The following is a 53,577-nucleotide window of genomic DNA, read 5'->3' as shown; positions in this document are numbered from 1 at the left end:
AGCTGTCCACGTACACTCTAGATAATGAAAAGGTAGACTGCAAAAGCAGTAACCTGATGGAGGGTTTTTATGCATACATATTATCGATGGGTCATCTTGCTTGTGGCTACACTTTCGCAAACAGCCGCAACCTTTGTGACCTACGGAATGGGGCCAGTTGCCTCTTTTTATCAAATGGAATGGCACTTAACGTCCTTCCAGACAGGGCTAATTGTTTCAGCCGTCAATATAGGGCCAATTTTCTCCATGCTGCTATTTGGTTATCTCATGGATAAAAAGGGAGAAAAGCAGATTATTGGATGGGGCTCGATACTACTGGGCCTGTCAGCCTTATTGCTAATACCCGTGAATCATTATACGACATTGCTTCTCGTATTAATAGTTGTGGGGATATGGTATGGCAGTGCGCAAACAGGTGGCAGTACTGCTATTGTGAAATGGTTTCCTAACAAGCATCGAGGACTTGCTATTGGGATACGCCAAACAGGTATTCCGATTGGAGGTGCATTGGCTTCCACTTTGCTGACCTATTTGTATCAACATCATCATCTTTCCTCTGTCCATTTAGCACAGGGCTTGATGGCGGTTGGTGGGGGACTATTATTTTTATTGCTGTACAAAGAACCAAAACAGCATGACACCGCTACGGCACCTCTCATTCCTTTTAAAGAGAAGATGCGTGCTATTCGGCACAATCGGGCGCTCTATCCTTTATTTTTTGTGGGCATGGTTATGATGTCCCTCCAAATGATTATCATAGCTCACTTTATGAGCTATTTACATCATGAAGGTGGGTATACATTAACCGAGGCAGGGCGCTATTTAAGTCTGATTTTATTTGGTGGGATGTTTGGGAGAATTGTACTTGCTTGGATGAGTGACCATTATTTCGCTCAAAAACGAGAGCCATTATTAGTGCTCGTCATGGTCGCTACATTCCTGATGGTTGGCTTTTTGCCCTTTGTCATACATAGCAAGGGCCTCATGATTTTATTTTGCAGTTTATTTGGGTTTTTAGCGCTTGGCTGGTATTCCATATATATCACTTGTGTCACGGAGCAATCCGATTCGCAAGCAGTAGGACTAACTGTTAGTGCAGCGTTAACGATTAATCAGTTCTTTATTGTCTTGGCACCAACGGTTTATGGTTTATTGGTTACTGTTTTTTCCAGCTATCAGCTCGCTTTGGATGTTATCGCTGTGATGGTTATACTGGGGGCATTTCACTTATACAGAACATCCCAAGGTAGTCTAACTTCTGAAAGTTCGGTAAAATAATGGAAAAGAGGAAATGGAGGTTGCGACGAATGACCAGTTCAATTTGGATTGAGGCAAAGATTGATAAAGTATGGCAGGCGATTACAGAGGAGCAATCCCTCTCCCGATGGTACGCACCAGGCTCCATATGGGACATCCCTATACTAACAGCTGGGGAAAAGATGACATTTACCTTAATGCCAAATGCGCATAACCAGCTTTCTGAAAAACTGCCGATGGAGCTAACGATTCAGCAAGTGAAGAAAAATGAGGAATTTTCCTTCTATCTAGAAGTTCCTGAAACATTGATTGCTATTACGCTAGCCCAACAGGGTAATGGCACTACGGTGAGCTTTAATTCGTCAGGCTATGATGCCTCTCTTGCGAATTTAAAGGCATTGCTGGAGGGGCATGACATTCCTTATCAGTAAGCCTCTCTACGTCTTAGGTCTTAGATGAATTTCGAGCGGAGGGTCGTATTTTAATTTCCTCCCTTCTATATAATGAAATTATTGGTAGATTATACGGTGGGAGGAAATAATAGTGAAAAAATTAGTGGGTTTAGGTGTCGTGATAGGCACGTCAGCATTGGTATTATCAGGGTGCTTTTCCTTTATTCCAAATAAAATGCGAGAGGAAGCCATTTTGGTGGAAAAGGATAAAGCGAAAGCATTAGAGGTAGACATTGATTTAGGTGTTGGCGAAATGAATGTATCGAGTGGTGCAAAGGAATGGGTTGAGGGCAACGCAGAATATAATGTAAAAAAGCTAGCCCCTCAGGTAGACTATGATCTACATGGCGATACAGGAGAAGTGGAAATCAAGCATAAGGGCTCAACAAGGCTGGGGCTCTCCAATATTAAAAACACATGGGCGATTCAACTGAACGACAGCATCCCCATAGATCTGAATGTGGAAACGGGTGCCTCTCTTGCCAATCTTGATTTACAGGGTCTTCAGCTGGAAAAGCTCGATATTGAAGCGGGTGTCGGTGATCTAACGGTTAATCTAGGTGGCGACTGGAAAAAGAGCTTTACAACGACTATTGAAACAGGTGTCGGTCAAACAACAGTTATTTTACCTTCAAAGGTTGGCGTGAAATTAACGACAGAAAAAGGCATTGGCTCGTCTAATGTGGAGGGCCTTATATCAAAAGGGAATGGTGTCTATGTCAACGAAGCTTACGACAAGGCGGATGTCTTGCTAGAGGTCAATTCGGAATTGGGCATCGGGGAAATTACCTTTAAGTTAGATCGATAGAAAATGGAGTAGGCTACTTGATTGAAAGAATACCTGCACCTCAATAACCATAATAGGAGCGTCAAATACATCCTTTGTATTTGACGCTTATTTTATGGTAGTTTTAAGAAAGCAATGTTTCAAAGGAGCGAATAGATGAAGACCTATACATACAAGCAACCAGCGGCCATCGAGTCAACAGACACCGTTACTATTTTAAATGAAGCGGGGGAGGTATCATCCACCGTTCAACGCGTGTATTCTAATGCACTAAAAAAAGCATTCGATAAAACGATGGACTATCGTTATTTCGTTCGTTTTGATGTTCACGATCGCAATGATCAGCCGCTTTTTACATGTAAAAAAGTATCCCGTCGCGGGCGCGTGCATTTCCGTGGCAAGGATTTGGTAACAGGTAAAGACTATATGATTGCCTATGATGGCTGGCAAATTATGATTCCTGATTTAGTTATTACCGATGGCGAACAGCAGATCAAGCTCAACAAAGAAATGGAGGACTGGTCTGTTTTTACTGTGAATGAACAGCCTATCGCACGCTGGCAAGCGACTTTCTGCGAGACGCATTTTGACATTACACTACAAATTGAAGACAGCAGTCCCATTCAGCAGGAAGCCTTTTTTATTGCCATCGGACAGGCAGTGCTGTTTGTTGGGGCTTAAATAAAGGAAGATGGAAGAAAGGGCTTGATGAAATGCTAAACATATTACCAGCAAAAGAGATTTATTTACAGGGAAATGAGCATGCCCTATTGCTTTTACATTCCTTTACAAGTCATACAAGAGATATGAAGACAGTAGCCACTGCATTACATAACCAAGGCTATACTTGCTATGCGCCGCTGTATCGTGGACATGGCACTCATCCAGAACAGTTATTACACTATCAGGTAGACGACTGGTGGCAGGATGTAGTGAATGATTGAAGGAAAAAATAGGTGTACCTAATCGTTAGGGAAAATCTAATGACGAGGTGCACTTTTTATATAGTAAGTTTTCATACTAAATTAAAGAATCTTTTGTTTTTGTTTCTCCAGTTGGATTCTTTCGTATTCCACCTCTAATTCTCTGTGTTTAATCAAATACTCTTTTTTTATTTGATACACTTTAATCACACTGAAAATCGTAATAACAAAAGCAAATACAAGCATTAATAATTGTATATTTGAGAAATACAAAAAAACACCTCACTTTCTTTATATATTATACATTTATCTGGATTATATGTATAATAAAGCTAATATTACATTATCCATTAATGTAATATTTTAACATAAATAAATAAAACAAGGAGGTTTACTGTGATGAAGAAGCTTCAATTTTTTATTTGCAGTTTGATTGTTACGTTGATTGTTGCTACAATTTTTCCGAATTTTGCGAATGCTGATGAATATGGACGTAAAGAAAGTGTTTTAGCCGAATCCATCTACTATAACTTGGCTACACAAACATTAGAGTTTGATGAAGAAGCAGCCCAGAAATTATATCATTTCACAGATGAAGAATTAAATTATTACGAATCTCTTGAATCACTATCTCCTAATGAGGTTCATCATAAACTTTTAACCTTTGGGCTAGACATGGACAATTATGATGGCACAATTATTTATAAAGAAAATGAAGATGGGGAAGTGACACCATATGCTGTTATAGCATGGCTTGCAGGAATTGGTTTGGTTTCTTTCATAGGCTATTTCTTCTGGGACCGATACTTGACACATAAAGAAAAAATGAATTATATGAACAAATGCTTTGCACAGGGAGGAAATCCAATCATTGACTCCCGAGATGATGCTGGGTTAAATGGACAAACCAATGCGACTGAGGCTAGAAAAATCGGTGGTTATAATTTTGCGTGTCAAAAACCATAACATTTTATGAAAGGACCCTTCAAAAACTTAATTTTGAACAGTAAAAACAACAGCCCTTCTATTAATAGAGTATTAATAGAGGGGCTGTTGTTATTTAAATTTCTAGCTTTGTCGGCTCATCCCATAGACTCTGGAGAGTGAATGAGTGTAGGTACATAAAGGCATGCTCTTGATGCCTGATGTGAAGAAGTAATAGGACATGAGTATATCATTATCAATAAAGCCTAGTATTCTCGTTAAAACTAATTAAAAATATAGTACAAACGATAGGGAAAGCCATTCATCGCCGAGTTGCAAGGTAATATACTCCGTGTTTCAGCATAGTGCATGCTTCCATACTTTTGATAATTGTGGTTGTGATTGGATCGTTTAATTCATTATTTATTTTTATAGCAGTTTTGAATTGTGATTCAATGTAGGAGAGGTATTATACTATATGGTTTTCATTAAGTTGATATAAAAGGTACAGATAAGTGGCAAAATAGTGAGGCTCCTTTAATTGCGGTAGCCCCTCATAGGCTCGAATAATGGTTTGCTGAAAAACTTCTACGGCGTCGTTTTCATTTTGTACGTAGACATAGGCCATTCGATAAAGCTTATGCTGCTCCTGCTCAATGAGCTGATAAAACGCCTGCTCATCACCTTGTTGGGCTAAGGCTACAAGAGTTTGTTGGGTGCTCGTAATGAAAATCGCCTCCTTTTCGACCATTAGACTCAGCAAGTCATCATTTCGATTCAAGTTTTTTATTTTTATTGAGAAACGTCATAAGCATACCCATTTAATAGAAGGTTATCAATTTACTGCTATAATGATAGTGGCTTCATCAAAAAAAGGAGTGAGTTTATGAGCAGAAAGCCTATTTATCTCGAGATAGACATTCAGGCTCCTATAGAGAAAGCGTGGGATTATACACAAAATCCTCATCTGCATGAACAATGGGATTTACGTTTTACATCGATTACATATATTCCGAAAAAAGCACCCGAGGAGCCACAGCGTTTTACCTATGAAACGAAGGTAATGCCAGGCTTACAGGTAAGCGGCTGGGGAGAAAGCAAGGGGGAGCATCATAAAGAAAATGGCACGCGAACATCCTCACTGCATTTTGGTACGCCTCAAAAGCGCTCACCTATAGCGGAGGGAAAAGGCTATTGGCAATATATCCCGCATCAACAGGGGCTGACATTTCTGACCCAATATGATTATGATACACGCTATGGCAAGCTTGGCGTATTCTTTGATTTATTTTTTCGTCCATTAATGGGGTGGGCGACGGCACTCAGCTTTGACGTTTTAAAAAGATGGCTAGAAAAAGGAGAAAATCCTACCTCACAGTATAGACGATTCTTTTTAACGATGCTTCTGTGTCTATTCTTTTGCTTTGTCTGGTTCTATCATGGTCTTGTACCGAAGATCATCCATATGCATCCGCAGGAGTTAAAGATGACCGCTTCATTACTAAACCATGCAGATCAGCTAGTTATGTGGATAGGGGTTGCGGAAATTCTCTTTGCTTTTTGTTGGCTTTACCCGCGAGGAAAACGCTGGCTCTTTGGCATGCAAATCATCGTTTTTCCGCTCTTGACGATAGCTGCTATTGTTGCGGACCCGACAAGTGTACAAGCACCCTTTAATCCACTTACCTTTAATAGTGCTTTATGGGTGTTGTCGATTGTCGGATTTAGCTTAAGTAAGGATGTACCGAGTGCTAAAAGTTGTAAAAGAAAGCGAGGATAACAAGGATGACGATCTATCAAACATTATTAGGGGATGATTTTGCAAGACTTCATCCGATGCTACAACAGCGTTATGCGTTACCAATTGATGAATCATTTTTTGCTAAGGGCGTGATGCATCAAATAAAATCTGGTGCTAAATGGATGTGTCCCTTCTATACACTGGCTGCGAAAACGCGATTTCTGTTCCCAGAGTCAGGGGAGGATATCCCCTTTACTATTTCGAATACATGCAGAGCCCTGCCAAGTGGGGAACTAGAGGTACTATGGGAGCGCACCTTTTATTTCCCGCAGAAAACAAGGCATTTTGATGCAAGGATGACCATTGATCCAATCCACAAAATTGTGAAAGATTATTTAGGCACACCCGCTCTTTTTTATTCCGATTTGCACTTTACGGTGACGCGAGCGGGGACATTGGTCATTCGTTCAGGTAAGCAGCGCTTTGTCCTCTCGCGTTTCGAATGCCCGATGCCTAGACTGTTAGAGGGTCGAGTCATTGTAGAGGAAGGCTTTGATGAATCGAAAAATGTCTTTACCATTCATGTCTCCATCCATAATCCATTCATAGGGAGGCTCATGATGTATGCTGGTGAATTTACGCAACAATCGAAGTAATTTCATTTTTTTACTAGGGATTTTGTTCACGGTGATGTGCTTTGTGCTTAGTGGGCAACCCAATTACTTATGGTTACTAACCGTTGCTCAACTAATTTTCGTTCCCACCATGGTATCAATGGTTGTGGATGTTCAGAAAGTCGGCACAGCCATTACTATGGGGATGATGCTAGCCGTTACACTGCTGCATTGGTCGACGGATGGCGTTTTGGCTAATGTTTTGGCAGGCATGTATGTACTGTATACCTTCTATATCGCCATGCAAGGCGTGAAAAGATTTTTACAACGAGGTTTTACAAATATTGCGGAGTTTGCTATCGACATGGGGCTTTTCTACCTAGCCCTCGGTGGTCTGTGGTTTTTCGCCTATGTCACCAACATGGATACTGGTTTTTCACCATTAATAACGTGGTTAACGGCCATTCACTTTCATTATTCGGCTTGTTTATTACCCATTTCAGTCGGGCTTTTAGGTCGATTACATGATAGTAGCGGCTACCGTGTGATGGTGCTGATGTTGCTGGCAGGACCAATCCTTGTTGCGGTAGGTATTGCCTTTTCCATTCTCATCGAAATCATCGCAGTCACTCTTTATATTTTCGCCATTTACGGCTTATTTTTCGTAGCGCTCAAAACAAAGCTTCCGTTTGGACAGGGGCTATTGCTGAGGACTTCCTATGGAGCGCTCTGTCTGACGATTCTTGGGTCTTGTCTGTATGTTTACAGTCGTGTCAGCGGAAACGTTTCCATCGGCATTCCAGAAATGCTTCAATTCCATGGTGTGATCAATGGTGTTTTCTTTGGGGGGATAGGGGTCATCGCCTGGCTAATGGCTGTCCCCCCAACAACACAGCGTCCGTTTGAGTTCCCTGTAAGCCAAATTCGTGGGAAGCTACATCATGAGAATATACCACACCCTGGCTTGGCCGATGCCTTACAGGATTTTGTCGATACAGCAAAGCTACCGCCTGTCATTCCACATTTTTATGAGTATACGACGACCTATCGGCTGCTTTCGACGGTGCAATGGAAGGCTTGGTTTCGACCTTTTGCCTTTCTGTATCAAGGAATGAGCCGTTTGCTCCAACAGCTCAATTTACCCTTTTCCAGTAAGCAAGTTGAGATGACGGGTAGCATTGTTCAGGTCGATTCTGCACGAGATAGCCGTCCGTCTCCACGTGCATGGATTCGGACAATTCATTTGCAAACCGTTTTTGTCGCGATTTATTCGAAGCACACAAGTGACGAAACGACCTATATGAATATCGCCTTACCACTCCCGTTCTCAACAATGGTTGGCATTTTGTATGCCTATGAAGAAAATGGTCAGCTACACCTAACAAGTCGTCATGATGGAGATGCAGGAATTTATTTGGCGATAGGAAAAAATGTGATGAGGCTACCCCTACAGGAGCATTTTCAAATTTCTGCGGTAGATGACAAGACATTGTCAGCACGCCATCAGATGACGTTATTTGGTATTCCATTCCTACAAATTGATTATCATATTAAAAGAAATGCATAGATTGGCAGGAATTTCCTCAACCGAACGAGAAGGTCCTATTATAGAGACAAATAACAAGGAGTGATGGAAGGCTTGCGTTTAACAAAAGGAATTTCTGGTTTCGATGCAGCGCATTTAATTGAGCAGGACATGCGCATGTTTCAGTCGATGGTGTACCATTTAGTGACAAGCGAACAACGAGCGAAAGTAAGGCAATTTATTGATCAAGCGCCCTTTGTCTATATGCAGGCAGTGATTGAAATCGATGGAGAAACACTGACGATTCTTCATCATCGTTTGATGCCGTACATCGCATTTGCCAAGCAGGAGGTGAATAGCTTTACCTTTTTATCCAAGCCTCACCTGCATAAATATTTTCCTATGCGAAAATGCTTGGAAGCGGAGACACTTACAACATTACTAACAAAGGATGAGGCGTTCCATAGCCTATCTGCTACAGAATGGAAATACGTCTCTTATTTTAATAGTCAAACCATTGGCGATGTAATGTTCAATGGCTGGGATTAAGGATAGTACTATAGGCGTGCGATAAAAGATGCTATAAAAAACATTATATTGACCAAGTTATTTCTGGAAATATAGCAAAAATTCCTAAAACCGCTAATCGTCCTAATTAAATGGTAGATTTTTAAGGATGGAATAGATTAGGAAAATAAGGGGTTTTTGCAAATGAAGTTCAAAACAATCAGTAGACGCATTGTTTTTTCCTTTAGCATTGTGATTGCAATCATGATAGGATACATTGTTTACAATTACTTTGCCATCAAGCAAAGCAATGATGCGACAGAGCAAATTGTACAGCAAGAATTACAACTATTAATCATCGATTACGAGCAGGCACAGTCCATTGATTTAAGAATAGCGGCAGCTAGAGGCTATGTGCTTTCTGGGAGAGAAAAGTATAAAGAGATATTTCAGGATAATGTTGCAAAGGAACTAAGCAATGAAGAAAAGCGGTCAGCATTATCTTCCTCAGGCGAATTCGGACAATTTGCGGAAATGTCTAAGGAATGGAACCGTTATATTGAGCAAGAGGTATTTGCGGTATATGATCAAGGGAACACCGAGCTAGCTACCCAAAACCTCACAAAAATGGATGACACAGCTACGACCATTCGTGAAGGCTACGAAGACTTAGTGGCGCAACGGAAGCTAGCCATTAATGAGGTAGGGACGGACAGTATTGCTGCTGGAGAGCAGAAACAGCGAATCGCCATTATCGTAGGTATTGTGATTGTTCTTCTAGCAGTGATAATTGAGCTATTAAGTGCTCGTGGTATTTCAAGACCAATCGTGACGTTAACCAAGCGTATGCAACAAATGACCAATGGCGATTTAAGTGAGCCGCCTTTGAAGGTTCAATCGAAGGATGAAGTAGGGCAACTGATGGAAGCGACCAATACGATGTCAGATATTTTAAATCGTCTATTAAAGCACATTCAAACGGTGTCCAATGATGTAGCGGCACATAGTGAGGAGCTTCTTCAGTCGACTTCTGAGGTCAAAATGGGGACAGAGCAAATTGTTCATACGGTTACAGAAATGGCAAGTGGGACAGAATTACAGGCAGATCATGCCTCTGATGTCGCTTCCGCCATGAATGATTTTACTAGCAAAGTTACTACGGTTCATCACTGCAGTAAAGATGTTCAACAGTATTCGCAGAGTGTGAAGGCTTTAACACAAGAAGGTAGAAGCTTAATGACCACTTCCACAAAACAAATGGAAGCCATCCAGCATACAGTGAAGGACGCGGTGAATCAGGTAAATGGCTTAAGTAAGCAAACACAGGAGATTTCTAAGCTTGTAGCGGTCATTCAAACGATTGCTGCCCAAACTAATTTACTCGCATTGAACGCAGCGATTGAAGCAGCTAGAGCTGGGGAACAGGGGAAAGGCTTTGCCGTGGTGGCCGACGAGGTTCGAACATTAGCCGAACAGGTCGCCTTCTCCGTCGATGATATTACAGCGATTGTCAGAAAAATTCAGGATAATTCCGATACAGTAACCTCCTCGCTAGAGCAAGGCTATGAGGAAGTCGAAAAGGGCACAACACAAATGGCCGCAACCAATACAACATTCAATCGAATTGCGGATGCTATTGAGGCCATTGCGACAGGCATTGAAGGTATGTCAGTGGAGCTAGCTGAAGTTGTTCACAATACTGTCACGATTAATAAAGCAGTCGATGAAATTGCTGCTGTCTCCGAACAATCAGCTGCAGGCATTCAGGAAACATCGGCTACCATTGAGCAAACTGCAAGCTCCATGGCTGAAATTAAACATAGTGCCGAGCATTTAGCAGAAATGGCTGAACAACTAAATGCCCTGATTCGTCAATTTAAGCTATAGAAAATACCTGTGGATTTCAAACTTCCCTCACATTTCATCTGTATACTAAGGCATTGGAAGGTGGAATCATTTTGAGAAAATATTTACTTTTATTATTGATGAGTACTTTATTCATGGCACCCGTTGCCTACGCCCATACGATGGATAAAAGTACACTATTCACAGATGTCCCTGAAACAGCCGCCAATATTCAGGACATTATGGTACTACACAGTATTGGGCTTCTTGGGTACAATGGCAAAGATATGGCCTTAAACCCAACAGACAATCTTTCACGCAAGGACTTTGCAGGCTGGGTAGGTGGCTTTTTCGGCCTTGAGGGAGCAACAGTGGATGAGCTAGCACAAGCAGCTCAAAAAGAGGATTACGTATCTTCGCTAGAGGGAGATATTACGTACAAGGAAATAAATACAGCACTTTTTCATCATAAACTTGAGCTAGCCAATCCTGACGCAACCATGACGAAAGAAGAGTACATTGCATTCTTAACAGAGCACCTTACATTTGATATGGGCGGACATACGCTTATTCAGATGGGCGGCTTTGCAGAAGGACCAACGGGTACGATTGAAGACGTTGTCACAGGTGACCAAACAGGAATCATCATCGACGGTAAAACATACATGCTGTCAGGACACCCTCGCATCTTTGCCGATTCAACAGATGCCAAAAGCTGGGTAGGGCAACAGCTAGAACGTTCTATTTTTACAACAGCAGCGGATCACCATCATGGTCATGACGGTGGGCAAGAGGAAAGCCACGGGGATCATGCAGAAGGCCATGGCGACAGCCACGAGCATGAAGCATCCGGCTCGAATGAAGCAACACTACAATATGTGCAAATTAGCACTGCACAAGTGGTGAAAGAGGATGCCAAAGAAATGGAGTCTTCGAACGCTACACCAAGAGAAGAGCAACAAGCAGCCGCAGCAGATGACACAGCATCCAACTCAAACACAGTTTGGATGATCGCTATCCTAGCAGCACTAGCCGCTATTTTTGTTATTGTATTTGTGAAACGCAAGAAATAATGTAAATGAAAAAAACCAGCAATAACCGAGGGAATTCGGTTGTTGGTGGTTTTTTCATTTTTCCCCACTTTCATTAAACCGTCAAACATTCCAAATAAACACCTGCATATTCCAGCAATTTTACACAAAATTGAATAAGCACAAGCATGTTCGGTATATAAATAGGGTACGAACATTTTTTGGTTAGGAGTGTGTAAATGGCTGTACTTGTGGTGAAGAGGAGCATAATGCATCGTTATCAAAGTATCGGGCAGGCGATTGAAGAGGCGGCGCCTGGGGATATGATTGAAATTCGGGATGGGATTTATGAGGAAAGCTTGGATATTGCCAAGCGGCTGACGTTGTATGGGGTTGGCAATGTGACCATCAAGGGTGGTGTATTTATTCGCTATCAAACTCCTGTCGCGATGCGTAATTTACGGTTCCGGCAAGGGCAGGGGCTATATGTGAAAGGTGATTTACAGCTAGAGAATTGTGTCATTGAGGAGCAATTGATTCGAACGCAGATGATGGTGAGCTATGGTAGTTTGCTGATGAAAAATTGTGCAGTGCTTGCTACGCCACTGAATCATTTTGGTTTGCGTGTGGCGAATGGATCCAGTGTTATTCTAGTCGACACGACATTTGAGCATCATAGGAAGGCACAGATTATCGCTCAAAACTGTGAGCTGACCTTGACGAATTGTATGCTGTTGGAAGGGAAGAAGCATGGTATTTTTGCGATTCGCCATGTCAAGATGACAATGGAGGACTGTGAAATTCATGGGCATGACAAGGCACAAGTAATAGCTGCGTCGAGTGAGATGACGATGACCAATTGTTTAGTGCACCAAGGGCAAGGGGTAGGCATTCAATTGTTTGATAGCACGACTTTCAGGATGGATGGCTGTGAAATAAAAGAGCATCTTGATACGAATATGGTGGTTCATCGCAGTGAACTAATGGTATCTGATTCTATTTTTTCAGATGGTCAAAGTCATGGGTTGTATCTTGGAGAAAAAACCGAAGCCAAGTTCTATGATTGTCAAGTTTCTCGGCATGTCAAGGCACAGGTGTTGATAGAAAATAGCAAGGTGGAATTTCATACATGTCATGTTCGTAATGGCATGGCTGTCGGGCTTACCATTGTGGATGAGGCAAATGTTTCGATGAACCAATGTAAAATTCAAAACCATCAGCAATTTCATATTATTGTTGATGCTAGTGGATTAAAGCTACAGCAATCGATTATTCAATTTGGGCAATCAGGTGGTGTTTATGGTAATGAACATGCCAAAATCATGATGCATCATACAACGATTCGAGAGCTGCAAAGCCACCATATCTATATCAACAATGCCCGATTATTTACACAATATTGCACGTTTGAACAAATGGAAGGAAACGGAATTACTTGCATTGATGCAATTTTTGAGATAGCTAATAGCTATTTTAAAGATGGTCAAGAAAGCTCTTATGCCATGATTTGGTCAGATCAATCAATGGGGCGTATTGAAAATTGTAGGGTGGATAAGGCGGCTAGACCATTCTTAGCGCTGTCCAATAAATCATTATTGGAAATGCGTCATACTGATATAGCCGCAGTAAAGGCTCCAGCGGTGGTACAGGAAAACAGCCAATTATTTGTACAAGGACATGTACAGTCAGCGACATGGCAGAAGGATACAGCATCAAAGGTTTCTCAAATTGAGGACATGAAATTAGAAATAGTGAAATATGATATTAAAAAAATAATATAAAAGCCGATTATACAAATAAGACAAGTAGTTTCAATTTTGAAATTACTTTTTTTATGGATTCGTGTATTGATATTTCATATATGTGAAAAATGGGTAAAGAAATACGTTTGGGCTGTTAATTAACTTTAATTTGTGCAAAAAAAATCTATAATTCGACAAAATGCAAGAATATTTTTATAATGGTATAGATGTCTTGTTGCAATTACTGCAATATTTTGAAATATTCCACAGGGAAACTTATACAATCTTTGTATAAGTTATAACCAACATAATAAAAGTTTTTACTTAATGTAAAATAAATATTAAATAAATGTGGATAATAGATTGATTATTTTCTATGTTTAAACCTATAATTAGTAAAAATGGTTCATCCAATAAGATAAATTTTCGTTAATTATGAAATGGGAGTAATGATTTTACAATAATAAATAGAGAGAGTATTGGGGTGATATGAGTATGTTTGGGCTGACAAAAGAAGAAATTATGTTAATGCTAGAGGAGATGGAATTAGCAGAGAAGCACAAGAATGTGATTGCTGATATCTTACATCTAAATAATATGCGAATCGAACAACAACTCGCATTAATGATCCAATTAATCATAGATGAGCGCGAACGAAATATTTCCAACAATACATATCTAAACTAAAAAAATGTCGAAAAATCACAGGTGCTATGTTTGCAACGCCTGTGATTTTTTTGTCAGCCATTTTTATAATTTTTTCGTGAAGCAAATGATGCGATTAGCTTCTGTAAAACCGAGCTGAAGATGAACCCTTAGGCTTTCGTCATTGTCCCATTCACAGTCACTGGCAAACTCTAGACAGCCCCTATGCTTTGCCCATTGCTCACATTTCTCCACAAGCAGTCTTGCATAGCCCTGCTGGCGATATTCCTCTCTCACAAAAAGGCCTTCTAAATAGCCGACTGGACTTGAGTCAGTCCCTTCTACATAGTCTGTTCTTAACTGGCATTGGGCAAATCCAACTGCTTCGTCATCGTCATAGACAAGAAAAATAGCTGCGTTTTCTTCCTTTAGCAGCTGTGTCATCTCTTCGGTAAATTCCTCTAGTGTATGATTAGGCCAGAGCAGTAAGGCTAATGAGGCCGCAGCATGAGCGTCCTTCTGGTTTGCTTGTTGAATCATAAAATTTTCCTCCTTTGTAAAAAATGAAACAAATTGTTTTGAAGTACGTACAAACTAGTAAGCGTTTTTATTTTAAAGCTCTAATTCTATTTTAACAATCTTACTTGAGGGGGGAATCCAATCATGTCACTCTTACAAACGTTAATTGAACAAGCGAAAAAGCCAAATGGATGGATTGGCTCAACGATGCTACAAATTATGAATTTTGCCCATCGTGGTATGAATGCATGGTTCATCAGGCAAGGTGCTATCAATGATGGTGATCGTGTGTTAGACATAGGATGTGGTGGTGGGAAAACGCTCCAAATTTTATCCAAATTGAATCCAAATGGTATAATATATGGGATAGATTTTTCCACACAGGCAGTGAAGGAATCAATCAAATTGAATAAAGCAAATGTTGCCAGGGGTAGCGTCATTGTGAAAGAGGCAAGCGTTTCAAGCATTCCATACGATGATCAGTTTTTTGATGCGATTACAGCCTTTCAAACGCACTATTTTTGGCCATCCTTGGAGCAGGATGTAGAGGAAGTATGGCGGGTTCTGAAAAACGGTGGGAAATTTATTATCATAGCAGAGCTCTACAAAATGAACTATCATATGAAAGCCTATCAAACTCCTGAGGCAACGAAGCAATTATTAGAACGTATCGGTTTTCAAACCGTGTATGTCACCGAAAAATCAAGTAAAGGATGGCTTTGCATTACAGCTATTAAGTAAAGGATACATAAAATGGAGGGTATAAAAATGAAAAGATGTGATTGGGTCAAGCTAGATGAGCCTTTGTATGTGGAATACCATGACAAGGAGTGGGGTGTACCGGTCTATGATGACCAGCATTTATTTGAGATGCTTTGCTTGGAGGGGGCACAGGCTGGCTTGAGCTGGTGGACGATTCTCCAAAAGCGTGAAGGCTATCGTGAGGCATTTGATCAATTCGATGTGGAAAAAATTATCCATTATACAGCAGACAAGCTAGAGGAATTGCAGCAAGACACACGGATTGTACGCAATAAATTAAAAATAGCTAGCGTGGTGACAAATGCTAAAGCATATCTCCAAATACAGGAAAAGCATGGCTCATTCTCAGATTATATTTGGGGCTTTGTAGATCACAAACCAGTTATGAATGAGTGGGCATCCATCAAAGAGGTGCCTGTGACGACAGAAATTAGTGATGGTATGAGCAAGCAATTGAAGAAAGATGGCTTTAAATTTATCGGTAGTACAATTTGTTATTCTTTTATGCAGGCAGTGGGCATGGTAAACGACCATACAACAGATTGCTGCTGTCGACAAAAGGAGCTAGCGGATGGCAATTGAACAAATTCGGGCTCAACTAGCCACGCAGGCCACGATTTTTCAAACGGGTGGTATTCGACCTACACATGATTTATTGGAAAGCTGGATTGGCTATGTGGGCTGGTCCTTACCAGAAGAGCAGCCACCATCTGGCTATCAGCCGCTCGCTACGTTTTTTCTAAAAGGTCTACCCTATGTACCGATGGCATTACAGCCTTTTCAATTAGTCACAGTTTTTGTCGATGAACGTCTATTTGATCATCTGATGGAGGATGATCTTGGTTCTTATTTTGATATTAGAACGTACACCACTTTGGAAGGCTTAGTAAAGCGCGAATGGCAGCATGAACAAATTCGCGCGTTTCCACTCATACCACAGCATATCACGAACGACTATCCAACATGGGATGGGGGCGGTATTCCTGCTCAATTGGAGGAAGAGATTTTGACGTTGGAGCATGAAGAGCAGCTCGACTATTTTGAGGATATTGTTGAAGACCTCTATCCACTCCATAAAATTGGTGGCTATCCAAGCTTTTGTCAAAGTGGCGTTGATTTCGGTGACGATGCGCCATTTGTCCTCCAAATTGCCTCCGATGCAAAAGCACGTTTGAATATTGTGGATCATGGTAATTTTTATTTTTTCTACAATCCAACAATCCAGACTTGGCACGTCTATTGTGATTTCTACTAAAGGGATGGCCGCCTGTCTCTTTCATGAATTGTCATCATGATGAACCGGTAAATCAGATATAAGCCAAGGTACGCCCCTGTAATTAGAAAGACAGGGTTTAAGAACACAGCATGGATCGTTGTCATAAAGACTACATCCTCAAGAATAATGTTCGTTATAGCTGTAGCGGCAATCGTGCTAAACAGAATAGCAGCAAGGACACCTAGTATGTTGAAAAGAAGGCGAAAGCTAGCCCATTTGTGCTGAAGATATGCCATAAGGCTGGGGATACCAATCGTGGCAGTCAGCATGACAATTGTCATAGCATCACATCCTTTCTTTCAGATTGCCCTTGTTCGTTCCTGCATAAACATAGAAAACGATAGGAGGGAAACCGATTGCGATGGCAAGAAGGAGAGTTAAAAAGCACTAGGAAGGTGAAAAAAGTGGAGCATAAAACGGTGGTCAAAAATGGCATTGGCTTTGGTTCGGTTTTAGCGATTACGATCTCCTGGAGTGTGCATCACTCCATCATTTGGGCAATCATCCATGGCTGTTTTAGCTGGCTGTATGTTATTTACTACGCCATCATGCGCTAAGCTTGTAGGTCAGCCTATCAACTAAGATGTTGTTTGAATAAAAATAACATTGGGTACATAAAAACAAAGCGTTCATAATTTTTAATGAGCAAGCATAAATAACAAAGTGCTCTTTTCCAAAGTACCAATTGTATGAACGTAGAAGAAAGGTTGATAGAATGACACATCAAGTAACGGCTTTAAGTAATGTTAATGGTAATGCTACAGGCGTGGAAGGTATATTACAAAATGTAGCATTTATTTTATCGACGTTTACGATTCCTTGTCCGCTCCGCGAATATGTGACAAGGTCTGATATTCGTAAACCCTTCCAGCGTATGAAGAAAATAAACACAAAACGCCTCATAGAATGTATCCAACGTTTTGAGCCACGAGCTGTCGTAGTAGATGTTGATTATCTTGGCGATGTGAATAGAGGAAAATTAGAGCCCATTGTCAAAGTCATTGTCAATGAATAGCTGAAAAAATATGAATTCTGCCAGGTATGGTTTCACGAACCTGGCAGAAGATTAAATGTGCTTATAGTGGTAGGATTATGGTATATGAATTGGTGTCAAGTAGGATAATGGAACAGTTACGCGTTTCTAATGGCAATAATTTGCTGGCAATCAATGATAAGTGGTGTGGCTGCTGCAGCATCTACCTCTAAGAATGTAGCACAGCAAGTTTTAGGATCTAAGCTGATGAATAAAATTCCTGCAAAGCTACCGCCACCTGCTAAAATAACATCTACCAAAGTGCCAGGAGATAAGCATCTTAATAGATGACAAATACAGCCTTTACACTTGTGATCTTTGGAATAATCCTTCTCGTAGTAGTACTCTTCCTCCTCTTTTTTGCAAGAGCAAGAATCCTCCTTATGTTCCCATTTACAATGGTCATCCTTTTCATGACACTTACATCGCTGATGCTTCTGTTCCCATTTGCAATGCTCATGCTTGTGTTTGCATTTGCATCCTTCTTGTTTGTGTTCACATTTTTTTTCTAAATGACAATAGCATTTTACATATTGTTCACAGCACTTTTCTTTTTTATGATTCCAATTCATATATTGACTATATCTACTATCCTGCATCTTTTAATCTCCCTTTTTGTTAGTTTTTTAGTAATGGTAGCGCTAACCTTTACATTTCTAATCTATGAAGCCACAAACAAAACTTCTTGGTAATTTGCCCTTTGTACAAAAAGAAAATTATTTTTTAATAATTAAAAAGAGAGAAATAGCCATACATAGCTGTGAGAATAATAACAATTTCAGGGCAAAAGATTGCTAGACTTCCGCCTGTAAATTTCATGGAGAAATGGAGCGAGTGTATGAAAAGTGTCCTGCAAATCTTCTTTTTATTCATGTGCTTACTGGTTGTGATGTCATTGTGGATGGCACAAAGGGAGCCTTTAGCTATAGCTCCGAGCACCGAAAGAGCAACTCCCTATGCTGAAGAGCTTGGCGAAAAATTACAAGCTACGAATTTTACAAAACAAGTGTTACAGGCGATACGGTCGGCAGGCTACTCGCCTGATAGTACAGTTGGTTATCTAATAGACTCTCCAGCGCATCAAGTCATCACTATTCAATTACACGATGGGGAAGAAATTGATGTAAGTACAGAAAGTGAAATTCAATCGATTATCGATGAGCTAGCTGAAAAGAATAATATGCATCTATTTATGGTTGATGTTCAATTACTAGAGCGTGAATAGTAGAGGGGAGGCACTGTGATCTGTGCCTTTTTACATATAAAGGGAATTGTAATATAATGATAAAGAGGTGAGAGAAATGAAAATTTTAATATTAGGCGCGAGTGGACGTGTCGGCAGCCATTTGGTAGAACTAGCAATAAAGGATCAGCATGAGGTCACCCTATTAGTCCGAAATCCCGATAAATTACCGCACCATCATCAACAGCTGTGTGTAATGAAAGGGGATGTTTTAAACAAGCAGGATATCGAGCAGGCAATGCATCATGTGGATGTGGTGGTGAGTGCATTAAATACAGATGGAGGCACTACATTATCGGCTAGCTTACCATTGATTCTTGAAGCGATGACAAAGCAACAGGTGACAAGAATCATTACGATTGGAACAGCAGGGATTCTACAAAGTCGTGTAACGCCGACTCTTCTTCGTTACCAATCAACGGAATCGAAACGAAAATCGACCTTTGCTGCACAGGAGCACCAACGTGTATTCGAACAGCTACAGCAATCTGCAATGGATTGGACAATTGTTTGTCCTACCTATTTACCTGATGGGGCCTGGACAGGAAACTACCGCGTTGAACGTAACTTCTTGCCAGAGGGAGGTAGCGAAATTTCAGTAGCGGATACAGCAGATTTTGCCTACCAACAAATCTTCAGTGAGGAATTTTTGAAAACACGCGTCGGACTTGCCTACTAGAAAAGGGGAAATATAGTGAAATATATTCATGCCATCTTCGGGATGGTAATCATTGTGGTTGGATGTGCCTTTCTCAGTACAACCATAGAGGAGGCGCCTGTTAGAAATGTGATGCTAAAAGTCTATGGAGCTATTATTGTGTCCATCGGCTCTTTCTACCTCAAAAAAATTGCGAAATTTGGTAAGCAATAAGCACTTTTACATAAGGATAGTCTAAATGGACTTATCCCTTTAACCTTTCTTTATCCTAAATCGTCTAAATGATAGCTATTTTAGTGAAAAAATATACTGTTATTTTCCTTTTTATAGAAGGTTTGCTATACTTTATGTCGAATATATCTATTGAAGAGGTGATTGTATGGACAAGGAGATATCAAATAACTATCAATATCCTAAACACCTAACAAGCCTTGATGGAATCGAAACGACAGAATTATATGTCATCAAGATAACAAAGGAACAAGTGGATAGGTTGATTGAGGATATCGATCAAACATTAAAGACGTCGACATGACGTCTTTTTTCATGCCAAAAAAGGCCACCTTCCAAGGAAAGTGACCTCAAAACAGGAGAGCTGTGGAAAGGCTAGATTTGCTTTACCCTACTATTTGTATGTAAAAGTAATCTTGTTAGCTAGCCATTTGCCTGAAAGATAGATGAAATTTACTCGATTTTCTAGCAACTCAGTTCACTATCCATATATGTACTACCTCAGTTCTTCTGACATGAAAAGGAGTAATTCAAAGCCAAATAATCGCGGATGATAGTAGGCTGTCCACCATTTTCAAGACATAGCTTACTGGCAATTTTAATTTCCTTCTGATTATAGTGAGATTGTGCTCCAATCAAAAATATGCCTGACAGTATCAATAATGTACCGATGCCCAACACATATTTTGTAACCCTTTTCACTCATCTAACCTCCATTTCGATACGTTTACCCTATTGTCTAACATATGTTGAAGCATGAAAGCATTATGTTTAATTGACAATTTGTATACATTTGTATACAATCAGTTTAAATTAATGTATACAAATGTATACAAAAGGAGTGTTTTAGAAATGAGAGGATCTGGATTTAGAGAGCATATGAGAGAGGGACATCACCGTGGAGGACGCCACAGAGGCATGGAAGGCGCGCCACAGCGAGGAGCAAAAACGTTCCGACGCGGCAAAGCGATTTCATTTTTAGAGATGCTGCATGTGAAGCGAGCTACCATTAAACAGCAATTAGAACAGCCAGAATTTCAATCGATTCAGCAAATTTTAGTCGGTGAATTAAAAGCCATCGATCTAGTTATCCAAGAATTTTGCCAGTTGTTTGATATTCAAGAAAATGAAACCAACGACAGTCTACAAGAGGAAGATAACGCACATGAAACAAATGAATAACTATATAGATGAGGTATTTTATCAGGACGATGCCCTATTAGAGGATGTCCTGTCCTCTATTGCCGAAAATGGTATGCCTGCTATTTCTGTCTCTCGATCATCAGGAAAGCTGTTGACGATGCTTGTATCGATTACTAGCTCAAAGGCTATTTTAGAAATTGGTGCTCTTGGCGGCTATAGTGGTATTTGTCTGGCGAGAGGAATGGAAGGGAAAGGCAAACTGACATCCCTAGAGTTAGAGGATAAATATGCACAGCTAGCCGCCAAAAACCTTGCCAAGGCAGGCTTTGCTGAGCAGGTAACGTATATGACAGGTCCTGCATTGGATAGCCTTGAAAAGCTTGTGGCAACGGGACAGTGTTTTGATTTTTTCTTCATTGATGCTGATAAGGATAACTATGAAAATTATTTAGACTATTGCATACAGCTAGCAAGCCCTGGTGCATTCATTGTGACAGATAATGTCCTAGCAGGAGGCAGTGTAGCAGACCCTATGGCGACACCCAAGCGCTATACAGCCATCATGAAAAAGTTCAATGTCACAGTGGCTAATCATCCGCAGCTGGATTCGATTCTTTTACCCATTGGGGATGGTATGACGGTTTCAAAAGTTATAAAATAATGCATATCAGAAATTAACTATTAATGGTAAAATGTTGTTAGCAAACGATAAGGGAGAGATGCTTTTGAAGCAAGCACTAGTGATCATTGATGCACAGCAAGAATTAATCGAGGGGAATCAGGATGAACAAGCCGTCTATCGCAAGGATGAATTGCTTAAAACAATCAATGCCGTTATTCAAAAAGCTATTGAGGCAGAGGCACATATTATCTTTGTGCGTGATCGGGATGTAGCTGGTGGAGAAGGGAAAGGCTTTCAGGTACATCAAGCGATCCAAGTACCTACTACCGCTGTTTATTTTGATAAACTGGCTACAAACGCTTTTTATAGGACGGGATTACTCGATTACTTACAGGCCAATGAGGTAGAGCATTTGGTGATGATGGGCTGCAAAACCGAGCATTGCGTGGATACAGCAGTTAGAGCAGCAACTATACAGGGCTTTGATGTCACTTTAGTGGGAGATGGCCATTCAACAAATGGTTCCGACTACTTATCACCAGAAGATACGGTTGCACACCATAACGACATCCTACATGGCCATTACAATGTGGATCATTTCTCACTTGTACGAAACGCCGACGAAGCATTATTTGAACCCACACATCATAGTTATCGTTAATTGTAAAATGACCAAGAATCAAGGTTCTTGGTCATTTTTACATGGTGCTTGATAATCCTTTTTAAGTACAATCCCCATACAGATAGCCATAAGCCCACAAAAAGCTTGGAATAGGAGAAGGGCAGCTACCACATTGACCCAACCGATGATTAAAAGTAATCGCTTACTATTCACCATTTATTGTTCTCCTTCATCATTTCTATGTAAATAAAGTGCCATACCTAACACGCATAGTAGTAGAATTGAAAAAATAATAGACATTATCGCTTGATAGACAATGGCAGTTATGAACAAAAACAATAAAATAATCAGTATGATGAGACGGAGTAGGAATTTTGTTTTTTTACGAATGGCGAAAAAATCCTGTAGAATAATGAGTAAAAAGCTCACACCAAATAGGAGAGCATATTCAAAAATGATTAGAGGATGCGCATTCGGTATATCCCCATTATGAAAGTATTTTAAAATAATTATAGGAATGAGTATGTATTTTAAATACTTGTACCACTGGAAAAGACGATCCATGTTGCTGCCTCCAGCTCAATAGACTAATTTTACAAATATTGTAACGAAAATTATGATCCGACACAATGATCTTTTATTTTCATAGGGCCACTGTGCGAGCAGTGACCCTAAGTATCAAGTCAGGAGGTGTAAGGCTAAAATTAGCTTTACACTATTATATGTATGTGAAAGTAGCTTCAAAAGCTAGTTATCTGCCTGCTCGATAGATTATTTTTTGGAAGGCGACTAAATGGGGCACCAATTGTCGGATGAAGGGCTACTATTCCTGCTAAAGTAAAGATAAGGAAGGTGAAAGAAGTGGATTCTTTAACAAGGTTGAATAAGGCGATTACGTATATCGAGGCCAATCTAACAGAGGAAATTGATGTGCAAGAAGCTGCGAGATTAGCTTATTGCTCGGAATACCATTTTAAACGTATGTTTTCCTTTCTAGCAGGCATCTCGCTATCAGAGTATATTCGTCGTAGGCGTCTGACGCTTGCCGCACTGGAACTATCAGATTCATCTATGAGAATTCTCGATATCGCGATTCGTTATGGCTATCGCTCTGCAGATGCATTTACAAGAGCCTTTCAGCAAATGCATGGCATCACACCATCGGAGGCGAGGCAAAATGGTCAGCACCTAAAAGCGTTTCCACGAATGACCTTCCAACTTACCATACAAGGAGGTTGTGAAATGAATTACCGACTCGAACAAAAAGAAGCGTTTCACATCGTGGGTCTTATGAAAAGAGTACCTATCGTCTTTCAAGGAGAAAATCAAGCGATAACTGAAATGGCACGTGCATTAACAATGGAGGATATTGGGCAACTAAAAAAGCTGTCGAATCTAGAACCAACAGGAATCATCCAAGCCTCCACAAACTTTTCTGAGGGCAGAATGGAGGAAAAGGGCGAGCTTGATCATTATATCGGCGTAGCCACAACCGAAACGTCTCACCATTTTTCACAGTTGGATGTACCCGCTTGTACGTGGGCTGTCTTTCAAGCGGTTGGACCATTCCCACAAACACTGCAGGAAACATGGGGGCGCATTTATGCGGAGTGGTTCCCATCATCTGGCTATGAACAGGTTGCTGGTCCAGAAATCGTGCGCCATACAAGCACGGATTTTTCCTCACCAACCTTTACAAGTGAAATCTGGATACCACTTCAGAAAAAGAAGCCTCTTGCATAATGCGAGAGGCTTTTACTGTATTTTCGTTCCATTGGGCAGCTGCTGATCGGGCGTTAACAGGATTACATCTCCCTCCACAGGTACACCACCAATGACTAATACCTCTGACTTAAAACCCGCAACGCGACGTGGCGGGAAATTAACAATCGCCACTACTTGCTTCCCAATAATGACTTCGGGTGTATAACGCTTCGTAATTTGTGCGGAAGACTGTTTAATGCCCAATTCTTCACCAAAATCAATTTTCATTTTAATCGCGGGAACCCGAGCCTTTGGCAGTTCCTCAGCCTCTAATACCGTGCCGATTCGTATATCAAGTGCTATAAAATCTTCAATTGTCGCCATCACTGTACTCCTTAAGCTTTTATGACAATGTTAGCATTTAATAGAAAAAAATACAAAAAAGAAGAGCACATAGCGTGCCCTTCTCTCGTTAACGACGATGCTCTACCAGGTCAATCGCACCTAACACAATGTGTGCTAAGCCAAAGCCAAAAATCGTATTGGCCACCATTTTGTTAGAGCCATGTTTTTGCTTCATTGCATAGCCTGCCGCCGTAACAGCTGACCCGAGTATAGTGGGGATTAAACCTTCACGAATTCCATTCATAATTTGATCCCTCCGTCGTATGATTAGGCGTGAGTTTCACACCATACTTACTATGAACGTTTGGCGCGGATACTATACTAGGCATCAACCGTATCAATCATGAAAGCAGTGATCTCCGTTTGATCTGTATTTGTATAGGCCTTGCAAAAAAGAACCACAGCACTTTCTTCATCATCAAACCATAAATAGCGAATTTCTGTTGTAAAGCAACTTTGGTCATTCATTTCATACACATCAATAGCTACGGAAGCTTCATCCAGCGGCCATGTTAAGGTACCTTGCAAGGCGAAAACCTCCTGCAGAAATATAGCAGTATCCTCTGTTAATATCTTCTCCTGTTGAAGTTCCTCATATCTATTATGTACTAAATCATCTAAGGTCATTTTCGTTAATGCTCTTATTTTGTCTTTCATTTGCATAGCCTCCCTCCTTATAGTTATTTTACTGGAAAAGGAAAAATTTTGTATAGGTACATAGGGATTTATTGAGACGAAAAAGAGCGGTTAGCCGTATAATAAACGAAGGGGGGCTGAAAATGAAGTATATAGGCATTGGCACCATCTTGTCCATTCTAGGTGTTATATGCTCCATTCTCATATGGGGTACAGAGAAAGCCCATTTGCTTTCAGGGCTACTCGGTGGAATTTTCATCGTTTCTGCCATGTTATTGTCAGGAGCCATCGCAAGCGGAGATAGAATGCGCGCCAATTTCGCAACAGAAACCAATGAAGACAGAAACGAACGCAATCTTCTCATGAATAATGCGTTACTATTAGCAATACCAAACATTATCGTAGCAATCTTTGTGTATTATCTATGAAGCTAATAGCAGCCATCAATTAAGAATAAGCCTTGCATTCAACACATTTAGCATTCAATCCACCGATTTGCATGAGCAATCTATTCTAAGCGATTCTATCCATCAAAATGAGCGTTGTATCCGTCAGATTAGACAGTATATCCGTCATTTAGCATTCTATCCACCGATTTGAAATGAGCAATCCATTCTAAGCATTTCTATCCATCAAAATAAGCATTGTATCCGCCAGATTAGACATTGTATCCGTCACATTTAGCATTCAATCCACCGATTTACATGAGCAATCCATTCTAAGCATTTCTATCCATCAAAATGAGCATTGTATCCGTCAGATTAGACAGTATATCCGTCAAATATAGAATTCTATCCACCGATTTGAATGAGCAATCCATTCTAAGCATTTCTATCCAACAAAATAAGCGATGTATCCGTCAGATTAGCCATTGTATCCGTCACATTTAGCATTCAATCCACCGATTTGCATGAGCAATCCATTCTAAGCATTTCTATCCATCAAAATGAGCATTGTATCCGCCAAATTAGACAGTATATCCGTCACATTTAGCATTCTATCCACCGATTTGAAATGAGCAATCCATTCTAAGCGATTCTATCCATCAAAATGAGCATTGTATCCGTAAAATTAGACATTGTATCCGTCACATTTAGCATTCTATCCACCGATTTGAAATGAGCAATCCATTCTAAGCGATTCTATCCATCAAAATGAGCATTGTATCCGTAAAATTAGACATTGTATCCGTCACATTTAGAATTCTATCCACCAATCATTACATATAAAAATCATAAAAAGTGTCACATCTACCCTAGGTGTGGCTTTTTTTGTTGCATTTAATAGAGAGGAGTACATTTGCAATAGAGAGGTGGTACTATGCAATTAACAGATGGTACACAGATATTTGACACGGACATCATTGATGAGGCTGCTAAAAAGAGGGAGCGTGATGAGCAGGAGCGGGAGATGCTCAACGCCTTTGCCCGCTATGCATACCTACGATATAAGCAAATACGAGACAAAGTAAATCCGCGGAAATGCAAATATATGTATATTCATCAGGTACGTCAGCAATTAGCATTACCTGCTAGACTACAACGTGTTTGCAAGCTGCTAACGATGACGGAAGAGGAAGTTCTCTACATTGTTGAATTTGTGCGGAAGTATTTGAAATACGTTAAATAAGCCTCATCTACAAAGATGGGGTTTTTTTACATAATTTCTAGGGAGAATTGTTTCTCAACAACCGCTCCATATAGTATGATGAACGTGTATAAAGGAGTGAGCGTAGTTGAGATTGATTAAATTTCTAGTGGTAATTGCTATATTTGTTGGTGTAGTGGGGTATGGTGTACTACATTTCGGCACAAAATTTGCCTCTGAAAAAATTGTAGATACCTTGTCGACAGAATTAGAAAATAGCGGACAAAAGGAAGAAATCAAAAATACCATTGAAAATGACCCACAATTAAAAGCCTATATGGAAGAGGCGAAAACGGTCGATAGCAGTACATTACCGTTTACGACAAAAGAAGAGGCAACGAAAGTCTTAATTCAAAAAGTGGGCATTACCGATTTGAACGACATGCGTGTAAAATTGCAGGACGGCTCGATGACGCAGGAAGAAGCTCTACAAATGGTGGAAGGCAAATTATCCGATGAAGAGATTGCAGCTTTAAAAGTCATTGTCTATAAAGAGCTTTATGAATAACAAACAGCAGAAGCAATTGTTTGCTTCTGCTGCTTGCATTACCCATTACAGATCATGATTATATTTCCATCTAAATCTTGAATGTTGAAGTAAGCAAAGTCATCAAAACGTTCTATAGGCCGAACAATCGGAATGCCCTTGTCTTGCATAGACTGATAGGCATCGTCAATATTGTTTGTGTAGAAATTAAACAACACATGCTTGGACGGCTGTAACTGAAAGCCAGGATCAAATGTGTGATCGTCTAAGGTAATTCCCGTCTCAGAGGAAATGGGTAAATTGTAGACAGGCGAAACTACCTTCTCTTCACAAAAGGGCAGACCAAGAAGTTGGCTATACCATTCTGCTGATTGACGTAAATCTCGGACATGAATAAAAACATTATTCACCTTCTTGGTAAGAGGGGACGTTACAAAATTCATTCTTTCTACCACCTTTCGCTTGTTATTATAGGAATTCGCTAAAAAAATTTTTTCACCTGCTTAAAAGAGCATGCTTCATGGCATGTTCTTTTTTTATGTCCCATTTTTAAAAATTTTCTTTATATAGTTAGAAAGGACATTAGATGGAAAGAGGGATCGTCATGATTTATCGAGTAGCCAAAAAGGAGAATTATGTGGTTTTGGATAAAGCATTTTTAAATGATGAGCAATTAAGCTGGAAAGCAAAGGGTCTGCTTGCCTATATGCTGTCTTTGCCAGATGATTGGTCATTTAGTCTTGCAGATTTAGCAATACGTAGTAAATGTGGGCGGGAAGCGACAGCCAAAATTTTGGACGAACTCATAGAGGCGGGCTATCTTCAAAAAGTACAGGAACGAGGAAAAGACGGCAAGTTCGGTAGGGTAGAATTTTTCGTCTATGAAGCATCAAAACGTGCTGCTATACCGTCAACGGGAAATTCGTCAACGGTCGTACCATCGACGGAAAAGCCCACACTACTAAATAATAATTTACTAAATAATCAATTACTAAAAGATAAAGATGATAAGGAGTCTACTAACACTGCCTACCACTTTTATGTGCAACAAGGCTTTGGCAAACAAACAGCCTATATTGCTAGTAAAATTCGTCACTGGCTCACTATTTTTTCAGAGGACATGGTCATCTATGCGATGAAGCTAGCGGTGGAGCATAATGTTTTACGCTGGCGGTATGTAGAGAGCATCTTACAAAATTGGTGCCATCAGAACATAAAGAGTCTTGCAGATATTGCTATCGACCAGCAGCGTTTTCAAGCCCACAAGCAGCAAGTGTCATCACATTCTAAAGCTAGACGACGGGAAATCATTCCGCAGTGGTTTCAGCAGCGTGGTGATCAGGAACAAGAATTTCAGCCAACAATTGATTTTGCAGCAGAACGACAAAAAATTTTAGCCCTCTTACGGAGTGAATAAATTCTCCGCATACCATAAAGGCTTAATCGATGAAAAGTTATCATGATCCTGTAAAATCATGTGAATTCTTTCCAACGCATCGTCAAAGGAGCGTGGGTCATAGTGACGAGTCCAAACAATGGTTGAAAAGACAGTCATGGCTGCATAGAGGGCATATAACTGCCAAAACATATCGTCTGGTGAAGATGAAAAATAGCCATCAATCTGCCCAATACAATAGGGGATACTTTGTCGTCTACTAAACAAGGCAAGATTATAAAAGTCATGATAAGGATCGCCCACATCATAGCCATTAAAATCTATCACCCCATTGTAAGTATGTCCTTTACAAATAATGTGACCGAGATGAAAATCATCATGAAGCAGGGTGATGGGGCGTTGCTTTAACAGTGGTAAGTGCGTTTCAATAAAGCGCAATAGTTTAGCTTCTTGTGGAAGTTGATAGGCATCTTGTTGGTATGCCTTCAAATAGGTAGAAAACTTTTTGAGCTGTGTTGTCTCCCAATGAATTATTTGCGGAGGGCTCACTTGATGTATTTTTCTCAATTCTTTCCCCGCCGCAAGACCAAGGTGGAATTGCTCAGAGTCAGAAAGTTCCTGAATAATTTCATCTGCTGGTGTTTCTTCTAAAAAGCTAACGACCATTGCGGATACGTTGGCTTCCTGAAACAAGGTATAGTCAACGGCTTTATGTGTTCTTACACCCTGCTTTGCTAACTCTTGGAGCAAGGAAAACTCTACTGCACGTTTGTCATGATGTGCTAGATCTGACAAGCGCACCAAATAGCGCGTTTCACCAACTGTTACCAGATACTTGCTATCAGGTGAATAGCCTTTGTTAATTTTCACTAGCTGTGTAAAGCCGTTTAAGCTTGGTAATTGACGAATAATCTCTACTGCCTGCACACTTTCTTTCCTCGCTTTCAATATTTTAGAAGAACTAAAATACTACAGAAAACAATACTTTGTCAATGCTTGGAAGCGAGAAAAGAGGTTATAAAATCATAATGAAAAAATAGTAAAAGAGCACAACTAACTAGAAAACACTTTTGTGCGCGCATTTACTAATAGTAAGTGGATGTCCTTGTGACATTCACACTTCATAGCTTCGAGGAAAGAGAGGTGAAACGATCGCAGTAGCCTTAAGCGCGAAAAGAAGCTAATAAGCCTCAAAAGGAACCTCTAATTATCTGTTGTTTACCCTAAAAAACCCAAAAAGAAGAAAAGAATAACATAGCGTCAGTCGCTAAAAATAATAGGAAAGGACGGTGCAACATGAGTTATGTTATTGAAAAACAGATGATGTCAGGGCTACCGAATCAAGCGCTAACGGCAGTCAAATACGTTGTGGCGCATGAATCAGGTAATGGCAGCAATACAGGTCCAAATGCATTGGAAAACGAAATTGCCTATATGAATCGAAATAAAGCCAATGCCTTTGTTTCTCACTGGGTAGGCGGTGGTGGAAGAATCGTACAAGTAGCCCCAGTCAATCGCGTGCAATATGGCTGTGGACCAAAGGGAAATCCGTATAGCTATGCCCAGGTGGAATTGGCACGGACTGCTGATAAGGAACAATTTAAAAAGGACTATGCGGCTTATATTTGGCTGTTACGTAAGCTTGCGATAGAGGCAGGGATTCCGACTGTTTTAGATGGTAGCGGCAACGGCATTAAGTCACATCGATGGATTGCGGAAAATCTAGGAGGCACTACGCACAAAGATCCTTTTGACTATTTAAAAAGTATGGGGATTACAGAAGCACAGTTCCAGCAAGATATTAAAAATGGGCTTGAGGAGGGATTAACAGTGTCACAATATAATGAGCTAAAACAAGAAATAGAAACGTTGAAAAGCTTACTAGCTGAAAAAGCTAGTTTACAAACAAGCAGAGAAGTGGGAGCAGCCCATAAAGAGGCTTGGGAGTGGGCTATTAGCGAAGGCATTATCCGAGGCGATGGAAGTAAGAACATGAATCCAGCAGGCGCCTTAACAAGAGAGCAAATGGCGACCATGCTGAAACGCTATTACGACAAATTTATAGCCAACTAATTGTGTAGGATAAAGCTCCTATGTCATCACGAGCTTTATCCTTTTTCATTGAATAAAGGTTTTTTCAAAATTTTGTCGAATGTAGTAGAAGAGAGGAGGGGTTTTGATGTTAACCAAAATAAGAAAAGTAAAATTTGAACAAGAAAGAAAAAATCCATTATACCAGGTGGTGATGGAATGTCCCGATGGTAAGCAACTCTATGTAAAATTTGATTATACGTATAAAACAAAAAATTTCTGGCCATTAGAAGTGAATTATAATAAAAAGAACTATGGTGCAAAGCTAGCATGGTATACAAATGAAGTCGAGAATATGACAGTGGCTTTATTTCTAGAAACGATTGCTGGTAAAATCAACAAGAAGTATGATTTTAACTTTAAGAAACAATAAAAAAAGCAGCACCTTGTAGGAGCATACTGCTTAAGACTTGTCCATTATTTAGTTGAGATATAAACAACAAGTGCTGCCTCATCAAATGTTACATTTGCGCCAAGTGCTTGACTGACAAAGCGTAAAGGCACCATTGTTGTACCTTGATATATTTCAGCAGGATGGCTGAGTGTGATTGTTGATGCAGAACCATTTGTATCAACATAAGCCGTTTTATTCCCCACACCAATCACAATTTTTTTACTGTCCTTTGTTGCCGTTACTTTTTTCGTTGCATTATCATAGCTAACCGTTGCCCCAAGAGATTCAAAGATTGCCTTCATTGGCACTAAGGTTGTGCCATTTTTCATATAAGCGCTAGGCGTATAATTTTGCTTCACGTCATTTAAATAGACAGCAACCTTCGTTAATACAGGTGCTACAGTTGCTTTAGGTGTTGGCGCAGAATAACTTTGACCGCCTGAAGAAGACCCTGCATCATTGCCACCATTGCCATTATGATAATGATAGCCAGAACAAAGCCCTTTAGCCTTTGATTTGTCAGAACAGTTGTGACCGCCATTGCTATCTAAACGCCCTGGATGTGCGCTCGCAATAGAGGCTGTGGTGAAAAATAATGTAAGCATCGCCATCAACAAAACCAATTTCTTCATATAAATCCTCCAATTATCAAAATATGTAATTATTATACTATTGAAAAGAGAATTTTGATATGTTTTTATAGGAAATTAGTTTTAACCCATTAAAAGGCACTACCAGTCAAGATTGGTAGTGCCATTTTGTTATACGGTTAATTGATTTTCGTTTTGGAGATCAATGGCTTTTTGGAGCAGTCGATGCAGAACGGCTGCAAAGGTTGCAATCGTACTGGTTACAAAGATGCTGATAAGTGTCAGCGTAATAATTCCTGTAATATCTTCCTTGCCAGTAAACATTATCATAATTGATGTAATACCTAGCACAAGGCCGGCTACAATAGTGAGAGCACAATTTTTGATCGTTCTCAAAGCCCGTACAGATGATTTGGAGAACGCTTTATGCTGGTCGATGTTCGTTAAGAGGCGATAGGCCTTATACAACGCCGTGTAATAGGGAATGCATAGTGCATACACATAGAGTAAAAAAAGATAAGACAAATAGGAGGATTCGGGATGTGCCGCTGCATCTCTACTGGCTATCCCAGGTAGCCAAAATAGTCCTAAAGCTAATACAGGGATACCTAGCAGCATAATCACACTCTTTAGGAAAATGGTTGACCCCTTTTTATGTTTCATACAATACACCTCACTGGTAATGATATATTGATTTTAAAATAAAATTTATCGATTTTCAATAAAAATATATTATTATTCATTGATTTTTTTCTTTTCAAAAGACATCCATCCTTATAGGATAGATGCCTTTTAAGTGGGATGATTAACATCTTACATATTTACGTTTAAAGCCAATTCTGCCTCGCTCTATTTCCTTTTGAATTGTTTCATAAGCATTTAGCTGTGTGCTTTTCTTGTTGTCTCGCTTCATTTCTACAGGACCAATCGCTTGTGTGGTTGCTACTGCTTGTTCGTGGAGCGGCACATAGGAAATAGCCACTGTGTATAAAAAATTATTCATGGCCGATTTTGTACGTTCGGGTACGTCGTGGATGGTATTTTTCACAACATCCAGCATGTTAGCCAGCTTGCTCTCGGAAAATTCGCTATCCTTGCGATTCCCTAATAGCCAGCAATAGCAGCTCCAGCCCGCAGACATTTTCAGTTCCTCACCACTGGCAATCCACGCATCCGCCACCTCCTGAGCAATCGGTGCCTCTGCTAAAGTAACCGCTACTACATAATCCGACAGCATATAAAAATAAGCTGCCTCCATCCATCGATTAAAATCTTCCACAGTCATGGCTTTTGGATCTGCTATGATGCCAGCAAAGTACATCGCATCATAGTTGCCAGTAGCATAAAGCTCTTCTGCTAGAGCCTGATCGATTTTAATTTTCTTCGCAATAGGCTTCATGGCACCTGTTGCCACACCAAATAACGGCTCATGGGCGCCATTTGACATATATATTTTTTTCGTCCGTTCTTTGCCAAGAGCCTCTAGCTCCTGCATCACTAATTCAGCATTCATAATAGCACTTCCTTTTTTTCTGTTTTCTAGATTATTTTTATTATCCTATAAAGAATGTCTTTTTGTAATGGAATAAAAGCATATCATATTAGAATATAAAATATCATATCTGAATATATTTTTGTCAGTCATTTTATATAGAAGGAAGTACCTATTTCCAATTAGCTAGAGCCTATTCCAAATAAACATAAATTGAGCTGCATCCGATTCGAGGGCAATTTGATGATAGTCTGTTGAATCATCATCTGTAATCAAGCGACCTTTTTGCACGTTTAAAATGGCATGTTTAACAGAGTCTGGATGTTCAATCGCATAGTGGGAGTCTTTTAGAAGAGTGAGGGCAGATCGACATTTATGTTTATCGATGCGCTCATTTTTTCCTTTAAAATACAGCTTAATTAAATAGGGCACATCGTCAATGATTAAACCGAGCTCAGGATTGGAACGCACAATTAAATCGTCACAATACCAATTCGCCTTACCTGGTTCAAACCACTGTACGTTTTTATTTTTTAAGAATCTTATATAGGCTTTAACGGCTTCTTGGTAATTTTTCTGGCGTGCAGGAAGGGCATTATCCACGATGTCGAGTAAATAGGTATCATTAAAACAATGTTCATGGTATTTTTTTAATCCATCACGCAAGGCTTTCCAATAATCTTTTATTGGATGGTACTCTCCCTGATATTTTATATCCTTCACAAACTTTGTCTTTGCTGCACTTCCCTTCATTGTGAAGTCTGTAAATTGTGTTAAACCAATAGATGGCTTTGTGAGCGTCGTCATTTTTCCATCACCCTTCTTTCATCATCGCTGACATACTATAGATTAGTATTATATTGGAAAGGGTACATGTATATGATTGATGGGCTTGTTAACAATCAGCTCCTAACAGTATTCTATTACAATAAGAAAATCAATTTTTTAAAAAAATATGTTTAGATGTGTTTTGACTGGGAATATAAATAGCGAGCTAGTAAAAAGCTCAAAAAAATATTTAGGAGGAATAGAAATGGCTAACAAGCAAAACAATCGCAACAGAAACAACAATGAAAACATGACTGTCGAAGAAGCGGGACGTAAAGGCGGAGAAGCTACCTCCAGAAATCATGACCGTGATTTTTATGAAGAAATAGGACGTAAAGGCGGCGAGGCTACGTCTAAAAATCATGGACATGAATTTTATCAAGAAATTGGCCGCAAAGGTGGAGAAGCTACGGCTGAAAACCACGGCGAAGAATTTTATGAAGAAATTGGCCGCAAAGGCGGAGAAGCTACCTCTGAAAAGCACGACGACGATTTTTATGAAGAAATAGGACGTAAAGGTGGAGAAGCACGCAGTAAACAGCGTAGTAACAACTCCAACAGCAATCAAAATCGTCGAAATAACAACAATAACTAATCACTTTTAAATAGCTTGAAACCCTTCACACACAGGGCGTTTGTAGTTTTAAACTACAGGCGCCTTTTTTGTTGTTAAGTTCCTCTCAATCCACAGGATAAATTTGTTGAATTTCTCCTAATTGTAGTATATATTTAATCCGCTTCTATTTGTTTTTAGAGGAAATGAGGATAGAGAGAATGACACAACTTATAGATAAAGAACTATTTCAGGTAATTCAATCCGTCGTGAAGGCTGTGAACATGACGGTCAAGATAAAACAAGATGATTCAGGTATTAATATGAGCTATAACTTTATTGGGGATTATGTAGGATTTGATGCGAAACGATTAGTAGAGGCAAGAAATGAACTAATGCTTCCAACTTCTCTTGAAATTTATGTCAAAACAATGACCCTTCATGAGCTAGGTCATGCAGTGGATCGACAAGCATTACAGGCGTCACTTCCACGTACAATTGAAATCTTTACGATGAAAAAGCAACATGCCTTAAAAGAAATATATCGTCAGGAACAACTACTAGCCATGCTGATTGAAGAACATGAAATGAATATTCAATTTGAGCAAACGGCTTGGGAAAATGCATGGATGCTTAACCATACACATCACTTAGTTCCTGAAAAGGACTTTGACTATATCAAACAGCATAGCCTAGCGACCTATCAGCGTTTATATGAGCAAGATTTACAAGCTTATCACCATCTTTTGAACCAGCAGATGGTGCAATTAGTTTAGCTAGAAATAATCATTTCATACCGTCGCGGGAATAGATCAAACCAAATAGGGCAATGTAATACTACTTGGAGGTGATCATTTTGACAAAGGGCAAGCAATATAAACGTCAGTCAGAGTTGGCGGAATTAGCGACAGATTTAAGTCCAGATGATTTAGATGTGCGCGAAGAAAATGCTTTAACACAAGAGCAAAAGAAAAATTCGAGCGAAGGAAATCGTTCAAAAAAATCTGCCACACGCAAATCGCAATCATAACGTAAACACCACAATCATTTCCGATTGTGGTGTTATTTTATCTATAGCCACTTTTACATAGAACTGTACTACCGAGCATTGATTTAATGTTACAATTTATAGAATGAATGAAAGGAGCTGGAATAAATGATTTTATTTATCGTATTTGTTGGAGTTGTCGTTGTTATAGGCATCGTCAGTAATGCAAATAAAAATCACAGCAAATCACATGAGCACAATCACCATATCCATTCCACTAACGAATTTTCAACAAATGATGCATATCTTTCCTCCCAGGACAGCCAACATTGTGCTGATTCTAGTGCTACTACGAGTGACTCATCCTGTGGCTCCGGTGGGGAATGAAGGTGGCCCATTCTGAATTATGGAGATATTGCTAGTAAATTGGCTTACGAGGATTCAAAGTAATCGAACTAAGAGCAAATTTTTTATAACGTGATCAAAAGCGGAGGAGGTCTGTTTTGCACCGATCTCTTCCGAAGTACATATGTAAAATTTCATCACCTCACCACTAGTAACTATTGTTACTAGAGAAGTTGTGAACTGTTCTTTAAGATATAGCGAAAATGAAGCAACAGGCGTAAGATAGAGGAATAGATAGAGAGAATTTGGAGGTAGTAGTTGATATGATTCGATTCGAAAATGATTATGCAGAAGGTGCCCATCCACAAATTTTGCAGCGGTTAGTGGCTACAAATGAAGAACAATCTCCAGGGTATGGTATGGATGAGCATTCCGAAAAAGCAAGAGCCTATATAAAAAAAGCGATTGCAGCGGAGCAGGCAGACATTCACTTTTTAGTTGGTGGTACACAAACGAATACAACCGTGATAGCATCTATTTTGCGTCCTCATCAGGGTGTCATTGCTGCGAGTACAGGGCATATTGCGGTGCATGAAACAGGAGCTATTGAGGCAACGGGTCATAAGGTACTGACATTACCTAGCGATGATGGCAAACTAACTGCGGCACAGGTGAAAGCCTGCTATGATGCGCACTGGCTGGATAGCACTCATGAGCATATGGTGCAGCCAGGCTTAGTGTACATATCACACCCTACAGAAAATGGCACGACCTATAGTAAGGCAGAATTAACAGCCTTACGTGAAGTTTGCCGAAACTGTGACTTACCACTGTTTATAGATGGTGCTCGTTTAGGCTATGGTCTAGTGGCACAAGACAGTGATTTATCTCTCGCTGACATGGCTCAGCTTTGTGATGTATTTTATATTGGTGGTACTAAAATGGGTGCATTGTTTGGAGAAGCAGTCATCATCGTGAATCCTGCGTACCAAAAGGATTTCCGCTACATGATTAAGCAAAGAGGAGGGCTACTTGCCAAAGGTCGATTATTAGGCATTCAGTTCGAAACGCTATTTGAAGATACGCTCTATATGGATATTTCGCATCATGCGGTAGATATGGCAATGATGATACGACAGGCATTTCTCGATAAAGGCTTCGCAATGCGCTATGATTCAAAAACGAATCAGCAATTTCCAATTTTACCAAACCATCTACTTCCAACGTTAGAAGAAAAATATTCCTTCTCCATTTGGGAAGCATACGATGATACCCATACGGTTGTGCGCTTTTGCACAAGCTGGGCTACGACCAAAGAAAATGTGGATCGTTTAATAGACGACATCTACCGTTTAATATAATCAATCAAGCTGCACCTTCCGTCAAAGGGTGCAGTTTTTTCCTATTATTCCCTAACTCTTGCTATACTATAGATAACAGGAAAGGTGGAAGCGAATGACTAAATACGTAGCACTTTTAAGAGGTATTAATGTAGGTGGGCACAATAAATTAAAAATGGCTGAATTGAGAGACGCGCTGCAACCACTGGGGCTCCAAAACATTCGGACATATATTCAAAGTGGCAATATCCTGTTTGAATCGAGTGAATCAGAAGAATTTTTGCAACAGCAAATTCAAGAGACCATCCAAAGTACCTTCACTATCACGAGTACAGTAATTATCCGTACAGCTGAAGAATTCCGCTCTATTGTGAACAATTGTCCTTTCTCAGAACAAGACTTAGCAGATGCAAGTGCTACAGCTACAGGGGAAAGTCTCCATGTTGCACTACTTTCAACAGTTCCAACTGAAGAGAACGGAGCTAAGTTATTACAATATGTAAGTGAAAAAGAGCGCTGCATTATCAAGGGGAGAGATGTCTATCTGTTATTTCACGATAGCATTCGCAATGCCAAGCTTAGTCAACAACTGCCTAAGCTAGAGGTGCCCGCTACAGCTCGCAATTGGAAAACGATGATGAAGCTTGCGACAATGATTGGTGAGTAGGGAAACTCATCTTTTCTATAAGGAGGCGTGTTTGAATGCGACGGGATCAAGTAGGTTATTTTATTTATCCTTTTTTGTACTTCATTGTTAGAACAATGAATCAATGGAGGAAGCATGAGCCGATTGCATGGGGAGAAAATGTGACGATGATGGTCATCACAATGGTCATCATCTATTTCTTTGTTTGGATGTGGAATTGGTCCAAAAAGCCGTATCAATGGAGAAAGAAGAATAATAAAGAAACATAAAGCAAGAGAGCAAATTTCATTATTGAAATGATGCTCTCTTTTTTTACTTAAACTTTTCAGGTTTTGTGGCTTTAATAGAGGCAATTTCTCCACATTGGGTACAGACAGTGAAAATAAGGGGTGAACCTGAGGAAAAGATGGTATTCACGGGTCTTAAAGCAGCATAGCCATCTAATTTCCCTTCAGAAAAAGATTGACTGCCACAGGCTTTACAACTATATGTATTTGTTTCCATATTCTCACCTCGTAATGTAAGTTTAAGGAAATTATAGCATAGAAAAAACTACAGCGATATGCATCACTGTAGCTCAGAATTGGTTGATACCCCTTGAGGTTTTCTAAAGTATTATAGCATAACAACTTATTCATTGTATAGATGAAGGAAAATATATAAATGTTGCGACTTCATTTGACTTTATCGAATTGGCTATTTGAACGAATAGATTGGGTGTTTCCTGATTCGTGCTATCTTTATAAATGCCAAGAAGATATCAAAATAAATCCCTTTACTACCATCTTGCAGTGTATACTCTTTTCCTGAAAATATGCTATTTAACTGCGTTATGAACATAGAGAATGTTTAATGAATCATGTATGCCCTCTTCATGATCTTTGTAAAATTAGCAAGTTTACAGTAGAGCTATAAAAATGCTAAGTGGATATTAGTTTAAAAATAAATAGTTTAATGTTAAACTATTTTACGTCAGGAGAGCTGATTTGCTCTTTTTCGTGTAATTTGAAGGAGGAATTGAAGATGAATCGAGTAAAAAATAAAGTGGCATTAGTGACAGGTGGAGCTTCTGGTATTGGTTTATCAGCAGCTAGCTTGTTAGCAAAAGAGGGCGCAAAAGTAGTCATTGCTGATTTTAATGTAGAGGGTGCTAAAGAAGCAGCAGCAACTTTAGTCAATAATGGGTATGAGGCAGCAGCCGTTTTCCTTGATGCAGGGGATGCTTCCTCCATTGAAGCGGCCGTGAACTTCACTGTAGAACGATACGGCTCATTAACGGTGCTCTTTAATAATGTTGGTCTAACTAACCTGAAGAAAGATTTAGATATATTAAATATTGATTTAGATGAGTGGGACCGCTTAGTCAATGTGAATTTAAAATCCATATTACTAGGAAGTCGTTTTGCCATTCCACATATGCAAAAAGCGGGCGGGGGCTCAATTATTAATACGGCTTCTATGGCTGCATTCGCCAGTGACCAAATACGTACAGCCTATGGTGCAACAAAAGCAGGTGTGGTGAATATGACAAGAAACATTGCCACACAATTTGGGAAGGATCATATCCGCTGTAATGCGGTTGCACCAGGTCTTATATTAACACCTGCCGCGAAAAACAATATGCCAGAAGAAATGCTGGCCATTTATGCGAAATTTAATGCGCTACCATATCATGGGGAAGCGGATGATATTGGTCATGCAGTTGTATTTTTAGCCTCTGACGAATCAAAATTTATGACGGGCCAAACACTGCAAATTGAAGGCGGACATTACCTCGCTAACCCAACCATCGCTGATACTAATAACTGGCTAGCATCTTTATAGTTAATAAATAAAAGAGGTTGTCTTAAAATAGACAACCTCTTTATTATTTGGCACAAGCTTAGCTACATTTGAGGAGCTTCCAACCCAAACTGAGCCCATTCCTCTTTCGCTGGACCATAAATACCTGGAACAGTTAAACCAGCCTGACGCATCAGAACCGTCATTTGACCGCGATGATGACTTTGATGCTGTAGTAAAAATAATAACAGGGAACCATTGGGCATTTGTTGACCAATAAATTCAATCGTTTCAGTCATTGTCTTGTCAGTCCATTGCGATTGTATCGCTTCCACAAAGGCTTCACTCGCTTGGTGATAGCCATCTGCAATGAACTGAGCAGAAGTAGGAACTGGAAAATCCTTTGCTGGGGCTTCAAACGCTAAATTCGAATTCGAGGTAATAATTCGAATTGCAGTAACCGTGTGCCAAGCAACCCGTCCTAAAGTCCAGTTTTCGGGAGTGATTGCCTGATGTAGCGATTCATCTGTAAGGTGATTAAGTAATTTTTGCGTAGCAGCGGCTTCAAATGCCCAAGACTGTAAAAAATGATCGATTGTTTGAAACATGAAATCCCTCCAAAAATAGCCTATGATGTCTTATTTTCCTATGCTCCTAAAAGAAAAGCAAGATAAAGCACTGCATAAAGGGGAAGGGCAATAGAGAGCAGGATGTACATGCTCCATTCACCTATCGATAATTTTCGTTGCCACCTTGTTAATTTTAGCTGTCGACAATAGATCATACTAGCAAGTAAAAAAATTAATAAAGTAAAATCCTTTAAGTTATCTAAAAAGATGTTCAGAATATCAACTCCTTTAGGCATTTGCAATATATGTGTCAACAAGACGTTCAATGACCATAAGCTGAGCCAACATAAAAAGTGCGTCTCTATCTAACATAGAAACGCACTTCGATTTATTCGTCTCGAATGACAATAAAAACGCCACTAAAAATTAATAGGGAGCCTATCCAAAAGGAAAGCCCAATCGTCTCTCCCAATAAGAGCCAGCCTAAAAATGTGCCAACAATTGGTTGAAAGAAGAAAAATAAGCCGCCACTAGACGCATTCATTAGTTGAAGCCCTTTATTCCACAATAAAAAACCACCAGCTGTTGAAATAATGCCTAAGTAAAGCAAGCCGCCTGAAATGGTCGGTTGTAAAACACTTGCCAGATCTAAATTCTTTAGCCTTGGAAGGACAAAAGGGGTCAATAACATCACGGCAATCATAGATGTATAGGTTGTGACAACAATTTGTGAGTAATGGCTTGGTACCTTTTTGACGAATACCGACATCAATGCCCATGTTAAGGCAGCAAGCAGTAAATAGAGTCCACCTAATTGCTGTGTCACATCGATTTGACCATTGCCTACAACGATCCCGACACCAATCGTGGCAAGAGCGATAGACAAGCATTTTTTCAGCGTAATGCTTTCTTTTAAAATCAAGCGGGCGAAGACAACCATAAAAGCAGGGGTTGTAGCAGTAATAATTGCCCCCATCTGCGCGGTGGATAGCATTGTGCCCATTTCCTGTGTCACAATTGAAATCGTGTTCCCAATAAGGCCAACAAGAAAAATGATCAGCCAATCTTTTTTAGCTATTTTCCAGGATTGCCTCATCATGATCCCAATGATACCGAGTGCAATCACCGCGATCAAATATCGCATCCAAACAAGCTCTAATGGTGGCACAACCTCCACCACTACTTTAACAACTACATACATGGCACCCCAAATACTCGCAGCAAGCGATAAAAAGATGGCACCGATTATTAGATTTCTCATGTTTTTTTCCTCCGTTTTCATAGATACCTATGCCCTTAACGGAGAAAAAGCGCTTCTACCGTTAAGGAAGAAGAAGTGCTGGTACGTCCTGTTCAAATAATGGAGCAAACATCATAATAATCCCACCATCCTCAAGTCATTTTTTATTAGTATAATAGAATACACATCGTTTTCATAGGGAGATTTCATGAAAGCAAAAAGAGGGGGATGAAAATGGTAATACTTCAATACGAGATGGAAGAGAAGGATTTGCCAACCATAAAGGAGGTCTATCAATCTGTAGGGTGGATGAAACATGATGAACAGATTATCAAACAAGTTTTCGATGCAAGCACACATCAAGTTTTCGCCGTGGTAGATGGAAAAATAGTGGGCTTTGCTAGAGCTTTGTCAGATGGCGTATTTAATGCCGCCATTTACGATGTGGTTGTGCATCAAGCCTATCAAGGCACAGGGATTGCACGTTTACTTCTGGAGGATATGATCGCACAGTTAAGGGAGGTATCCTGCATTCAGTTAATCGCCACAACAGGGAATGAACCGTTTTATGCAAAAATGGGCTTTAGAAAATTGAAAACGGGTATGGCCATCTATAAAAATCAGCAACTAGCTCAAGAATATCTGGATTAAAGGAAATGGTCGGAAACCCACAAATGGTTTCCGACCTTACAATTTTATTTCATTATAATTAGACTGGATGAAATAGCTGTTAGTGGACACCTGCTTATAGTGCCCTACATTCCACTCATTCAGGTCGATTAAATCCTTAAGGAATTTGGGGACAGGGCAATTCCAATCTACATTTGCTATTGTTAGTGGGAAATTATCCTCAGCGGGATTAGGTGTATGGATATTAACTGAATCCAAACCAGCATCCTCCTCTACAAACTCCATCCATATTTGATAAGGTTTTCCGAATGTCGAGAGCCTTTCTGATAAGCGGTTATATAGGGCTATATGTGCTTTGATGTGCTCTCTTCTTATCTTTAAACCATCATTGCCGCACCCGTAAAAATCAAGGTGAGTGTGCCACAAATTAAACCAACCTTCTTCGTCAAAGTCTACAATAGATAGCTCTGTGGTTATTTGTCGCCATAAGTTACGGAAATAACGCCTTTTCCCACGAAATTTTTTCAAATTACTGTTCCTCCATTTAAAAAGCTGTTCCTTTCATTACGTTGCCTTTTATTAAAATAAAGGCTTTGGCAATCCACTAAGATGCGCGATAACAGAGATTTGCCCAACATGGTAAGCTTCATGTGAGTAAACATGATGAAACAACCAGTTAAGTGTAGGGACGGAAGGTGGCGTCCAACCATCGGAAAACTTTGGCACCTCGACTATTTCATTGAGCTGCGATTCGTCTAATGTATGTAGAATGTCATCCGTATAATTTCTAATTTGAATATAGCTATCTAGTATTTCCTTAGGCGAACAATCATCGTGAAGGTTTAATATACAAGGATTTTTAAGTCCAATTTCATTCACCCAATAGTCTTCGCTACTTGATAAATGAGAAATAATCCATGCTACATTATTTGGAAAACTCAGATGTCTTAAACCAAAACGTCTCATCAAGTGTGCTTAGGTAAGGTATTAACGTTTTCCTAAGATCATTACGATATGGAAATAGCACATCTATACATCCTTTCATTTATTAATAGGTTTATTGTATAGGAACAAGCACGGGATAGGAAATGAATCCTTTTTTCTCAGATTAAAAGAGGTCTGGAATATTAAAAAAATCACCTAGAGGAAGGTGATTAAATCGGATTGACTTTAAGTTCTCTTAGAATTAAAAGAACGCCCATTCCATACACAATAGAAATGGCTAAAGGTACAAGTGTGAAGGCTTGATCGACAAAGAAGCCACCTAAAATCAGAGCAAAAAAGCAGACGCCTAGAGTCACAAATAAATAAGCCTTACTTTTATAAATCCATATGTATGGCAGAAAATGAGAGCCTGCAAGTAAACCAATTGTAAAGGGAAGATATTCAGGTATGTTCATATACACAATGATAAATACAGGTATGTAAAAAGCTTGAGGAGCGGCAACGATTCCTCCTAACGTCCCTAAAGGATTGCCAGTAGCGTTTAAATTAATCCCAAGAATTTTACTAATACCTAAACCGATAGGGAAAATGGCACCTAAGCCAAATATCCAACTTAAACGAACTGCTTCGATTGGCAAAACTAAGGGCATTAGAGTAAAAAGTAAAAAGACAACCGCACCAGAAAGTAAAATGGGAAATCCCTTTTTTACTTCAACGATCATTTCCTTTTGTAAATCTTCCAGTGTTTTATCCATCAACGCACCATCCTTCATGAAATAAATAGAATATAACCTATAATATACCAGTATATTTCTATTTTTACCACAGATGATTTGAAATGGAATTTTCCTTTATCTTTCTTACGTTATAAGTACCAAAGGAGAATTTTGGGATTGGAAAATGAAATAGTCGTCACCTTCTATAGAATGGTTATTACCTCTAACAAAAACGCAATTTACTCAAACATCATGCATGTTTAAAGGTTACTCGCTTTTTTTTTGTCTCAATGTTAGCATTGTAGAATATTGGAGGTATCATATGGGACGAGATAAAAAATTTTCTGAACAAGACCTTTGGCATCATACGCATCAGCTTTTGCTATCTGTTGGATATCAAGGGTTTACAATGAGCTTGCTTGCACAAAGTATTGGCGTATCAAGGGCCGCAATTTATAAACAATATCCAAATAAAGAAGAACTTATTATTCAATTTATGGTTTGGCAAATGGAAAAAAGCATCGAGAACCTTTCAAATGTTAATTTTTCGCAATCATTTGAACAACAGCTTGAGGACTTACTTGTTCGTATGTTTGATATGCGCGACCTACATCAAATTTTAGGATTCGCCTCACAAATTAATGACGTATCGCTAGTTGTGAAGCAAAAAAAGGAAGTATTAAATAACATGCATGGTGGACTTTACATACCACTTCAACAAGTAATTAAGCAGGGTAAGGAAGAGGGGATAATTGCAGAAGATCGTAACAACTTTATTTTGCTTAGCTTCATTTTTCAATTGATTGACATGCCAAACCATCTCAATATGCCTATAGAAAGCTTTTTAAAGGAGATCAAACTGCTTATTTTACATGGTATTTCAAAATAAGTAACAAGTATGTCACTTATTTTAGTTACACATGTGTAACTTTTGTGTATAATGAAAAAGAATTCATATTTAGCAGGATTCAATCTTTGCTCATATGAATTCTATTTCTAATATGGAGGCTACATCATGTTTTTAGCACTAAAAGAATTAAAATATGCGAAGTTCCGCTATGTAATGATGACCACAATTATCATTTTAATCGCATGGCTCGTGTTCATTTTATCGGGACTTGGCAACGGTTTAGCGACTTTGAGTGCCGCTACACTGAAAAATATCGACGCAGAATACGTTGTCTATGAAGAAACAGCAGGGGCTACATTCGCAAAATCGATCCTGTCAGAAAATCTGCAAGAGGATTTAGAAAAACAAAAAAATGTAGATAAAGTCGCTGCGTTTGGCGCTTCTACAATAGCAGTCGGCAAAACAAAGTCAAAAGATGCAGATTCGAAGGAAGATGTCGCATTTTTAGGCGTTGAGCCAGACGCATTTTTTATGCCAGAGGTAATCGAGGGTGAAAAATTATCATACGACAACAAAAAAGGTGTTGTTATTAACGATACGTTAAAAGAAGCAGGCTACAAGATTGGTGATATTTTACTAGTAGCAAACTCTGACATGAAATTAGAAGTGGTAGGTTATGTAAAAGGAGAAACCTATAATCACTTACCTGCTATTTTCACAGTACTGGAAAACTGGCGTGATTATCAATATGCAGCTCCTGGCTCTGATAATGATACGGACAAGGCTGTACAAGCTTTCTTCCTAAAGGCTCCTAACTTAGAAGATCCATCTCCTATCGATAAAGCCGTAAAAGATGTTGAAACGGTTACAAAGAAAACAGCAATCAACGGTATGCCTGGTTATAAAGAAGAAAACGGCACTATTATGATGATGCTTGCTTTTTGTATCGTTATCTCTGCATTCATTATTGCTGTATTTTTCTACGTCATTACAATGCAAAAGACACAACAATTTGGTGTCATGAAAGCAATTGGCGCTAGCAATGGTTTCATCGGTAAAGCAATTGTTGCACAAGTAGCGATTCTATCAGTATTAGGTATCGTTATTGGTATCGTCTTCACATACTTAACGGCTAAAATTTTACCAGAGGGTATGCCATTTGACTTAGAACCGACCTTAATCATTACCTATGCGATTGTTTTATTAATTATTGCATTATTAAGTTCAATTGTTTCTGTACGTCAAATCGTTAAAATCGATCCATTAACAGCATTAGGGAGAGTGGAATAAATGGCGCTATTATCATTACAAAATGTTTCTAAAAGCTATAAAGAAGGCGCTAGCACTGTCCAAGCATTAAAGCAAGCAACACTTGAAGTAGAAGCTGGGGAGCTAGTAGCCATTATCGGTCCATCAGGTTCGGGTAAAAGTACACTACTTTCAATTGCAGGCGCTCTATTACAGATGTCAGAGGGTACTCTAGAAATTAACGGCAGGAATATTGTTCATCTTTCAGCAAAACAATTAGCAAGTTTCCGTTTAAAAGAGCTTGGTTTCATTTTACAAACATCTAACTTAGTACCTTACTTAAATGTACTTGATCAATTACTACTGGTGAAAAAAATGGGTGGTAAAGTGACAAAAGATGATAAAGAGTTTGCAAAGCAACTACTTACAGAGCTTGGCTTAAGTGATAAATGTAAAAAAATGCCGAATGAATTATCAGGTGGTGAGCGTCAACGTGTTGCGATTGCACGCGCATTCATGAATAACTCAAAAGTGATTTTAGCCGATGAACCAACTGCTAGCCTTGACTCTAAACGGGCACTTGAAGTCGTAAAGCTTCTTGCCAAAGAAGCAAAAGAACGTAATAAAGCTGCCATAATGGTAACCCATGATGAACGAATGCTACAGTTCTGTGACCATGTATACCGTATGGAAGATGGCGTGCTCACGCAACAATCTTAATCAACACAAAATAAAGGCTGGTATTTAGCTTTCATCAAAAAGGACTCGTGCTTTTGTGTCAGTAAAAGTGCGAGTCCTTTTCGTTATAGAAAGGAATATTAAATGATTTTTATTGTTTAAACGATCAACCTAAGCTAGGAAAAACATTTGATGATTATGCACGTTTATCAAGCCTCTTCAAAAACTACTACGCAGGTCTTTGGGATGGAACCCTACAATAATCTGTATGCTTTAAAGCCTGATTTTGATGCCATAACGGAGTATGCTAGGCTGCATAATAAAGGCGGATTTCATGTGTTTATGCCTGATACAAAGGAAGGAATAGCAGAGAGCCGAAACTTTTGCTCACTCTATGGTATTGATGTGGAAACTGCCACAGCTATATCCAACGGGGCTTTTACCTGTTATTTTTTAAATATAAATGTTTTTAATCAAGAGTACATATTTAGAAGAGCTACCTTTATATTGAATATGCCATTTTCAATATAAAGGTAGGATAAAAAAATTAATATTTGACTTTAGTAATAATAGGGGTTTCAACTCTACTATTCAATTTTTGGAATAGCCAGATAGCAAGGAATAAAGCCATGCTTACAGTACCAAAACCGACCCAATTCAAATTTAGGACAGAGGTATGACTGATGACAAACCCGCCTAATGCAGACCCCAGTGCAAAACCGAATTGGATAAAGGAGGTATTTATGCTTAGGGCAATGTCTGGATTTCGAGGTACTAGTGTAACAAGAAGGAGCTGCTGGGCAGGAGAAATACTCCAAGTTGCTACCATAAAAATCATTAAAATCAAGATCAATACAAAGAGATTGATACCAGCTAGTGCGAATAAGAGGAGCGTTACTGCTTGTAACAGCAATCCAAAACAAATGGTAAAACGCGAACCCTTTGCATCAGCCAATTGCCCGCCCACTCTTGAGCCAAGAAAGCTACAGATGCCAGCTAAAAATAGAATGCCACTAATTTCGGTCATAGAAAGAGGGGATGTGGCTTGCAAGAAAGGCGTAATATAAGTAAATAGGGTAGCGTAGCCACCGACATAAAATAAAGTAATCGCCAGGGCAGTTAGAATTTTTGAATCTTTTAAAATCGAAAGCTGCGACCTGAGTGTAACAGCTTCTTCCTCCTTGATAACTGGAATTTTTTTATAGATGATAAGCAGTGGAAGAATAGTTAATAAACCGATCAACATAAATAAAACTCTCCATCCAAATATTTCGCTAAAAAATGTGCCAATTGGAACACCCAGCACGAGCGAACTGCTTAGTCCCATCAAAATGATGCCGATCGCACGGCCTCTTCGTTCTTTTTCAACTAATCGAGTAGCTACTGCCATGGCTACCACTGTAGCAATTCCTCCGCTAACCCCTTGAATAATTCGTATCCCTAGTGCGTACTCAAAAGAAGAGCTGATAAACATGAATCCGTTACTAATAATGAACACACTAACGGTAGCCATAAGCAACTTTTTGCGATCCACATTGATCGTGAGCGCAATGAGAATTGGAGCGAAAATGGCTGCTGCTAGGGCAAATAAAGTCACTAATAACCCAGCTTCTGAAATCGTTACTCCAAAGTCGACGGCAATCATTTCAATAACGCCTGTGATAATGTACTCAACGGTTCCGATTAGGAAAACAATGAGTGATAAAACATAGATAATCAGCTTATTTTTCAACTCAATTCACGCTTCCTTCAGCTATTTATAATAGGTATTTGTATCTCCATTAATTGGACGTTTTGGGTTGTAGATAATGGTAAATAGATTTCTCTACCTGGTTCGTTTTCCTTGACTTGATAGTTATTTTCTACAATCCAGTTAGCTAAATCTACACAGGCTGTACAAGCAAAGTTAGAATCTGAACGAAAGGTCATTGTGGCCATCATTGGCTCAGGAGGAAGAGTCCGTAGTTGAAATGTATCAGGGAGTGATGAAAGCTCCTTGGTTAAAAAATAACCGACTTCAAATTCAAACTCGTCTTCTTTCTCCTCTATTTCTTTCCATAAAACAACCTGAGGACTTTGAGCTAATTGGCGCATTTCCTTTGTTAGTAATTGATTAAATGTACAAAACAGATCTGGAATATCTTCTTCTCTCCCGCGTGCTTTCAAAGAAAGGAATTGCTGAGCATCCACTGCCTTGATGCGGATTTCTTGATCTGATTCCACCTGACCCTCTCGTTCTAAAAGTTGCATACGTTCTTCAATTCGTGCAAGCTTGGCCTGTTCCGTCTGGATAATATGTTGAATCTCACTTTTTTTCAGCTTAAACATCCCTTGTATATCTTTTAACGAAATATCTTCGTGGAGCAAACGTATAATTTGTGGCAAGGTAAACCCCAATTCCTTATAGAGAAAGATCCGATTGAGCTCTAGTAGCTGGTCTGCTGAATAGTATCGGTAGCAAGTATCATGGTCCACCTTTCTCGGCTTTAATATGCCAATCTGATCATAATAGCGCAATGTTTTTAAGGATACTTTGCTTAGCCTAGAAAATTCACTGATTTTAAACAAAATATCACCTCCAATCTAATAACTTAATGCAAGTATACAGTTTCCTGTGCAGGGGAAAGTCAAATGCTTTTTAAATAACCTTACTACAATCTAATGTAGTAAGGCGCTTGTGAATATTTCAATGAATGTTAAATATATAAATAACAATAATATTATAATTAAAAACAATTATTATTTATTGTTAATCAATAAATTTTGTGTTAAATTTATGGTGTCATTAAATAAGTGAGGTGCTTTCAATGAATGTTAAACCAGGTTTAACATCTTTTTTAAAGGTAATAATTCTTCTGGCTGGGATGGCCATTCTTGCCCTATGTATATTTTTTGTACCTCCTATGGCTCATTTCGCATCGAGTTTGTATCCGAATTTTTACCCAATGAACGATCTCATTTTCATTGTGATGTATGGATCGGCTGTACCTTTTTACATTGCTCTCTATCAGGCTTTTAATCTTTTACGGTACATTGAAGCGAATACAGCTTTCTCGGAATTATCTGTAAAAGCATTAAAGTACATAAAGTGGTGTGCGATAATAATCAGTGGCTTGCACCTATTAGCTTCACCACTTTTTCATTTTATAACAAACAAAATGGATCCTCCTTTTGGAATAGTGGGACTCCTCATCATTTTTGTTTCACTAGTTATCGCCATTTTTGCGGCTGTCCTCCAGCGGCTTCTACAAGAAGTGACGAATATAAAATTAGAAAATGATTTAACGGTCTGAGATGGATGATATGGTGATATTAGCCAAACGAAAACTGCTCATAGAAGAGATGTAGAACATATCATTTAGAATTCGGAATCCTATGGAAGTTTAATAGTGAAGTAAGTAAATTTCTAGATAGATATGTAGTTTAATCTTTTAAGGGGGCTGATCCACTTTTATTCTACTTTTGCTATACTTTATGAAATTGAATAGTATAGGAGGCTATAAAAATGGATTGGAAGATAAAAAAATTTGATGAATTAACCGTAAAAGAACTATATGAGATACTGAAGGTTCGTGCGGAAGTTTTTGTTGTAGAGCAAGAATGTGTCTATCAGGATCTAGATTCAAAAGACGAAAATGCTTATCATTTATTTGGTGAAGACCAAGGAGAGGTAGTTGGGTATTTAAGAATTCTACCCAAAGGAATAGCATATGAAGAAGCAGCAATCGGAAGAGTGTTAACAAAGCAAACCTACAGAAAAAAGGGATTGTCTCTGGAAATGGTGAAAAGAGCAATTGATTACATTCTAGATGATATTGGAGAAGACGCAATCCGCATTTCTGCGCAGGCATATTTGCTAAAATTCTATGAGGGCTTCGGATTTGAAAAGACATCAGATGTTTATTTAGAAGATGGAATAGAACATATAGAAATGCTATATAAAAGGCTGTAATTATCAGACACCTTGCGTTTAAAGAGGAGGATAGCCCTCGAATAGCAGGATAGAATTCTAAAAGTAGAGGATAAAACTGAAAGAGTAGCGGATAGAACGCTTAAAGTGGAGGATAACCCTCAAATAGAAGGATAGAATTCTAAAAGTGGAGGATAAAACTGAAAAAGTAGCGGATAGAACGCTCAAAGTGGAGGATAGCCCTCAAATAGCAGGATAGAATTCTAAAAGGGAAGGATAAAACTGAAAAAGTAGCGGATAGAATGCTCAAAGTGAGGGATAGCCCTCGAATAGCAGGATAGAATTCTAAAAGTGTCGGATAAAACTGAAAGAGTAGCGGATAGAACGCTCAAAGTGAAGGATAACCCTCAAATAGCAGGATAGAATTCTAAAAGTGTCGGATAACACTAAAAAAGTAGCGGATAGAACGCTCAAAGTGAGGGATAGCCCTCGAATAGCAGGATAGAATTCTAAAAGTGCAGGATAACACTGAAAAAGTAGCGGATAGAACGCTCAAAGTGAAGGATAACCCTCAAATAGCAGGATAGAATTCTAAAAGTGTCGGATAACACTGAAAAAGTAGCGGATAGAACGCTTAAAGTGGAGGATAACCCTCAAATAGCAGGATAGATTTCTAAAAGAGGATAAAACTGAAAGAGTAGCGGATAGAACGCTCAAAGTGAAGGATAGCCCTCAAATAGCAGGATAGAATTCTAAAAGTGGAGGATAAAACTAAAAAAGTAGCGGATAGAACGCTCAAAGTGAGGGATAGCCCTCGAATAGCAGGATAGAATTCTAAAAGTGGAGGATAACACTGAAAAAGTAGCGGATAGAACGCTCAAAGTGGAGGATAGCCCTCAAATAGCAGGATAGAATTCTAAAAGTGTCGGATAACACTGAAAAAGTAGCGGATAGAACGCTTAAAGTGGAGGATAACCCTCAAATAGCAGGATAGAATTCTAAAAGTGGAGGATAACACTGAAAAAGTAGTGGATAGAACGCTCAAAGTGGAGGATAGCCCTCAAATAGCAGGATAGAATTCTAAAAGTGGAGGATAAAACTGAAAGAGTAGCGGATAGAACGCTCAAAGTGAAGGATAGCCCTCGAATAGAAGGATAGAATTCTAAAAGTGGAGGATAAAACTGAAAAAGTAGCGGATAGAACGCTTAAAGTGAGGGATAGCCCCGCAAATTAGGAGGATAGCCTGTAAAGAGCAGGATAAAATACTATAAGATGATAAAATAGCAGATTAACAAATTGTAAAAATTGAGCGCTATCCGAGCATAAGGATAAGCGCTTTATTTTTTTCTTGAACTTTTAAGCCCTTAAACTAGTATTTAACCTTCAACCCTAGTAATGAAGCAAAACCTATGGCTTGTTCAGTAGAGACTTCACACCCATTTAAACTTTCTGGAGTTACTTGAAGTCTTTTAAATTTACATGTACTGATGTCTATTCCTTTTAAGGAAGTTTGGGAGAAATCCACATCATTTAGATCACTTTCCTGAAACGCCACCTTATTAAGTAAACAATCATAAAAATTCGCACCTTGCAGGGAGGTGCTATCAAATAGCACTTGTTTAAAGCGCACTTCGGGGAAATTGCATAAGTTTGCAAGACAATTTTCAAATGAAACATTACCGAGGTTTGCTTCAGTTAAATTCAACCCTAATAGTTTACAGTTTTTGAAGGCCACTCTATGAATGATGCCTTCACTTAAGTTAGTGTTAGATAAATCACAGTTTTCAAAAATGACGTCCGTTAAATCAATTTTTTGAAAGGTACAATGGATGAATGTGACATTTTTAAAGATAACATTAGAGACAATTAATCGTTCAATATCCTCGTGAGCAATGACCGTATCCGTAATCTTGCAATTTGTTAAATAGGGTTCCTCCTCATAAAAAATATCCTGAAAATTTGCTTTGTCAAGATTCGGGGATATTTTTGGTGATATAAGTTGGAAATTGTATGACATATTAGCACACCCTTCAAATATAAATAAACGCTTCTCCTATTTAGTATAAGTGCAAACCTAAAATAAGAACACCGTCTATACGGTGCTCTTATCTGGTTTATACAAAGGATTCATCATCTTACTAAAAACGGAGGCTAGTACCTGTTGAAACAGCATCCCGAACACAACAGGCATGGCGACTTTACCTGGAAAGTACGTTGTGGCCACGATGACACCGACTGCAATATTTCTCATGCCACCAGTAAAAACAAAGGTTGCCATTTGTGGACCGTCTTTTAACAGATATCGGCCTACAAGGTAAGCAAATAGATAGCCTGAGACTGCAAGCAAGAACACTAAAAGCACCACGAAGAAGAGATGCATGTTGATATCCTTTAAGTAGGGAGCAATGGCACTGCTATTAATCAGTATGACCGCAAATAAACATAGCTTTGAAAAAGGAGCAAGTTTTTTACCGATTTTTTGAGGGATGGCTCCTTTCGAAAGTTCATTCACTAAGATACCTAAAACCGTGGGTAAGACAATCATCCATAGTAAATTCAGAATTAGGGATGCCACATCCAACTCAATTTTTTCACCCGAAACGATATAAAGGATGAAGGGGAGGATGATGGGAGAAAGGAGCGTATCAATTAAAATAATTGATAAGCCTAACGGTAAGTTCCCTTTGCAAATATTGATCCAAATAACACTCGTTACGCCTGTTGGGAGCGCAACTGCTAAGACAAAACCAACAGTCAACAAATGGTCATCGAACAAAACAGTGGATAAGAAATAAGCCCATAAAGGCATCAAGAGATGAAGAAAAAGGATGGAGAATAAAATGAGAACTGGATGCTTCATGAAAATTTTTACATCTTTAAATTTCATATGTAAGCTTCCTGAGAATGTCATGAAGGCAAATAGCCAGGAGACAAGGAATAATAAATGATGTCCAATACTTTCTAAGAATACACCTACAATTAAACTTAATGGTGTCAGGATCGCAATGTATTTTTGGAGAAATACATTTAGTTTTTCTAACATACAAAGACCTTCTTTTTTTATCTGATTTTATCACTTTTATTATAATCGTAGGTAAATTTACCGCAAAAAAAGCAGAAGATTTACTCCTGCGAAGAATTTACATGTTTTTTATTGGTTTCTTTAGTGAACGGCATCCATACAATGCCTACGATCAATAAAATATTACCTGTCCACCTAACCCATAAATAATAAGGCTTGTCTTTTAAAAAGTACAACGAAGATAGGATAATAACCATCCCAATACCAATCATTAATTTTAAATAAATCGGAGTTTTTGCCATTCTCCTGCCTCCTTTCTATCTTTTCATGAACATGTATCTAT

The 53,577-nt window shown here is 39.2% G+C and carries 76 protein-coding genes (1 of these 76 cut by a window edge); 48 read left to right on the top strand and 28 right to left on the bottom strand.

Going from position 1 to position 53,577, the window contains the following annotated elements:
• Positions 1-69 precede the first annotated feature (69 nt).
• The 6 genes from ACMGGO_RS13005 (at position 70) to ACMGGO_RS12980 (ending at position 4,385) form a co-directional block, all read left to right on the top strand.
• On the top strand, positions 70-1,278 hold the full coding sequence (locus tag ACMGGO_RS13005) for an MFS transporter (protein ID WP_054548758.1): 1,209 nt from the start codon (positions 70-72) through the stop codon (positions 1,276-1,278).
• A gap of 29 nt (positions 1,279-1,307) precedes the next feature.
• Positions 1,308-1,688, top strand: coding sequence for an SRPBCC domain-containing protein (locus ACMGGO_RS13000; RefSeq protein WP_048390658.1), 381 nt, complete (start codon positions 1,308-1,310; stop codon positions 1,686-1,688).
• Between the two features lie 112 nt (positions 1,689-1,800).
• A complete protein-coding gene (locus ACMGGO_RS12995) occupies positions 1,801-2,517 on the top strand; it encodes a toast rack family protein (RefSeq protein WP_054548757.1) in 717 nt (238 codons plus the stop codon).
• A 135-nt stretch (positions 2,518-2,652) separates the two neighbouring features.
• Positions 2,653-3,177, top strand: coding sequence for a hypothetical protein (locus ACMGGO_RS12990; protein WP_054548756.1), 525 nt, complete (start codon positions 2,653-2,655; stop codon positions 3,175-3,177).
• Positions 3,178-3,209: 32 nt separating this feature from the next.
• Entirely contained in the window at positions 3,210-3,440 is a 231-nt protein-coding gene (locus ACMGGO_RS12985) for an alpha/beta hydrolase (RefSeq protein WP_115673721.1), read from the top strand.
• A gap of 378 nt (positions 3,441-3,818) precedes the next feature.
• Entirely contained in the window at positions 3,819-4,385 is a 567-nt protein-coding gene (locus tag ACMGGO_RS12980) for a hypothetical protein (protein WP_115673722.1), read from the top strand.
• A 427-nt stretch (positions 4,386-4,812) separates the two neighbouring features.
• Here the strand turns inward: ACMGGO_RS12980 and ACMGGO_RS12975 are convergent, their stop codons facing one another.
• A complete protein-coding gene (locus ACMGGO_RS12975) occupies positions 4,813-5,124 on the bottom strand; it encodes an RNA polymerase sigma factor (RefSeq protein WP_281216567.1) in 312 nt (103 codons plus the stop codon).
• Positions 5,125-5,229: 105 nt separating this feature from the next.
• Here ACMGGO_RS12975 and ACMGGO_RS12970 point away from each other — a divergent pair, with 105 nt between their 5' ends.
• The 8 genes from ACMGGO_RS12970 to ACMGGO_RS12935 all read left to right on the top strand — a co-directional run bounded on the left by ACMGGO_RS12970 (position 5,230) and on the right by ACMGGO_RS12935 (position 14,035).
• Entirely contained in the window at positions 5,230-6,123 is an 894-nt protein-coding gene (locus tag ACMGGO_RS12970; RefSeq protein ID WP_420281950.1) for a DoxX-like family protein, read from the top strand.
• A 5-nt stretch (positions 6,124-6,128) separates the two neighbouring features.
• Positions 6,129-6,740 (top strand): DUF4166 domain-containing protein, encoded by a 612-nt coding sequence (locus ACMGGO_RS12965; protein ID WP_420281949.1) that lies wholly within the window; start codon positions 6,129-6,131, stop codon positions 6,738-6,740.
• Positions 6,709-8,265 carry a YndJ family protein gene (locus ACMGGO_RS12960; protein ID WP_420281948.1) on the top strand — a complete coding sequence of 519 codons (1,557 nt, stop codon included), beginning with the start codon at positions 6,709-6,711 and terminating at the stop codon, positions 8,263-8,265. Before ACMGGO_RS12965 ends, ACMGGO_RS12960 begins: the two co-directional genes overlap by 32 nt.
• Before the next feature lie 63 nt (positions 8,266-8,328).
• Positions 8,329-8,772: a hypothetical protein gene (locus ACMGGO_RS12955; protein ID WP_103117948.1), complete on the top strand. Its 444-nt coding sequence runs from the start codon at positions 8,329-8,331 to the stop codon at positions 8,770-8,772.
• A gap of 162 nt (positions 8,773-8,934) precedes the next feature.
• Complete coding sequence (locus tag ACMGGO_RS12950) at positions 8,935-10,617, top strand: methyl-accepting chemotaxis protein (protein WP_288580693.1); 1,683 nt, start codon at positions 8,935-8,937, stop codon at positions 10,615-10,617.
• Positions 10,618-10,688: 71 nt separating this feature from the next.
• Complete coding sequence (locus tag ACMGGO_RS12945) at positions 10,689-11,648, top strand: hypothetical protein (RefSeq protein WP_288580696.1); 960 nt, start codon at positions 10,689-10,691, stop codon at positions 11,646-11,648.
• Between the two features lie 227 nt (positions 11,649-11,875).
• Complete coding sequence (locus ACMGGO_RS12940) at positions 11,876-13,387, top strand: right-handed parallel beta-helix repeat-containing protein (RefSeq protein ID WP_259949074.1); 1,512 nt, start codon at positions 11,876-11,878, stop codon at positions 13,385-13,387.
• Between the two features lie 456 nt (positions 13,388-13,843).
• Positions 13,844-14,035, top strand: coding sequence for a hypothetical protein (locus ACMGGO_RS12935; RefSeq protein WP_054548747.1), 192 nt, complete (start codon positions 13,844-13,846; stop codon positions 14,033-14,035).
• A gap of 63 nt (positions 14,036-14,098) precedes the next feature.
• Here the strand turns inward: ACMGGO_RS12935 and aac(6') are convergent, their stop codons facing one another.
• Positions 14,099-14,533, bottom strand: a complete 435-nt coding sequence (aac(6'), locus tag ACMGGO_RS12930; protein ID WP_066038496.1) for an aminoglycoside 6'-N-acetyltransferase — start codon at positions 14,531-14,533, stop codon at positions 14,099-14,101.
• Between the two features lie 123 nt (positions 14,534-14,656).
• Here aac(6') and ACMGGO_RS12925 point away from each other — a divergent pair, with 123 nt between their 5' ends.
• From ACMGGO_RS12925 to ACMGGO_RS12915, 3 genes are read left to right on the top strand one after another with little or no spacing between them, the layout of a single operon-like run.
• Complete coding sequence (locus ACMGGO_RS12925; protein WP_048393890.1) at positions 14,657-15,253, top strand: class I SAM-dependent methyltransferase; 597 nt, start codon at positions 14,657-14,659, stop codon at positions 15,251-15,253.
• 27 nt (positions 15,254-15,280) lie between these two features.
• Complete coding sequence (locus tag ACMGGO_RS12920) at positions 15,281-15,856, top strand: DNA-3-methyladenine glycosylase I (protein ID WP_115673730.1); 576 nt, start codon at positions 15,281-15,283, stop codon at positions 15,854-15,856.
• Positions 15,846-16,529, top strand: a complete 684-nt coding sequence (locus tag ACMGGO_RS12915) for a DUF1963 domain-containing protein (protein ID WP_115673731.1) — start codon at positions 15,846-15,848, stop codon at positions 16,527-16,529. The genes ACMGGO_RS12920 and ACMGGO_RS12915 overlap by 11 nt, the downstream gene beginning before the upstream one ends.
• Here the strand turns inward: ACMGGO_RS12915 and ACMGGO_RS12910 are convergent.
• A complete protein-coding gene (locus ACMGGO_RS12910) occupies positions 16,526-16,831 on the bottom strand; it encodes a transposase (RefSeq protein WP_115673732.1) in 306 nt (101 codons plus the stop codon). The genes ACMGGO_RS12915 and ACMGGO_RS12910 overlap by 4 nt on opposite strands.
• A 75-nt stretch (positions 16,832-16,906) precedes the next feature.
• Between ACMGGO_RS12910 and ACMGGO_RS12905 the strand changes: the two genes are divergently transcribed.
• The gene (locus ACMGGO_RS12905) at positions 16,907-17,107 is read left to right on the top strand and encodes a hypothetical protein (RefSeq protein ID WP_048393883.1); all 201 of its coding nucleotides are present in this window, start codon (positions 16,907-16,909) and stop codon (positions 17,105-17,107) included.
• A gap of 158 nt (positions 17,108-17,265) precedes the next feature.
• Positions 17,266-17,565 (top strand): hypothetical protein, encoded by a 300-nt coding sequence (locus tag ACMGGO_RS12900; protein WP_048393880.1) that lies wholly within the window; start codon positions 17,266-17,268, stop codon positions 17,563-17,565.
• A 116-nt stretch (positions 17,566-17,681) separates the two neighbouring features.
• On the opposite strand, the gene ACMGGO_RS12895 is transcribed toward ACMGGO_RS12900, so the two are convergent.
• Positions 17,682-18,182, bottom strand: a complete 501-nt coding sequence (locus ACMGGO_RS12895; protein WP_048393879.1) for a hypothetical protein — start codon at positions 18,180-18,182, stop codon at positions 17,682-17,684.
• Positions 18,183-18,421: 239 nt separating this feature from the next.
• Between ACMGGO_RS12895 and ACMGGO_RS12890 the strand changes: the two genes are divergently transcribed.
• The 4 genes from ACMGGO_RS12890 (at position 18,422) to ACMGGO_RS12875 (ending at position 20,019) form a co-directional block, all read left to right on the top strand.
• Positions 18,422-18,808, top strand: a complete 387-nt coding sequence (locus ACMGGO_RS12890; RefSeq protein WP_103117954.1) for a hypothetical protein — start codon at positions 18,422-18,424, stop codon at positions 18,806-18,808.
• A gap of 76 nt (positions 18,809-18,884) precedes the next feature.
• A complete protein-coding gene (locus ACMGGO_RS12885; protein WP_048393876.1) occupies positions 18,885-19,505 on the top strand; it encodes an NAD(P)-dependent oxidoreductase in 621 nt (206 codons plus the stop codon).
• A 15-nt stretch (positions 19,506-19,520) separates the two neighbouring features.
• On the top strand, positions 19,521-19,697 hold the full coding sequence (locus ACMGGO_RS12880; RefSeq protein WP_175400806.1) for a hypothetical protein: 177 nt from the start codon (positions 19,521-19,523) through the stop codon (positions 19,695-19,697).
• A gap of 166 nt (positions 19,698-19,863) precedes the next feature.
• Positions 19,864-20,019 carry a hypothetical protein gene (locus ACMGGO_RS12875; protein WP_016993988.1) on the top strand — a complete coding sequence of 52 codons (156 nt, stop codon included), beginning with the start codon at positions 19,864-19,866 and terminating at the stop codon, positions 20,017-20,019.
• A gap of 197 nt (positions 20,020-20,216) precedes the next feature.
• On the opposite strand, the gene ACMGGO_RS12870 is transcribed toward ACMGGO_RS12875, so the two are convergent.
• Complete coding sequence (locus tag ACMGGO_RS12870; RefSeq protein WP_403019107.1) at positions 20,217-20,417, bottom strand: hypothetical protein; 201 nt, start codon at positions 20,415-20,417, stop codon at positions 20,217-20,219.
• Positions 20,418-20,567: 150 nt separating this feature from the next.
• Between ACMGGO_RS12870 and ACMGGO_RS12865 the strand changes: the two genes are divergently transcribed.
• The 3 genes from ACMGGO_RS12865 to ACMGGO_RS12855 all read left to right on the top strand — a co-directional run bounded on the left by ACMGGO_RS12865 (position 20,568) and on the right by ACMGGO_RS12855 (position 22,141).
• Positions 20,568-20,897 carry a hypothetical protein gene (locus ACMGGO_RS12865; RefSeq protein WP_048393875.1) on the top strand — a complete coding sequence of 110 codons (330 nt, stop codon included), beginning with the start codon at positions 20,568-20,570 and terminating at the stop codon, positions 20,895-20,897.
• A complete protein-coding gene (locus ACMGGO_RS12860) occupies positions 20,881-21,519 on the top strand; it encodes an O-methyltransferase (RefSeq protein ID WP_328025305.1) in 639 nt (212 codons plus the stop codon). Before ACMGGO_RS12865 ends, ACMGGO_RS12860 begins: the two co-directional genes overlap by 17 nt.
• 64 nt (positions 21,520-21,583) lie before the next feature.
• On the top strand, positions 21,584-22,141 hold the full coding sequence (locus ACMGGO_RS12855) for an isochorismatase family protein (RefSeq protein ID WP_420281947.1): 558 nt from the start codon (positions 21,584-21,586) through the stop codon (positions 22,139-22,141).
• Between the two features lie 18 nt (positions 22,142-22,159).
• Here the strand turns inward: ACMGGO_RS12855 and ACMGGO_RS12850 are convergent, their stop codons facing one another.
• Positions 22,160-22,318, bottom strand: coding sequence for a hypothetical protein (locus tag ACMGGO_RS12850; RefSeq protein ID WP_420281946.1), 159 nt, complete (start codon positions 22,316-22,318; stop codon positions 22,160-22,162).
• On the bottom strand, positions 22,319-22,666 hold the full coding sequence (locus ACMGGO_RS12845) for a hypothetical protein (RefSeq protein ID WP_420281944.1): 348 nt from the start codon (positions 22,664-22,666) through the stop codon (positions 22,319-22,321).
• 297 nt (positions 22,667-22,963) lie between these two features.
• Here ACMGGO_RS12845 and ACMGGO_RS12840 point away from each other — a divergent pair, with 297 nt between their 5' ends.
• Positions 22,964-23,845 (top strand): AraC family transcriptional regulator, encoded by an 882-nt coding sequence (locus ACMGGO_RS12840; protein ID WP_420281943.1) that lies wholly within the window; start codon positions 22,964-22,966, stop codon positions 23,843-23,845.
• Between the two features lie 12 nt (positions 23,846-23,857).
• On the opposite strand, the gene csaA is transcribed toward ACMGGO_RS12840, so the two are convergent.
• From csaA to ACMGGO_RS12825, 3 genes are all read right to left on the bottom strand, one after another.
• Positions 23,858-24,190: a chaperone CsaA gene (csaA, locus tag ACMGGO_RS12835; RefSeq protein WP_004228641.1), complete on the bottom strand. Its 333-nt coding sequence runs from the start codon at positions 24,188-24,190 to the stop codon at positions 23,858-23,860.
• Positions 24,191-24,278: 88 nt separating this feature from the next.
• Positions 24,279-24,455 carry a hypothetical protein gene (locus tag ACMGGO_RS12830; RefSeq protein ID WP_004228639.1) on the bottom strand — a complete coding sequence of 59 codons (177 nt, stop codon included), beginning with the start codon at positions 24,453-24,455 and terminating at the stop codon, positions 24,279-24,281.
• A 77-nt stretch (positions 24,456-24,532) separates the two neighbouring features.
• A complete protein-coding gene (locus tag ACMGGO_RS12825; protein ID WP_420281942.1) occupies positions 24,533-24,874 on the bottom strand; it encodes a DUF7668 domain-containing protein in 342 nt (113 codons plus the stop codon).
• 116 nt (positions 24,875-24,990) lie between these two features.
• On the opposite strand from ACMGGO_RS12825, the gene ACMGGO_RS12820 reads away from it, so the two are divergent.
• The 3 genes from ACMGGO_RS12820 (at position 24,991) to ACMGGO_RS12810 (ending at position 27,002) form a co-directional block, all read left to right on the top strand.
• A complete protein-coding gene (locus tag ACMGGO_RS12820; RefSeq protein WP_048393866.1) occupies positions 24,991-25,275 on the top strand; it encodes a DUF5316 domain-containing protein in 285 nt (94 codons plus the stop codon).
• 892 nt (positions 25,276-26,167) lie between these two features.
• Positions 26,168-26,476 (top strand): hypothetical protein, encoded by a 309-nt coding sequence (locus ACMGGO_RS12815; protein WP_004228634.1) that lies wholly within the window; start codon positions 26,168-26,170, stop codon positions 26,474-26,476.
• Positions 26,477-26,582: 106 nt separating this feature from the next.
• Complete coding sequence (locus ACMGGO_RS12810) at positions 26,583-27,002, top strand: hypothetical protein (protein ID WP_048393864.1); 420 nt, start codon at positions 26,583-26,585, stop codon at positions 27,000-27,002.
• A gap of 38 nt (positions 27,003-27,040) precedes the next feature.
• Here ACMGGO_RS12810 and ACMGGO_RS12805 read toward each other — a convergent pair whose 3' ends face one another.
• Positions 27,041-27,424 (bottom strand): VOC family protein, encoded by a 384-nt coding sequence (locus ACMGGO_RS12805; RefSeq protein ID WP_066038485.1) that lies wholly within the window; start codon positions 27,422-27,424, stop codon positions 27,041-27,043.
• A gap of 161 nt (positions 27,425-27,585) precedes the next feature.
• Between ACMGGO_RS12805 and ACMGGO_RS12800 the strand changes: the two genes are divergently transcribed.
• A complete protein-coding gene (locus ACMGGO_RS12800) occupies positions 27,586-28,398 on the top strand; it encodes a DnaD domain protein (protein WP_048393860.1) in 813 nt (270 codons plus the stop codon).
• On the opposite strand, the gene ACMGGO_RS12795 is transcribed toward ACMGGO_RS12800, so the two are convergent.
• Positions 28,384-29,304 carry a phosphotransferase family protein gene (locus ACMGGO_RS12795; RefSeq protein WP_374806124.1) on the bottom strand — a complete coding sequence of 307 codons (921 nt, stop codon included), beginning with the start codon at positions 29,302-29,304 and terminating at the stop codon, positions 28,384-28,386. The two genes, ACMGGO_RS12800 and ACMGGO_RS12795, sit on opposite strands and share 15 nt — an antisense overlap.
• Positions 29,305-29,673: 369 nt before the next feature.
• On the opposite strand from ACMGGO_RS12795, the gene ACMGGO_RS12790 reads away from it, so the two are divergent.
• Both ACMGGO_RS12790 and ACMGGO_RS12785 read left to right on the top strand, forming a co-directional pair.
• Positions 29,674-30,450 carry an N-acetylmuramoyl-L-alanine amidase gene (locus tag ACMGGO_RS12790; RefSeq protein ID WP_048393857.1) on the top strand — a complete coding sequence of 259 codons (777 nt, stop codon included), beginning with the start codon at positions 29,674-29,676 and terminating at the stop codon, positions 30,448-30,450.
• Positions 30,451-30,556: 106 nt separating this feature from the next.
• Complete coding sequence (locus tag ACMGGO_RS12785) at positions 30,557-30,841, top strand: hypothetical protein (protein WP_048393855.1); 285 nt, start codon at positions 30,557-30,559, stop codon at positions 30,839-30,841.
• 44 nt (positions 30,842-30,885) lie between these two features.
• Here the strand turns inward: ACMGGO_RS12785 and ACMGGO_RS12780 are convergent, their stop codons facing one another.
• The 4 genes from ACMGGO_RS12780 to ACMGGO_RS12765 all read right to left on the bottom strand — a co-directional run bounded on the left by ACMGGO_RS12780 (position 30,886) and on the right by ACMGGO_RS12765 (position 33,751).
• Positions 30,886-31,494 (bottom strand): copper amine oxidase N-terminal domain-containing protein, encoded by a 609-nt coding sequence (locus ACMGGO_RS12780; RefSeq protein WP_048393853.1) that lies wholly within the window; start codon positions 31,492-31,494, stop codon positions 30,886-30,888.
• A 129-nt stretch (positions 31,495-31,623) separates the two neighbouring features.
• The gene (locus ACMGGO_RS12775) at positions 31,624-32,115 is read right to left on the bottom strand and encodes a DUF2975 domain-containing protein (RefSeq protein WP_054549411.1); all 492 of its coding nucleotides are present in this window, start codon (positions 32,113-32,115) and stop codon (positions 31,624-31,626) included.
• A 142-nt stretch (positions 32,116-32,257) separates the two neighbouring features.
• Positions 32,258-32,965, bottom strand: coding sequence for a DNA alkylation repair protein (locus tag ACMGGO_RS12770; protein ID WP_259949118.1), 708 nt, complete (start codon positions 32,963-32,965; stop codon positions 32,258-32,260).
• Positions 32,966-33,130: 165 nt separating this feature from the next.
• Positions 33,131-33,751 carry a hypothetical protein gene (locus ACMGGO_RS12765; protein ID WP_259949120.1) on the bottom strand — a complete coding sequence of 207 codons (621 nt, stop codon included), beginning with the start codon at positions 33,749-33,751 and terminating at the stop codon, positions 33,131-33,133.
• Between the two features lie 226 nt (positions 33,752-33,977).
• Between ACMGGO_RS12765 and ACMGGO_RS12760 the strand changes: the two genes are divergently transcribed.
• The 7 genes from ACMGGO_RS12760 to ACMGGO_RS12730 all read left to right on the top strand — a co-directional run bounded on the left by ACMGGO_RS12760 (position 33,978) and on the right by ACMGGO_RS12730 (position 37,913).
• The gene (locus ACMGGO_RS12760) at positions 33,978-34,367 is read left to right on the top strand and encodes a KGG domain-containing protein (protein WP_259949122.1); all 390 of its coding nucleotides are present in this window, start codon (positions 33,978-33,980) and stop codon (positions 34,365-34,367) included.
• A 179-nt stretch (positions 34,368-34,546) separates the two neighbouring features.
• A complete protein-coding gene (locus ACMGGO_RS12755) occupies positions 34,547-35,101 on the top strand; it encodes an integrase (protein ID WP_404804036.1) in 555 nt (184 codons plus the stop codon).
• A 71-nt stretch (positions 35,102-35,172) separates the two neighbouring features.
• Positions 35,173-35,355: a hypothetical protein gene (locus tag ACMGGO_RS12750; protein WP_227744851.1), complete on the top strand. Its 183-nt coding sequence runs from the start codon at positions 35,173-35,175 to the stop codon at positions 35,353-35,355.
• Positions 35,356-35,481: 126 nt separating this feature from the next.
• Entirely contained in the window at positions 35,482-35,700 is a 219-nt protein-coding gene (locus ACMGGO_RS12745; protein WP_115673747.1) for a hypothetical protein, read from the top strand.
• A 281-nt stretch (positions 35,701-35,981) separates the two neighbouring features.
• Complete coding sequence (locus tag ACMGGO_RS12740; RefSeq protein WP_374806121.1) at positions 35,982-37,019, top strand: threonine aldolase family protein; 1,038 nt, start codon at positions 35,982-35,984, stop codon at positions 37,017-37,019.
• A 94-nt stretch (positions 37,020-37,113) separates the two neighbouring features.
• A complete protein-coding gene (locus ACMGGO_RS12735; RefSeq protein ID WP_103117972.1) occupies positions 37,114-37,665 on the top strand; it encodes a DUF1697 domain-containing protein in 552 nt (183 codons plus the stop codon).
• Positions 37,666-37,700: 35 nt separating this feature from the next.
• Complete coding sequence (locus ACMGGO_RS12730; protein WP_048393837.1) at positions 37,701-37,913, top strand: hypothetical protein; 213 nt, start codon at positions 37,701-37,703, stop codon at positions 37,911-37,913.
• 43 nt (positions 37,914-37,956) lie between these two features.
• On the opposite strand, the gene ACMGGO_RS12725 is transcribed toward ACMGGO_RS12730, so the two are convergent.
• Positions 37,957-38,148 (bottom strand): hypothetical protein, encoded by a 192-nt coding sequence (locus ACMGGO_RS12725; RefSeq protein WP_048393836.1) that lies wholly within the window; start codon positions 38,146-38,148, stop codon positions 37,957-37,959.
• 519 nt (positions 38,149-38,667) lie between these two features.
• Between ACMGGO_RS12725 and ACMGGO_RS12720 the strand changes: the two genes are divergently transcribed.
• The gene (locus ACMGGO_RS12720) at positions 38,668-39,468 is read left to right on the top strand and encodes an SDR family NAD(P)-dependent oxidoreductase (RefSeq protein WP_048393834.1); all 801 of its coding nucleotides are present in this window, start codon (positions 38,668-38,670) and stop codon (positions 39,466-39,468) included.
• 62 nt (positions 39,469-39,530) lie between these two features.
• On the opposite strand, the gene ACMGGO_RS12715 is transcribed toward ACMGGO_RS12720, so the two are convergent.
• Complete coding sequence (locus tag ACMGGO_RS12715; RefSeq protein ID WP_048393832.1) at positions 39,531-40,034, bottom strand: DinB family protein; 504 nt, start codon at positions 40,032-40,034, stop codon at positions 39,531-39,533.
• 349 nt (positions 40,035-40,383) lie between these two features.
• The gene (locus tag ACMGGO_RS12710; protein WP_103117973.1) at positions 40,384-41,256 is read right to left on the bottom strand and encodes a DMT family transporter; all 873 of its coding nucleotides are present in this window, start codon (positions 41,254-41,256) and stop codon (positions 40,384-40,386) included.
• Positions 41,257-41,469: 213 nt separating this feature from the next.
• Between ACMGGO_RS12710 and ACMGGO_RS12705 the strand changes: the two genes are divergently transcribed.
• Positions 41,470-41,886, top strand: a complete 417-nt coding sequence (locus tag ACMGGO_RS12705) for a GNAT family N-acetyltransferase (RefSeq protein ID WP_048393829.1) — start codon at positions 41,470-41,472, stop codon at positions 41,884-41,886.
• Positions 41,887-41,922: 36 nt separating this feature from the next.
• Here the strand turns inward: ACMGGO_RS12705 and ACMGGO_RS12700 are convergent, their stop codons facing one another.
• The 3 genes from ACMGGO_RS12700 to ACMGGO_RS12690 all read right to left on the bottom strand — a co-directional run bounded on the left by ACMGGO_RS12700 (position 41,923) and on the right by ACMGGO_RS12690 (position 43,565).
• Positions 41,923-42,393 carry a hypothetical protein gene (locus ACMGGO_RS12700; RefSeq protein ID WP_269898593.1) on the bottom strand — a complete coding sequence of 157 codons (471 nt, stop codon included), beginning with the start codon at positions 42,391-42,393 and terminating at the stop codon, positions 41,923-41,925.
• 51 nt (positions 42,394-42,444) lie between these two features.
• Positions 42,445-42,831 carry a DinB family protein gene (locus ACMGGO_RS12695; protein ID WP_420281941.1) on the bottom strand — a complete coding sequence of 129 codons (387 nt, stop codon included), beginning with the start codon at positions 42,829-42,831 and terminating at the stop codon, positions 42,445-42,447.
• 188 nt (positions 42,832-43,019) lie between these two features.
• The gene (locus ACMGGO_RS12690) at positions 43,020-43,565 is read right to left on the bottom strand and encodes a DUF7010 family protein (RefSeq protein ID WP_279494758.1); all 546 of its coding nucleotides are present in this window, start codon (positions 43,563-43,565) and stop codon (positions 43,020-43,022) included.
• A 283-nt stretch (positions 43,566-43,848) separates the two neighbouring features.
• On the opposite strand from ACMGGO_RS12690, the gene ACMGGO_RS12685 reads away from it, so the two are divergent.
• From ACMGGO_RS12685 to ACMGGO_RS12670, 4 genes are all read left to right on the top strand, one after another.
• Positions 43,849-44,415, top strand: a complete 567-nt coding sequence (locus ACMGGO_RS12685) for a TetR/AcrR family transcriptional regulator (RefSeq protein ID WP_048393822.1) — start codon at positions 43,849-43,851, stop codon at positions 44,413-44,415.
• A 126-nt stretch (positions 44,416-44,541) separates the two neighbouring features.
• On the top strand, positions 44,542-45,666 hold the full coding sequence (locus ACMGGO_RS12680) for an ABC transporter permease (RefSeq protein ID WP_374806120.1): 1,125 nt from the start codon (positions 44,542-44,544) through the stop codon (positions 45,664-45,666).
• Positions 45,667-46,344 carry an ABC transporter ATP-binding protein gene (locus tag ACMGGO_RS12675; RefSeq protein ID WP_281116120.1) on the top strand — a complete coding sequence of 226 codons (678 nt, stop codon included), beginning with the start codon at positions 45,667-45,669 and terminating at the stop codon, positions 46,342-46,344. It abuts the gene before it with no gap.
• 150 nt (positions 46,345-46,494) lie between these two features.
• The gene (locus tag ACMGGO_RS12670; RefSeq protein WP_374806119.1) at positions 46,495-46,833 is read left to right on the top strand and encodes a hypothetical protein; all 339 of its coding nucleotides are present in this window, start codon (positions 46,495-46,497) and stop codon (positions 46,831-46,833) included.
• A 16-nt stretch (positions 46,834-46,849) separates the two neighbouring features.
• Here the strand turns inward: ACMGGO_RS12670 and ACMGGO_RS12665 are convergent, their stop codons facing one another.
• Together ACMGGO_RS12665 and ACMGGO_RS12660 are read right to left on the bottom strand one after the other, a co-directional pair.
• A complete protein-coding gene (locus tag ACMGGO_RS12665; protein WP_115673753.1) occupies positions 46,850-48,034 on the bottom strand; it encodes an MFS transporter in 1,185 nt (394 codons plus the stop codon).
• 17 nt (positions 48,035-48,051) lie between these two features.
• Positions 48,052-48,870, bottom strand: a complete 819-nt coding sequence (locus tag ACMGGO_RS12660) for a MerR family transcriptional regulator (protein ID WP_269898591.1) — start codon at positions 48,868-48,870, stop codon at positions 48,052-48,054.
• A gap of 239 nt (positions 48,871-49,109) precedes the next feature.
• Between ACMGGO_RS12660 and ACMGGO_RS12655 the strand changes: the two genes are divergently transcribed.
• A complete protein-coding gene (locus tag ACMGGO_RS12655; protein ID WP_328025267.1) occupies positions 49,110-49,595 on the top strand; it encodes a DUF2975 domain-containing protein in 486 nt (161 codons plus the stop codon).
• A 212-nt stretch (positions 49,596-49,807) separates the two neighbouring features.
• Positions 49,808-50,254: a GNAT family N-acetyltransferase gene (locus tag ACMGGO_RS12650; RefSeq protein ID WP_374806118.1), complete on the top strand. Its 447-nt coding sequence runs from the start codon at positions 49,808-49,810 to the stop codon at positions 50,252-50,254.
• A 1,327-nt stretch (positions 50,255-51,581) separates the two neighbouring features.
• Here ACMGGO_RS12650 and ACMGGO_RS12645 read toward each other — a convergent pair.
• From ACMGGO_RS12645 to ACMGGO_RS12630, 4 genes are all read right to left on the bottom strand, one after another.
• On the bottom strand, positions 51,582-52,229 hold the full coding sequence (locus ACMGGO_RS12645; RefSeq protein WP_374806117.1) for a pentapeptide repeat-containing protein: 648 nt from the start codon (positions 52,227-52,229) through the stop codon (positions 51,582-51,584).
• Between the two features lie 75 nt (positions 52,230-52,304).
• Positions 52,305-53,255, bottom strand: a complete 951-nt coding sequence (locus tag ACMGGO_RS12640; protein WP_374806116.1) for a bile acid:sodium symporter family protein — start codon at positions 53,253-53,255, stop codon at positions 52,305-52,307.
• Positions 53,256-53,335: 80 nt separating this feature from the next.
• The gene (locus tag ACMGGO_RS12635; RefSeq protein ID WP_374806115.1) at positions 53,336-53,536 is read right to left on the bottom strand and encodes a hypothetical protein; all 201 of its coding nucleotides are present in this window, start codon (positions 53,534-53,536) and stop codon (positions 53,336-53,338) included.
• Positions 53,537-53,573: 37 nt separating this feature from the next.
• Positions 53,574-53,577: the 3' portion of an HXXEE domain-containing protein gene (locus ACMGGO_RS12630; RefSeq protein ID WP_374806114.1), read on the bottom strand. 530 nt of this gene lie beyond the right edge of the window; 4 of the gene's 534 nt are visible here — the last part of the coding sequence; its start codon lies off the right edge, out of view; its stop codon occupies positions 53,574-53,576.

Source organism: Lysinibacillus sp. BNK-21 (assembly GCF_048684915.1).
Classification (GTDB): domain Bacteria; phylum Bacillota; class Bacilli; order Bacillales_A; family Planococcaceae; genus Lysinibacillus; species Lysinibacillus capsici.
Note: the sequence above shows the minus strand (reverse complement) of the source record. Positions and strands in the feature narration are given on the sequence as shown.

Bases quoted from the DNA above. Each gene is read 5' to 3' on its own strand.
- ACMGGO_RS13005 (WP_054548758.1), top strand. From the start codon at position 70: ATGCATACATATTATCGATGGGTCATCTTGCTTGTGGCTACACTTTCG.
- ACMGGO_RS13000 (WP_048390658.1), top strand. From the start codon at position 1,308: ATGACCAGTTCAATTTGGATTGAGGCAAAGATTGATAAAGTATGGCAG.
- ACMGGO_RS12990 (WP_054548756.1), top strand. From the start codon at position 2,653: ATGAAGACCTATACATACAAGCAACCAGCGGCCATCGAGTCAACAGAC.
- ACMGGO_RS12985 (WP_115673721.1), top strand. From the start codon at position 3,210: ATGCTAAACATATTACCAGCAAAAGAGATTTATTTACAGGGAAATGAG.
- ACMGGO_RS12980 (WP_115673722.1), top strand. From the start codon at position 3,819: ATGAAGAAGCTTCAATTTTTTATTTGCAGTTTGATTGTTACGTTGATT.
- ACMGGO_RS12970 (WP_420281950.1), top strand. From the start codon at position 5,230: ATGAGCAGAAAGCCTATTTATCTCGAGATAGACATTCAGGCTCCTATA.
- ACMGGO_RS12965 (WP_420281949.1), top strand. From the start codon at position 6,129: ATGACGATCTATCAAACATTATTAGGGGATGATTTTGCAAGACTTCAT.
- ACMGGO_RS12960 (WP_420281948.1), top strand. From the start codon at position 6,709: ATGCTGGTGAATTTACGCAACAATCGAAGTAATTTCATTTTTTTACTA.
- ACMGGO_RS12955 (WP_103117948.1), top strand. From the start codon at position 8,329: ATGGAAGGCTTGCGTTTAACAAAAGGAATTTCTGGTTTCGATGCAGCG.
- ACMGGO_RS12950 (WP_288580693.1), top strand. From the start codon at position 8,935: ATGAAGTTCAAAACAATCAGTAGACGCATTGTTTTTTCCTTTAGCATT.
- ACMGGO_RS12940 (WP_259949074.1), top strand. From the start codon at position 11,876: ATGCATCGTTATCAAAGTATCGGGCAGGCGATTGAAGAGGCGGCGCCT.
- ACMGGO_RS12935 (WP_054548747.1), top strand. From the start codon at position 13,844: ATGTTTGGGCTGACAAAAGAAGAAATTATGTTAATGCTAGAGGAGATG.
- ACMGGO_RS12925 (WP_048393890.1), top strand. From the start codon at position 14,657: ATGTCACTCTTACAAACGTTAATTGAACAAGCGAAAAAGCCAAATGGA.
- ACMGGO_RS12920 (WP_115673730.1), top strand. From the start codon at position 15,281: ATGAAAAGATGTGATTGGGTCAAGCTAGATGAGCCTTTGTATGTGGAA.
- ACMGGO_RS12915 (WP_115673731.1), top strand. From the start codon at position 15,846: ATGGCAATTGAACAAATTCGGGCTCAACTAGCCACGCAGGCCACGATT.
- ACMGGO_RS12910 (WP_115673732.1), bottom strand. From the start codon at position 16,831: ATGACAATTGTCATGCTGACTGCCACGATTGGTATCCCCAGCCTTATG.
- ACMGGO_RS12900 (WP_048393880.1), top strand. From the start codon at position 17,266: ATGACACATCAAGTAACGGCTTTAAGTAATGTTAATGGTAATGCTACA.
- ACMGGO_RS12895 (WP_048393879.1), bottom strand. From the start codon at position 18,182: ATGCAGGATAGTAGATATAGTCAATATATGAATTGGAATCATAAAAAA.
- ACMGGO_RS12890 (WP_103117954.1), top strand. From the start codon at position 18,422: ATGAAAAGTGTCCTGCAAATCTTCTTTTTATTCATGTGCTTACTGGTT.
- ACMGGO_RS12885 (WP_048393876.1), top strand. From the start codon at position 18,885: ATGAAAATTTTAATATTAGGCGCGAGTGGACGTGTCGGCAGCCATTTG.
- ACMGGO_RS12875 (WP_016993988.1), top strand. From the start codon at position 19,864: ATGGACAAGGAGATATCAAATAACTATCAATATCCTAAACACCTAACA.
- ACMGGO_RS12865 (WP_048393875.1), top strand. From the start codon at position 20,568: ATGAGAGGATCTGGATTTAGAGAGCATATGAGAGAGGGACATCACCGT.
- ACMGGO_RS12860 (WP_328025305.1), top strand. From the start codon at position 20,881: ATGAAACAAATGAATAACTATATAGATGAGGTATTTTATCAGGACGAT.
- ACMGGO_RS12850 (WP_420281946.1), bottom strand. From the start codon at position 22,318: ATGGTGAATAGTAAGCGATTACTTTTAATCATCGGTTGGGTCAATGTG.
- ACMGGO_RS12845 (WP_420281944.1), bottom strand. From the start codon at position 22,666: ATGGATCGTCTTTTCCAGTGGTACAAGTATTTAAAATACATACTCATT.
- csaA (WP_004228641.1), bottom strand. From the start codon at position 24,190: ATGGCGACAATTGAAGATTTTATAGCACTTGATATACGAATCGGCACG.
- ACMGGO_RS12830 (WP_004228639.1), bottom strand. From the start codon at position 24,455: ATGAATGGAATTCGTGAAGGTTTAATCCCCACTATACTCGGGTCAGCT.
- ACMGGO_RS12825 (WP_420281942.1), bottom strand. From the start codon at position 24,874: ATGCAAATGAAAGACAAAATAAGAGCATTAACGAAAATGACCTTAGAT.
- ACMGGO_RS12820 (WP_048393866.1), top strand. From the start codon at position 24,991: ATGAAGTATATAGGCATTGGCACCATCTTGTCCATTCTAGGTGTTATA.
- ACMGGO_RS12815 (WP_004228634.1), top strand. From the start codon at position 26,168: ATGCAATTAACAGATGGTACACAGATATTTGACACGGACATCATTGAT.
- ACMGGO_RS12805 (WP_066038485.1), bottom strand. From the start codon at position 27,424: ATGAATTTTGTAACGTCCCCTCTTACCAAGAAGGTGAATAATGTTTTT.
- ACMGGO_RS12800 (WP_048393860.1), top strand. From the start codon at position 27,586: ATGATTTATCGAGTAGCCAAAAAGGAGAATTATGTGGTTTTGGATAAA.
- ACMGGO_RS12790 (WP_048393857.1), top strand. From the start codon at position 29,674: ATGAGTTATGTTATTGAAAAACAGATGATGTCAGGGCTACCGAATCAA.
- ACMGGO_RS12785 (WP_048393855.1), top strand. From the start codon at position 30,557: ATGTTAACCAAAATAAGAAAAGTAAAATTTGAACAAGAAAGAAAAAAT.
- ACMGGO_RS12780 (WP_048393853.1), bottom strand. From the start codon at position 31,494: ATGAAGAAATTGGTTTTGTTGATGGCGATGCTTACATTATTTTTCACC.
- ACMGGO_RS12775 (WP_054549411.1), bottom strand. From the start codon at position 32,115: ATGAAACATAAAAAGGGGTCAACCATTTTCCTAAAGAGTGTGATTATG.
- ACMGGO_RS12770 (WP_259949118.1), bottom strand. From the start codon at position 32,965: ATGAATGCTGAATTAGTGATGCAGGAGCTAGAGGCTCTTGGCAAAGAA.
- ACMGGO_RS12765 (WP_259949120.1), bottom strand. From the start codon at position 33,751: ATGACGACGCTCACAAAGCCATCTATTGGTTTAACACAATTTACAGAC.
- ACMGGO_RS12760 (WP_259949122.1), top strand. From the start codon at position 33,978: ATGGCTAACAAGCAAAACAATCGCAACAGAAACAACAATGAAAACATG.
- ACMGGO_RS12755 (WP_404804036.1), top strand. From the start codon at position 34,547: ATGACACAACTTATAGATAAAGAACTATTTCAGGTAATTCAATCCGTC.
- ACMGGO_RS12745 (WP_115673747.1), top strand. From the start codon at position 35,482: ATGATTTTATTTATCGTATTTGTTGGAGTTGTCGTTGTTATAGGCATC.
- ACMGGO_RS12740 (WP_374806121.1), top strand. From the start codon at position 35,982: ATGATTCGATTCGAAAATGATTATGCAGAAGGTGCCCATCCACAAATT.
- ACMGGO_RS12735 (WP_103117972.1), top strand. From the start codon at position 37,114: ATGACTAAATACGTAGCACTTTTAAGAGGTATTAATGTAGGTGGGCAC.
- ACMGGO_RS12730 (WP_048393837.1), top strand. From the start codon at position 37,701: ATGCGACGGGATCAAGTAGGTTATTTTATTTATCCTTTTTTGTACTTC.
- ACMGGO_RS12725 (WP_048393836.1), bottom strand. From the start codon at position 38,148: ATGGAAACAAATACATATAGTTGTAAAGCCTGTGGCAGTCAATCTTTT.
- ACMGGO_RS12720 (WP_048393834.1), top strand. From the start codon at position 38,668: ATGAATCGAGTAAAAAATAAAGTGGCATTAGTGACAGGTGGAGCTTCT.
- ACMGGO_RS12715 (WP_048393832.1), bottom strand. From the start codon at position 40,034: ATGTTTCAAACAATCGATCATTTTTTACAGTCTTGGGCATTTGAAGCC.
- ACMGGO_RS12710 (WP_103117973.1), bottom strand. From the start codon at position 41,256: ATGAGAAATCTAATAATCGGTGCCATCTTTTTATCGCTTGCTGCGAGT.
- ACMGGO_RS12705 (WP_048393829.1), top strand. From the start codon at position 41,470: ATGGTAATACTTCAATACGAGATGGAAGAGAAGGATTTGCCAACCATA.
- ACMGGO_RS12695 (WP_420281941.1), bottom strand. From the start codon at position 42,831: ATGAGACGTTTTGGTTTAAGACATCTGAGTTTTCCAAATAATGTAGCA.
- ACMGGO_RS12690 (WP_279494758.1), bottom strand. From the start codon at position 43,565: ATGGATAAAACACTGGAAGATTTACAAAAGGAAATGATCGTTGAAGTA.
- ACMGGO_RS12685 (WP_048393822.1), top strand. From the start codon at position 43,849: ATGGGACGAGATAAAAAATTTTCTGAACAAGACCTTTGGCATCATACG.
- ACMGGO_RS12680 (WP_374806120.1), top strand. From the start codon at position 44,542: ATGTTTTTAGCACTAAAAGAATTAAAATATGCGAAGTTCCGCTATGTA.
- ACMGGO_RS12675 (WP_281116120.1), top strand. From the start codon at position 45,667: ATGGCGCTATTATCATTACAAAATGTTTCTAAAAGCTATAAAGAAGGC.
- ACMGGO_RS12670 (WP_374806119.1), top strand. From the start codon at position 46,495: ATGATTATGCACGTTTATCAAGCCTCTTCAAAAACTACTACGCAGGTC.
- ACMGGO_RS12655 (WP_328025267.1), top strand. From the start codon at position 49,110: ATGAATGTTAAACCAGGTTTAACATCTTTTTTAAAGGTAATAATTCTT.
- ACMGGO_RS12650 (WP_374806118.1), top strand. From the start codon at position 49,808: ATGGATTGGAAGATAAAAAAATTTGATGAATTAACCGTAAAAGAACTA.
- ACMGGO_RS12645 (WP_374806117.1), bottom strand. From the start codon at position 52,229: ATGTCATACAATTTCCAACTTATATCACCAAAAATATCCCCGAATCTT.
- ACMGGO_RS12640 (WP_374806116.1), bottom strand. From the start codon at position 53,255: ATGTTAGAAAAACTAAATGTATTTCTCCAAAAATACATTGCGATCCTG.
- ACMGGO_RS12635 (WP_374806115.1), bottom strand. From the start codon at position 53,536: ATGGCAAAAACTCCGATTTATTTAAAATTAATGATTGGTATTGGGATG.